Source organism: Mesorhizobium sp. CC13, from assembly GCF_039907765.1.
Taxonomy (GTDB): Bacteria; Pseudomonadota; Alphaproteobacteria; order Rhizobiales; family Rhizobiaceae; genus Aminobacter.
Map to the genome: position 1 here is coordinate 1 of NZ_JARDJI010000017.1, position 56,214 is coordinate 56,214.

Consider the following 56,214-nt stretch of genomic DNA (forward strand, 5'->3'; position numbering starts at 1 on the left):
GGTGAGTGCTGAAGCGTGGTAACTCCAGTCTCCTCGGTCCGGTCCGAATGGACAACCTCCCGAAAGCTCACAGCTAGGCCGCCTTGACGCGCTTGGGCGCCTTGTCCTTCTTCGGCGCGCAGATCAGCGCGGCGACGATCGCTGCAGGGCCGATGGCCCGGTAGTGCTTGGTGAGCTCGGCGTACTGGCTACGCGCTCGGTCCTGTTCGGCTTGTTTTCGTTTCATTGGTCTCTTCCCTAACGTCAGCTCTGCTGAGAGCGGCTGCAATTGCTTACGGATTCGGTCGAATTCGTGGCAATGCGGCGGCTTCTAGCCCGGCAATGTTTCATTACGGTGCCGGCATACTTAAAAAACTGTTTCAACAGGACGCCGTTGCGGCCGGATCGGTAAACTTTCATGACGCCGCGTCTTGACGGCAACATGGTGGAGGGCGATAACGCGGCCGATGAAAACGTCTTTCGCCATTTCCGGCATCTGCATTATTGGCTAGCGTTCGCGCTGGTCAGGACGTTTTCGCCTCCTCTTCACCAAAGACAGGTCAAACGCCCGGGCCAGCAGGCCACGGCGCCGCGCGTCCGTTCGGACGCGCAAAGGACGCCGTGAAACTGAAGTTGGGTGCATGATCTTTTCCGAAAATCGGAGATTTTCGGGGTCATGCACATGGGGAGTTTCATGTCTGACGCATTCAGGGGCTTGCGCCTTACCAACACGCTGACGCGCACGAAGGAAGACTTCGTGCCGATCGATCCGCAAAACGTGCGGATGTATGTCTGCGGCCCGACGGTCTACGACTTCGCCCATATCGGCAATGCCCGGCCGGTGATCGTCTTCGACGTGCTGTTCCGCCTGCTTCGCCATCTCTATGGCGGGGAGGCCGTCACCTATGTGCGCAACATCACCGACGTCGACGACAAGATCAACGCGCGCGCCCTGCGCGACTTCCCCGACCTGCCGCTGAACGAGGCGATCCGGCGCGTGACCGAGAAGACGGCCAACCAGTTCCACGCCGACGTCGCGGCACTCGGCTGCCTCGAGCCGACCTTCGAGCCGCGCGCCACCGAGTTCGTGCTGGCGCGGCCGGACGGCAAGACCGACATGATCTCGCTGATCGGGCGCCTGATCGAGCGCGGCCACGCCTATCAAGCCGAAGGCGAGGTGCTGTTCGACACCGCCTCGATGCCCGACTACGGGCAACTGTCGAAGCGCAACCTCGACGAACAGCAGGCCGGCGCCCGCATCGAGGTCGAGGCGCACAAGAAGAGCCCCGGCGATTTCGTGCTGTGGAAGCTGTCGTCCGCGGAAGAACCCGGCTGGGACAGCCCCTGGGGCCGTGGCCGGCCGGGCTGGCACATCGAGTGCTCGGCGATGTCGGAAGCCTATCTCGGCGAGGTATTCGACATCCATGGCGGCGGGCTCGACCTGATCTTCCCCCACCATGAGAACGAGATCGCCCAGTCGCGCTGCGCCCACGGCACCGACGTGATGGCCAATTACTGGCTGCACAACGGCTTCCTGCAGGTCGAGGGCCAGAAGATGTCCAAGAGCCTGGGCAACTTCTATTCGATCCACGAGTTGCTGGAGACCGAGAATTTCGGCGGCCGCAAATGGCCGGGCGAGGTGCTGCGGCTGGCGATGCTGATGACGCATTATCGCGAGCCGATCGACTTTTCGGTGCGCAAGCTGGAAGAGGCGGAGGTGGTGCTCGACGGCTGGTATCGCGCGATCGGCGATACGCCGGTGTCGGACGTTTCCTGCGCCGACGTGCTGGACGCACTCTGCGACGACCTCGGCACCGCAGGCGCGGTGACCGCCCTGCATGAGCTGCGCGCCCAGGCCGCCAAGGGCAGCGCCGGCGCGCGCGCCGGCCTCAAGACCAGCGCGGCCATGCTCGGGCTGCTCGGGCGGACCGAAGCCGAATGGTTCGCGGCCAAGGCGACGAGCGCGGCCATCGACGGCGATGCCATTGCCGGACGGATTTCCGCCCGTCTCGCCTTCATTCGCGACAGGAACTGGGCCGAGGCCGACAGGATCCGCGACGAACTGCTGGCTGAGGGCGTGCAGCTGAAGGACGGCAAGGACCCGGTGTCGGGCGAGCGCGTGACGACGTGGGAAGTGAAGCGGTGAATTGCTTGATGAAGCCAACGGATAGGTTGGAGGGACAGTACCCCCCTCTGTCCTGCCGGACTGTCCGGCAGGACAGAGGGGGGTGTGAAAGAGCGCGACACCTGAACATAACGCGATATGGAACGAGGGCCTGACCATGGGCCACGACCTCGTCCCTCGGCGTCAGCGCAAGAATGCCAAGGCCATGCGCCATGTCATGACCGAGGCCGAGCTGAACCTGTGGAATGAACTGCGCGCGCACAGGCTGATGGGGTTGGGATTCCGGCGGCAGGTTCCGATAGGACCCTACATAGTCGATTTTGCTTGTTCATCGCATCGCCTGATCGTTGAGGTCGACGGCAGCCAGCATGCGCAGGCCGAACAAGCCGAACGTGATTCGGTGAGGACCGGATATCTTCAGGCAAGCGGCTGGACCATCCTCCGCTTCTGGAACGACGACGTGCTTCGCGATATCGACAATGTCTGCGGCCACATTGTCGCGGCCGGGCAGGGAGGCGCGCTGGCGGCGGCGGGCATGAAGGAGGAGTTCGTGCAATGATCGACCATACGGGCATATCCGTCGCCGATTTCGGCAAGGCGAAGGCTTTCTACGACAAGGCGTTCGCGCCGCTCGGCGCTTCTCTGCTGATGATGGTGCCGCCCGAGCACACCGGCGGCGTCAAGGTCGGCGGCTACGGGCGCGAGCGGCCGGTGTTCTGGCTGCACGAGGCGCCGGCTGGGCCGGGGCGGCATTACGCCTTCACCGCACGCAGCCGGGCCGAAGTCGATGGCTTTTACGCCGCCGCGATCGCCGCCGGTGGCAAGGACAATGGCGGGCCGGGGCTCAGGCCGCACTACCATCCCGACTACTACGCCGCCTTCGTCCATGACTCCGACGGTAACAACATCGAGGCCGTGTGCCATGTTCCCGGGTGAAGGGGTGACGCCATGAGCCTCGACAACAGGCCGCATTATTCCGGCGGGTGCCAGTGCGGCGCCGTGCGCTTCCATGTCGAGGGCGCGCTCGGCGGCGCATCCGTCTGCCACTGCCGCATGTGCCAGAAGGCATTCGGCAATTTCTACGCGCCGCTGGTCTCGGTGCATCGGGATGCGAAGCTTGTCTGGACCCGCGGCGAGCCGAAGAAGTTCCGCTCGTCGAACTTTGCCTTTCGCGGCTTCTGCGCCGACTGCGGCACGCCGCTGACCTATGAGGCGCCGGACGGGGTGGCGCTGGCGATCGCCGCCTTCGACGAGCCGGAGGAGATCGCGCCGACAGTGCAATGGGGGCTCGAGGGCAAGCTGCCCTATGTCGACCACGTCCACGAATTGCCGGGCTATGCGACCGAGGACGACCCGGACGCGGCGGACTTCGTCAACGACATCGTCTCCTACCAGCATCCCGACCACGACACCGAACAATGGCCTTTGGGGGAAAGTTCATGACGGAGAAGGTGAGAACAGGCGGCTGCCAGTGCGGCGCAGTCCGCTTCCGCATCCGGGGCGCGCTTGGGCGCACGTCGATCTGCCATTGCCGCATGTGCCAGAAGCAGTTCGGCTCGTTTTTCGGTGCCTTTGTCGCAGTGCCAGCGGATAGCGTCGAATGGGTCCGCGAGGAGCCGAGCTACTTCCAGTCGTCGGTCAACATTGCCAGGGGCTTCTGCCAGCGCTGCGGCACGCCGATGACCTACCGCCAGCCGGACGCGCTCGAGATCTCCATTGGTGCCTTCGACGACCGCTCCGATCTCGCACCGACGATCCAGATCAACCATGGCTTCCGCTTGCCGTGGGTCGAAACGATCTTCGACCAGCCTGTCCACGACAACCCCGACTACTACAAGCGGCAGGAGCAGATCATCTCCTTCCAGCATCCCGACGAAGAGACGGCCAACTGGCCCGAGCATGGACTGAAACTATGAGCACTGAACTGCGCGGCCTCTATCCCGAGATCGAACCCTTCGACAGCGGCATGCTGGACGTCGGCGACGGCCACAGCATCTATTGGGAGCGCTGCGGCACCAAGGGAGGCAAGCCCGCCGTGTTCCTGCATGGCGGCCCGGGCGGAGGCATCTCGCCCAAGCACCGGCGCCTGTTCGACCCAAAACTCTACGACATCGTGCTTTTCGACCAGCGCGGCTGCGGCAAGTCGGTGCCGAACGCCTCGCTGGAGGCCAACACGACCTGGCACCTGGTGGCCGACATCGAGCGGCTGCGCGAGATGGCCGGCTTCGACAAGTGGCTGGTGTTCGGCGGCTCCTGGGGCTCGACGCTGGCGCTCGCCTATGCCGAAACGCATCCCGGCCGGGTCAGCGAACTCGTGGTGCGCGGCGTCTACACGCTGACCCGCGCCGAACTCGAATGGTACTACCAGTTCGGCGTCTCGGAGATGTTTCCCGACAAGTGGGAGCGCTTCCAGGCGCCGATCCCCGAGGCCGAGCGCGGCGACATGATGGCCGCCTACCGCAAGCGGCTGGTGGGCGACGACCGCCAGGCGCAGGTGGAGGCGGCCCTTGCCTGGAGCACCTGGGAGGGCGAGACGATCACGCTGCTGCCCGACCCCGACACCAGCGGCAAGTTCGGCGAGGACGACTTCGCCATCGCCTTTGCCCGCATCGAGAACCATTATTTCGTCCATGCCGGCTGGCTGGAGGAAGGGCAATTGATCCGCGACGCCCACAAGCTGCACGGCATCCCGGGCGTCATCGTGCACGGGCGCTACGACATGCCGTGCCCGGCGAAGTATGCCTGGGCGCTGCACAAGGCCTGGCCCCAGGCCGAGTTCCACCTGATCGAAGGTGCGGGCCACGCTTATTCGGAGCCGGGGATCTTGGATCAACTGGTCAGGGCGACGGACAGGTTCGGGGGGAAGGCTTGATTATGTATCGCGCTTCTTCGCACCCCCCTCTGTCCTGCCGGACATCTCCCCCACGAGGGGGGAGATCAGCCGGCACGCCGGCTTTCGCCAATCGCCGGCGTTGCAGGACGGAGCGAAGCGTCAATACTGCCAATCTCCCCCCTCGTGGGGGAGATGTCCGGCAGGACAGAGGGGGGCGCCAAAGAGCATCTGCCCTCAAGGTGTTGCCATGAAAGAACGCATCTATCTCTTCGACACGACGCTGCGGGACGGCCAGCAGACGCCGGGCATCGACTTTTCCGTCGAGGACAAGATCGCGATCGCCGGCATGCTCGACGAGTTCGGCGTCGATTACGTCGAGGGCGGCTATCCGGGCGCCAACCCGACCGACACGGCCTTCTTCTCCGAAAAGCGCACCAGGCGGGCGAAGTTCGTCGCCTTCGGCATGACCAAGCGGGCGGGGGTGTCGGCCTCCAACGACCCGGGCATCGCCGCACTCGTGCAGGCGAAGTCGGACGCCGTCTGCTACGTCGCCAAGAGCTGGGACTACCATGTACGCGTGGCGCTCGGCGTCAGCAACGAGGAGAACCTCGAGTCGATCCAGGCTTCGGTCGAGGCGGCGCGTGCCGCGGGCAAGGAGCCGATGGTCGACTGCGAGCACTTCTTCGACGGCTTCAAGGCCAATCCCGACTATGCGCTGGCCTGCGCGCGGACCGCCTACGAGGCCGGTGCGCGCTGGGTGGTGCTGTGCGACACCAATGGCGGCACCCAGCCGTCCGAGGTGGGCGACATCGTCGCCAGGGTGATCGCCGGCGGCATCCCGGGGCAGAATCTCGGCATCCACGCCCATGACGACACCGGCCAGGCGGTGGCCAACTCGCTGGCCGCCATCGAAGCCGGCGTGCGCCAGGTCCAGGGCACCATCAACGGCATCGGCGAGCGCTGCGGCAACGCCAACCTCGTGACCATCATCCCGACGCTGGCGCTCAAGCCGCATTTCGCCGACCGCTTCGAGACCGGCATCTCGGCGCAGGCGCTCGGCGGCATCTCGCGCCTGTCGCGGGCCTTCGATGAACTGCTCAACCGCGCGCCCGAGGCGCAGGCGCCCTATGTCGGCGCATCCGCCTTCGCCACCAAGGCCGGCATCCACGCCTCGGCAATCGCCAAGGAGCCCAAGACCTACGAGCACGTGCCGCCGGAAACGGTGGGCAACCGCCGCAAGGTGATGGTGTCGGACCAGGGCGGCAAGGCCAACTTCATCGCCGAACTCAGGCGGCGCGGCATCGACGTGCCCAAGGACGATCACAGGCTCGACGCGCTGATCTCGGTGGTCAAGGAGCGCGAGGCCGAGGGTTATGCCTATGAGGGCGCCGACGCGAGTTTCGAGCTTCTGGCGCGCAAGATGCTGCACGGGGTGCCCGAATTCTTCAACGTCACCAGCTTCCGCTGCATGGTCGAGCGCCGCTTCGACGCCAACGGCAACCTCAAGACGGTTTCCGAGGCGATCGTGAAGGTGGTGGTCGACGGCGAGGAGAAGATGTCGGTGGCCGAGGGGCACGGCCCGGTCAACGCGCTCGACATCGCCCTGCGCAAGGACCTCGGCAAGTTCCAGGACGAGATCGGCGACCTGGAGCTGGCCGACTTCAAGGTGCGCATCCTCAACGGCGGCACCGAGGCGATCACCCGCGTCCTGATCGAATCGCATGACGGGACCGGCGCGCGCTGGTGGACGGTAGGCGTTTCCGAGAACATCATCGACGCCTCGTTCCAGGCGCTGATGGATTCGATCGTCTACAAGCTGATGAAGAACCGCGACATGGCGGGCCTGGTGGCGGCGGAGTAGAGCGCATGGAGGTGCAGCAATTTTTTAAAGAGATTTACATCTTTGAAATAGACAGGAAGGACAGGCTGGATTCTGGAATTGCTGTTATATTGACAGCAATAACTGGCGTTGTAGTATCAATGGTATTCATTATTGGGATTATATCTAAGGAAAATTTTGAATGGAGTGGATTGGTATTTCTGTTCTTTTCGGTTTGTTCATTTTCAATTGCGATATCTGTTATATTTTTGGTCGTCGGATTTCACGGGCGATCATACAAATATCTTGATTATCCGAGGGAGCTTAAGGAGTATTATGATAAACTTGAGCTGTTCTACAAAGGAGATAATTCGGAGGCCAAATCTGAATTCACAAGTGCTATAACGAGACAGTTTATCGAATTTGGTACTCACAATGCGAGAGCCAATGATGAAAAGTCTGAAAATTATTTTCAGGCAAAGCGCTGGTTCGCATGGAGCTTGCTTCCGTTCGCGTGTGGGGCGATTGTATTTGGAGCCTTCCTCGTTTTCGGCACGGAGGTATGAAGTGGGTGACGACAAAGAAGAACAGCGACCGCGTGACGAGCAAAAGCCCGAGCCCCCTGCGGGGAGAGAGATCCGGGAAGGCTATGAGCCTCAACGCACAAAATAGCCATCTTCCCATCTAATTGCGCATCTCTGCTAGCGCAGGCCCGGCCGATTGATCCATCAACGGAAAGCGGCTGGACCATCAGTATTTTGAAATGGCTTCGGTGGTCTGCCGGGCGCATAGGTTCGCGCCATGAGCACACAAGCGCCTGCGATTTCCCGCGACGAAGCTTCGCGCGGCTTTCTCTTCGCCCTTTCGGCCTACCTGATGTGGGGCTTCCTGCCCTTCTACATGAAGGCCGTCGCGCACATTCCCTCGCCCGAGGTGATCGCCCACCGCATCGTCTGGTCGATCCCGATCGCCGCCCTGCTGCTCTGGTGGCTTGGCCGCACAGCGGACATCAGGGTGGCCCTGCGTACGCCGCGCACCTTGGCGCTGGGCGCGCTGACGGCCGGCCTCATCACCATCAACTGGGGCGTCTATGTCTGGGCGATCGCCAACGACCGGGCCCTCGAGACGGCGCTCGGCTACTACATCAACCCGCTGTTCACCGTCTTCCTGGGCGCCGTCGTGCTCGGCGAGAAGCTGACCCGGGCGCAGATCCTGGCCATCGGGCTCGCCGTGGTCGCCGTGGCGCTGCTGACCTGGGATACCGGCGGATTGCCGTGGGTCTCCATCGTGCTTGCCCTTTCCTGGGGCTTCTACGCCCTGTTCAAGAAGACGCTGCCGATCGGGCCGGCGCAGGGCTTCTTCCTCGAGGTGCTGCTGCTCGGCATCCCGGCGCTGGGCTACATCCTCTACCTGCAGTCGTCCGGCGTCGGCCATTTCACCACCACGGGCATGGCCGACGTCTGGCTGCTGCTTGGCTGCGGCGTCGTCACCGCGGTGCCGCTGATCCTGTTTGCCAACGGCGCCAAGCTGCTCAGGATGTCGACCATCGGCATCATGCAGTACATCGCCCCGACGATGATCTTCGTCATCGCCATCTTCATTTTCCGCGAGCCGTTCTCGAGCGAACGCGCCATTGCCTTCGCGCTGATCTGGGCGGCGCTCGCGATCTACACGTGGTCGATGTTTTCGGAACGCAGCAAGGGCGGCTGACGAGACCGGACGGAGGAGACGATGTACCAACTCTATATCGCCAACAAGAACTACTCGTCCTGGTCGCTGCGGCCATGGGTGCTGATGCGGGCGCAGGGCATCGACTTCGCCGAGCGGCAGGTGCCGTTCGGGAACCTGCCGGGCTATCCGGATTTCCGCTCCTTTTCGCCGACGGGCAGCGTTCCGTGCCTGATCGACGGCGGCCTGACCGTGTGGGACTCGATGGCGATCGTCGAATACCTGGCCGAGCGCCATCACGGCGTCTGGGCGGAAGATGCCGTCGCCCGCGCCTGGTCGCGTTCGGCCGCGGCCGAGATGCATTCCGGCTTCCGCAGCCTGCGCAACATCTGCGGCATGAGCTGCGGCGTGCGCGTGGCGCTCGGCGAGCGCCCGGCCGACCTGGAAAAGGACATCGCGCGGATCGGCGAGCTGTGGAACCAGGGGCTCGAACGCTTCGGCGGCCCGTTCCTGGCGGGGCGGCACTTCACTGCCGTGGACGCCTTCTTCGCCCCGGTGGTGTTCCGGGCGCTGACCTACGGGCTCGATTTCGGCGGCCGCGCCGGGACCTATGTCGCAACCATGCTGGCAACCCCGGCGATGCGCGAATGGTATGACGCTGGCCTGGCGGAGACCTGGCGCGACCAGCCGCACGAGGACGAGATCGCGGCGTCCGGCACCATCACCGCCGACCTGCGCGCCCGCGCCTGAGCGGCCGCTCACATCTTGTCGATGAGCGACTGGACGCCTTCGGTGGGCGTGGCGTCCGCGCCTGCCGCGACCAAGATGGCGGCGACCACCGCTTCGGGCTCGTCGATGACGAGCGGCTGCACCAGATGCGAGGTATGGACGAAGCCTTCGGTCCGCATGTGATCGATGAGCGACAGCATCGGGTCCCAGAAGCCGTTGACGTTGGCGAAGGCGATCGGCTTGCGGTGATGGCCGAGCTGCGCCCAGGTCATCACCTCGACGATCTCCTCGACCGTGCCGATGCCGCCGGGAAGCGCCACGAAGGCGTCGGACTTCTCGAACATCGCATGCTTGCGCTGGTGCATGTTGTCAGTGATGACGAGCTCGTCGAGCCGGCCGAGCGCGCTCTCGGTCGCTTCCTTGTTCATCAGGAAGCGCGGTATGATGCCGGTGACCTTGCCGCCGGCGCGCCGGGAGCCATCGGCGACCGCGCCCATGACGCCCTTGGTGCCGCCGCCATAGATGAGCCGCAGTCCAGCCTTGGCGATCGAGCGGCCGAGCAGATGGCCGGCCTTGATGTAGACCTCATCGCGGCCCGGCGAGGAGCCGCAATAGACGCAGATGGATCGAATCGTGTTCATGCCTGATTGGGTATTGCGTCTGTGGGCAGGGTCAAGCCCGCACGGGGCTTTTTCTTGTCGCTGCCGGCAAAACAAGGTAGACCCGTCGCGCGGCTAGGGGCAGGAACAGTAATGGCAATCAATCCGTTGAAAATCTTCCTTCTGGCAGCTGGCGGCTCGGCCGCGGCTGCCGGTGTTGCATATGTGTCGGGCGTGCTCGATCCTTACCTCGCGCCGCCGCCGGCGGCGGTGGCGAGCCTGCAGGCTCCGGCCACGCCCGCGCCTGCCGCGCCGAGCGCGCCCGAGGCTGCCGAGCCGGCCAAGCCCGCGGCCGAAGCCACGGCTCCGGCCCAGCCGGCAGCAGGGGTGGTGCCGCCGTCCTTCGATGTCGTCCGCGTCGAGGAGAACGGCTCGCTGGTGATCGCCGGCAAGGCCCCGGCCAGCGCCAAGGTCGAGATCGTCACCGGCTCCAAGGTCATCGGCGCGGCGACGGCCGGCACCGACGGTGACTTCGCCGTGGTGCTCGACAAGCCGCTCGAGCCGGGCGACTACCAGATCGTGCTGCGCTCGACCGCTCCCGACAACCTGGTCGCCACGTCGACCGAGACGGCGGTGGTTTCCGTTCCCGAGCAGCCGGGCGGTCAGGTGCTGGCGCTGGTCGAGGAGCCGGGCAAGCCGTCGCAGCTGATCACCGTTCCCAAGGCGCCGGCCGAACCGGCTGCGCCGTCCGCGCCCGACCAGCCGGCGCAGGGTGCGGCGACCGTGGCGCCGGCCGCGCCGCAGACAGCCCCTGCGACGCCCGAGGCGGCCGCCAAGGTCAAGGTCGCCGTCGAGGCGGTCGAGATCGAGGGCAAGAAGGTGTTCATCGCCGGAACCGCCGACGCCGGCCGCAAGGTACGCGCCTATGCCAACGAGACCTTGATCGGCGAAGCCGTGACCTCGCCCGAGGGCCGCTTCCTGATCGAGGCCGAGCGCGAACTGCCGGTGGGCGACTATATCGTCCGCGTCGATGCGCTCGAGGCCGACGGCGCCAAGGTGGCGGCGCGCGCCGCGGTACCCTTCACGCGCGAGCCGGGCGAGGCGGTGGCCGCCGTGGCCCCCGCTCAGCCCGCACCGGCAGAGACGCAGCCGGCAGCGCCTGCCGGGCAGGCCGGAACCCAGTCTGAAGCACCGGCTGCGGGCACCTCCGACAAGCCCGCCGAGGTGGCGGCTGCCCCGAGCGTGCCCGAAAAGCCGGCCGAGACCGCAGCGGCACCCGCCGCCCCCGCCGGCGAGACGCCGGCGGCGACGGCGCCGAAGCTGCAGCCGGTCAACGGTGCGGTGATCATCCGCCGCGGCGATTCTTTGTGGCGCATCTCGCGCCGCGTCTACGGCTACGGCGTGCGCTACTCGACCATCTACCTCGCCAACCAGGACCAGATCAGCGATCCCGACCGCATCTGGCCGGGCCAGGTGTTCCGCGTTCCGGAGAAGTCCAAGGAAGGCGAAGCCGCCAACATGGACGCCATGGGCGAGCAGGCGATGCCCGCCCAGGCGCCCAAGCAGTAGGAGCACGGTTTTCCGGCAATTGCGGTTGCGAAGGTTAAATTCATCGTCTATCGTCGATAGACGATGAAGGCCTTCCATCCAGATCCGCGTTGCGGCGCCGCCTCCAGCGAGGACGTGGCCCAGAAGCTTGCGGCGCTCGCGCATCCGGCGCGGCTGCAGATCCTGAGGCGGCTCGGCGGCGGCAGGTCGTGCTGCTGCAAGGAGGTGGTCGAGCATCTCGACCTCGCCCAGTCGACCGTTTCCCAGCATCTGAAGATCCTCGTCGAGGCCGGGCTGGTGCGTTATGCGCCGGAGCGGCAGCGCTCCCGCTACCAGATAAATGATGCGGCGCTGGCCGAGGTTTCGGCCTCGGTCGCCGCGCTCGTCGAATCCTGCTGCGCCGTCGACGGCGCCGACTGCTAATCAAGGCAAGACCAGTGGCAAACAAGACCGTTTCCGCCGATCGCGGCTCGACCTTCAGCACGATCAAGAACCTGTGGCCCTACATGTGGCCGGACGATCGCCCCGACCTCAAGATGCGCGTCGTCTGGGCTACGGTGTTCCTGGTCGTCGCCAAGCTGACGCTGGTGGCCGGACCGTATTTCTTCAAATGGGCGACCGACGCGCTGGCCGGCGACCAGCGTTCGCCCCTGGCGCTGCCGGCCTTCCTGCTCGCGCCGGTCATGCTGGTGGTCGCCTACAATGTCGTGCGTATCGTCCAGCTCGGCTTCAACCAGTTGCGCGACGCGCTGTTTGCCAGCGTCGGCCAATATGCGGTCCGCCAGCTTGCCCACCGGACCTTCGTGCACATGCACGAGCTGTCGCTGCGCTTCCATCTCGAGCGCCGGACTGGCGGCCTGTCGCGCATCATCGAGCGCGGCACCAAGGGCATCGAGACCATCGTCCGCTTCACCATCCTCAACACCGCCCCGACCGTCCTCGAATTCGCGCTGACGGCCGGCATCTTCGCCTTCGCCTATGGCTGGAAATATGTGGCCGTGGTGGCCGTCACCGTGTGGCTGTATGTCTGGTTCACGGTCAAGGCGAGCGACTGGCGCATCGCCATCCGCCGCGAGATGAATGATTCCGATACAGACGCCAACACCAAGGCGATCGATTCGCTGCTCAATTTCGAGACGGTGAAATATTTCAACAACGAGCGCATGGAGGCCGAGCGCTTCGACCGCTCGATGGCGCGATACGAGCGCGCGGCGACCAAGACCTGGACTTCGCTGGGTTGGCTCAACTTCGGTCAGGGCGTCATCTTCGGCCTGGGCATGACCGTGATCATGTGGATGTCGGCGCGGGAGGTGATGGCCGGCACGCAGACGGTGGGCGACTTCGTCTTCGTCAACGCCATGCTGATGCAGCTTTCCGTGCCGCTCAACTTCATCGGCATGATCTACCGCGAGATCCGCCAGGGCCTGACCGACATCGAGAAGATGTTCGACCTGCTCGACGTCGAGCAGGAGGTGGTCGACAGGCCCGGCGCCAAGGCGCTGGTGGTCGGGACCGGCCGCGTCGAGTTCCGCGACGTGCATTTCGCCTATGACAAGAACCGGCAGATCCTGAAGGGCGTGAGCTTCGAGGTTCCGGCCGGCAAGACGGTCGCCATCGTCGGCCCCTCGGGCGCCGGCAAGTCGACGATCTCGCGGCTGCTGTTCCGCTTCTACGACATCCAGCAGGGCGCGATCCTGATCGACGGCCAGGACCTGCGCGACGTGACGCAGGAAAGCCTGCGCGGGTTGATCGGCATGGTGCCGCAGGACACGGTGCTGTTCAACGACACCATCGCCTACAACATCCGCTACGGCCGCACGAACGCCGACGAGGAGGACGTGCGCAAGGCGGCGGAACTCGCCCAGATCTCGGGCTTCATCGAGCGCATGCCCGACGGCTACAAGTCGATGGTCGGCGAGCGCGGGCTGAAGCTCTCGGGCGGCGAGAAGCAGCGTGTGGCGATCGCCCGCACCATCCTCAAGGCGCCGCCGATCCTGATGCTGGACGAGGCGACCTCGGCGCTCGACACCCAGACCGAGCAGGACATACAGAGCGCGCTCGACATGGTCAGCAAGGGGCGCACCACGCTGGTCATCGCCCACCGCCTGTCGACCGTCATCTCCGCCGACGAGATCATCGTGCTCGAGGACGGCAGGATCGCCGAACGCGGCACCCATGCCGACCTGCTCAGGCACCGCGGCCTCTACGCCAGGATGTGGGATCGCCAGCGCGAGGCGAACGAGGCCGAGGAGCGGTTGCGCAAGGTGCGCGAGGAGGACGAGCTCGGCGTCATTGCGCGCCGGCGCACGCCGGAGGTCGCCGAGCGCAGCTGAGCGGAAAGGGTGCTGCCGCTGCGCCGATGTCGCGTTGCGGCGGCTGTCCGTTTCCGGTAAGCACTCCGGAACCTCAACAGCCGGGGCAGCCCCTTCATGAGCATAGCCGACACGATCCGCAACGCCTTTGTTCCGGTCCATCGCGAGGGCTACCCTTTCATCGCCGGATTCGCGGCCGTTGCCGTTCTTCTGGGGCTTTTCTCGACCTCGCTGTTCTGGATCGGGGCGATCCTGACGGCCTGGTGCGCCTACTTCTTCCGCGACCCCGAGCGGGTCACGCCGCTCGACGACAGACTGGTCGTCAGCCCGGCCGACGGCGTGGTTTCGGCCGTCGGCCCCGCCGTGCCGCCGCGCGAACTCGGCCTCGGCGCGACCGAGATGACCCGCATCTCGGTGTTCATGAACGTCTTTTCCTGCCACGTGAACCGTGCGCCGGTGCGCGGCAAGATCGTCCGCATCGAGCACCGCCCGGGCAAGTTCCTCAATGCCGAGCTCGACAAGGCGAGCCAGGAGAACGAGCGCAACGGCTTAGTCATCGACAGCCCGAACGGGCAGGTGGCCGCGGTGCAGATCGCCGGCCTGGTGGCCCGGCGCATCGTCTGCTGGGCGGACGTCGGCGGCAACATCGCGGTCGGCGAGCGCTTCGGCCTGATCCGCTTCGGCTCCCGCGTCGACGTGTTCCTGCCCGCCAATGCGGTTCCGCGCGTCGCCGTCGGCCAGACGGCCGTGGCCGGCGAGACTGTGCTGGCAGAATTCGGCGGGGCGAGCCACGCGCCGCTGGTACGGGTTTCCTGACGATGGTGGCGCCGTTCAAGCCCTTCGAGCCGCATGGGCGCGGCGGTCCGCGCATCCGCGAGATCCCGCTGCGCCTGGTGCTGCCCAACCTCATCACGGTGCTCGCCATATGCGCCGGCCTGTCGGGGATCAGGCTCGCCTTCGAGGGGCGCTTCGAGCCCGCCGTGGTGATGGTGCTGGTCGCCGCCTTCCTCGACGGCATCGACGGCCGGCTCGCCCGCATGCTCAAGGCGACGTCGAAATTCGGCGCGCAGATGGATTCGCTGGCCGACATCGTCAATTTCGGCGTGGTGCCGGCGCTCGTGCTCTACGCCTTCCTGCTCGACCGCGCCGGCTCGCTCGGCTGGATCGCGGCGCTGCTCTTCACCATCGCCTGCGGACTGAGGCTCGCCCGCTTCAACGTGCTCGACGACGACCTCGAGCGACCGGCCTGGCAGGCCGAGTATTTCGTCGGCGTTCCGGCTCCTGCGGGTGCGGTGGTGGTGCTGGCGCCGATGTACCTGGCCTTCCTGGGGCTGGAGCCCACGCGCACGGTAGCCTATGCCGGCACGGCCTTTGCCATCCTGGTCGCCTTCCTGCTGGTCAGCCGGCTGCCCGTCTATTCCGGCAAGAGGCTCAGGATCAGGCGCGAATACCTGCTACCGGTGATGCTGGCGGCGGTGTTCTACGTGCTTCTGCTGACTGTCTATCCGTGGCAGACGCTGACCGCTTCGGTCGCGGGCTATCTCCTGTTCCTGCCGCTGAGCGCCAGCGCCTATGCGCGCCGGGCCAAGATCGAGGCGGCAGCCGAAGCCGCCGCTGTCGAGGCAACGGCCGAAACGCCCGATACCACGACGCCTGAGGCCTAAGCGGCCGCCAGGCCCAGCTGCTCGATCGCCATGCGGCGCGCCGTCACGTAGTCGGTCTTGCCGGAGCCGAGCACCGGCAATTCCCCGACCTTGACGATGTCGTGCGGGACCATGAGGTCGGCCACGCCGGCCTGCTTGCCGTAGAGCCGCAGCGTCTCGGCATCGGCATTGCCGGCGGTGGTGACGAGCACGATGCGCTCGCCCTTGCGCTTGTCGGGCACGGCGACGGCGGCGTGATGCTCCTCGGGCCACAGCGACTGCACCAGCATCTCGACCGCGCCGAGCGACACCATCTCGCCGGCGATCTTGGCGAAGCGCTTGGCGCGGCCGCGGATGGTCAGGAAGCCCTCGCGATCCACCGAAACGATGTCGCCGGTGTCGTGCCAGCCGTCGAGCGGCTGCAATTCGCCCGGCCGGTCGGCGGTCATGTAGCCCATCATCATGTTGGGGCCGGTGAGCCAGAGCTGGCCGCCTTCGCCGACGCCCTCGACCGGCTCGAGCCGCATGCGGATGCCCGGCAGCAGCCGACCCACCGTGCCGTCGCGGTTGTGGGTGGCGGTGTTGACGGCAACGACCGGCGCGGCCTCGGTCAGCCCATAGCCCTCGACGATCTCGGCGCCGAAGCGGTCGCGCCAGACGCGGCGCGTCTCCTGGCGGACCGGCTCGGCGCCGGCGACGACGAAGCGCAGGCTCGAAAAGTCGCCGTCCTCCGCCGTCCGCGCATAGGCGGACAGGAAGGTGTCGGTGCCGAACATGATGGTCGGGCGGGCCTTGCGGGCGATGTCGGGGATCAGCTTGTAGTGCAGCGGCGAGGGATAGAGGAACAGCCGCACGCCGGTCAGCAGCGGCAGGATGGTGCCGCCGGTCAGGCCGAAGGAATGGAAGGCCGGCAGCACGTTGAGCAGCTTGTCGGCGGGCGAGATGGAGATGCGGGCCTCCGCCTGCATGGCATTGGCGATCAGGTTGCGGTGCGACAGCACCACCGCCTTGGGCGTGCCCTCAGAGCCCGAGGTGAACAGGATGACGGCGGGTTTCGACGCGTTTTGCGGCCGCAGCGGGCGATGCCACTGCAGGGCGGCAGCCGCCTTCTCGGGCGCCGAAACGCCTTTGCGAAGCTCCTCCAGCCAGACCATGCGGGCACCGGCCTGCTCGATCGCGGCGACGACGTCGGCGAGATCGGCCTTTTCGATGAAGGCCCTCGAGGAGACGACGACCCTGATCTCGGCGGTCCTGATCGCCGAGGCGACGTTGGCCGGCCCCGCGGTGTAGTTGACCATCGCCGCAACCCGGGCGGCCGAAACCAGCCCCATCAGCGCGATGACCAGCCCGTTGGCGTTGGGCAGGAGCACGCCGACGGCGTCGCCCGGTGCCGACACGGCCTCCAGGCGACGGCCGATCACGCGCGCGCCCGTCATCAGCATGCGGTAGCTCAGGGCACCGGTGACCACGTCCTCGACGATCGTCCGCGACGGGCCGTAGCGCTCGGCGGCGTCGCACATGGCATGGAAAAGCCCGCCGTCCAGCTCGGCGGCGGCAAGGCGCGCCTCGGCGAAGCGGTCGAAGAAGGCGTTGGCGGAGGTGGTGTTGGCAGTGCCGGCGCGCTCGCCAAGTTCGGCTATGGTCATCGGCGCGAGCGCCGCGATGCCAAGGCGCGGGAACCAGCTGCGCGGCGCCTGCTTCGACGGGGTCAGCGACGACGGCAGGTGGCGCGCGCCGCCGACGAAGATGGGGACTATGCGAGCGTCGGCCTGCATGGCGATGCGGGCGACGGCGCGGAACAGGCGGAACGACTTCACGTCCGGTTCGACGCTGTCGGGGAAATAGACCGCGAGGCGGCCCTTGCCGCGGAGCACGCGCACGAGCCGGCGGCTGACGAAGACATGCTCGGCGTTGAAGACGATGTTGCGCGCCAGCGTTCGCCAGGGGTCGAGCCAGTGTGCATCGGCCGATGCCTCGTCGAGGATGTGCAGCGTGTCGTCGGGGAGCAGCGACAGCATCAACGCCGGTTCGATGCGCGACTGGTGCGAGACCACGTAGATAGCCGGGGCGGGCGCTGTGCGGGCGTCGCGCGTGGCGTCGTCGCGGATGCGGTAGACCAGCTTGAACGGGACGTAGAGCAACGCCTGGCGGAAACGAATGCCGAGTGTGTAGGCCAGCACGCCCGCAGCGAGCGCCCAGACGGCCGCGACGCCTAGCAACACAGCACTGGCCAGCAGCATGCCGCACCTCCCAATGCACGCGGTCGTGGACCGCACACCATGAAACTAGACGATGCCGACGCAAGGTCAATTCGCATCGTCTCCCCAATCCCTTTGCCCCAAACAGGAAAAAGCCGGTCTTGCGACCGGCTTGAAGTCTAGGGACGGGTGGAGGGGATGGGGGGATGGGGCAACCCGTCCTGGGCGCTATAACGTGCTCGCGGCCAAATGGTTCCGGCGCCGTCACACATTTTGTGACTGGCCACGGGCAGCGATGGGCCGGCGGGCGGTGTTCCAGTCGCGCCAGGCGTGCGCGAACACCGCCGAAAGCACGATGGCGCCGCCGGCGAGGCTCGCCGCCGGCGGGACTTCGGACAGGAACAGCCACGCGAAGAATATGCCAATCGGCACCTCGGCGGTGCCGATGAGGCCTGCTTCGGCCGCCGGTATGCGGCGCGCGCCCTCGGTCCAGAGCACGACGGCCAGCGCGAAGGCGAAGCCGAAAGCTGCGAGCAGGGGTACGTCGCGGGCCGAGGTCGCGAGCGGATCGGCCACGAACCAGGCGGGCAGGACGCCGAGGAACGCCGAAACGGCGCCCGCCCACACCACCGGGGCGGTGCGGAAGCGGCGGACGAGGGCGGCATAGAGGGCGAAGGCGAAGGTCGTCACCAGGGCCAGGAAATCGCCGAAGGCGTGGCCGCCGCCCAGTCCGGACCCGACCATGATGGCCACGCCTGCCAGGCAGGCGGTCGCGGCGACGGCCGTCTCGCGCCGGAAGGCCTCGTTTGCCAGCACCCACGCCATGAGTGCCACCACAAACGGCACGGTGGCGTAGATGACCACGACATTGGCGACATAGGTGTTCTTGAACGAGGCGATGAAGGCGATGCTGGCGAACGTGCCGAGCCCGGCGAGCAGCCAGCCCTGCCAGCCGAGATGGAGGCTCTCGCCGCCGCCGCGGGCGCGGCGCCAGAGGACATAGGCCGAGATCAGGACGCCGCCGACCAGTCCGCGCCAGGAGGTGACGGTCAGCGGATCGGCTTCGATGGATTTGGTCAGTATGCCCGCGAGTCCGAAGACCCCGGCCGAGAGGGCAACGAGGGCCATGCCTAGCCTGTGTTCTGCCTGCGTGCCGGCCACGCCCGCCATCGAACCTCTCCCTGCCGAACAGGAGCTTAGCCTAATCGGCGCCAACTGCCAGCCTTGTGTCAGGAGTGGGCGCCCGGCTAGCATACGGCGCGCAAAGCCGGAGGAAGGTCATGGATGCTGCAGGATTGAAGGCGCTGCAGGCGCCGCTCAAGGAAGCCTATCGCGAGGATGCCGGACGCGCCTTGATCACGCTCAGGGCGAGGGGAGCGGTCGACGACCAGTCGATCGCCTGCAAGGTCGATACCGGCAAGGCGATGGTAACCGCCGGACTGCATCCCGCGACCGGCGGCACCGGTCTCGAACTCTGCTCCGGCGACATGCTGCTCGAGGCGCTCGTGGCCTGTGCCGGGGTGACGCTGAAGGCCGTGGCGACCGCTCTCGAATTCCGCCTCGGCGAAGCGGTGGTGTCGGCCGAGGGCGACCTCGACTTCCGCGGCACCCTCGGGGTCGCCAGGGATGCGCCGGTGGGATTCCGCGCCATAAGGCTTGCCTTCAAGCTGGACACGGACGAGCCGAAGGAGCGCATCGACGCCCTCATCAAGCTGACCGAGCGCTACTGCGTGGTATTCCAGACTCTGAGCGTCCGCCCCGAGCTGTCGGTGACGGCCGAGCGGTGAGGAACCGCAGGATCGCCGACCAGCTCAGTTGGCGGCGAAGCAGTAGAACAGGCCGTCGCCGCCGGTGCCCTTGAGCGCCTCCTGGCCGCAGCCGCCGCGCGAGGGGTGCGAGGAATTCCACGACTTGGCGGCAGCCGAATCGTCGAGCCCCATGCGGTCGTGGTGGCCCATCATCGCCACGCCCTCGCCGTCGCTGGTCCAGTCGCCGCAGGTCTGGTCGGCGATCCTGGTCCCGTCCGGTTTCGAGCCGGTGAGAATGTCGTGGCGGTTGGGCGTGTCGCCGCGGCCGTTGATGACGTTGCCCTTTTCGTCGAGCGCGGTCTGCTTGTTGATGTTGTTGGCGTCGCTGTGCAGGGAATCGACGTCGTCGGCGACTTTCTGGCCCTTGGCGTTGAACCACGGGCCGCTGCCGACGCGGTCGCGTGCGTCGACGGTGCTGGTCGACAGATAGGCGCGCCATGTCTTGCCGGTCGCGCCGGCGGCCTCCGCGAGCTTCTGGCACTGCGCGTCGGCGCCCTCCAGGCCGCCGAGATTGGCGCCCTTGCCGAGGCCGCTGCTGGTGACGAAAAAGCTCATCGTGTTCTCCTGGGCGCCTGCTGTGGCGAGGCCGGCATAGAGTGCGGCGGACAAAACGAGGATGCGCTTCATCGGATAGTCCTCCCTGGATAGCGGTCGAGGCCTGCAAAACTAGGGCGCGGCGCCATCGAGGGCCAATCACGCTTGTGTGTCGCTCGCCTGACGATTTCGTCTGGCTGCAAGACGCCCTAGATCGGCCAGACGAGCATCAGCAACGGCACCGCCACCGCGATCACCAGGAGTGACAGCGGCAGGCCGAGGCGCGGATAGTCCGAGAACTTGTAGCCGCCCGGCCCCATGACCAGCGTGTTGCACTGATGCCCGATCGGGGTCAGGAAGTCGCAGCCGGCGCCGATTGCCACTGCCATCAGGAAGGCCTCGGGCCGGTAGCCGAGCGTGCTGGCGAAGCCGGCAGCGATCGGCGCCACCACCAGCACCGTCGCGGCGTTGTTGAGGAAGGGCGTCACCGCCATCGCGACGACGAGGATGAGGCCGAGCGCCCCGGCCGGGGGCAGCGCGGAGGCGAAATCCGCGAGCCAGGCGGCGATCAGGTCGGTCGCCCCGGTGCGCCTGAGCGAATCGCTGACGGGGATGAGGGCTGCGAGCATGACCAGGATCGGGCCGTCGATGGCGTCGTAGACGTCGCGCAGCGGGATGACGCGAAACAGCACCATGGCGATTGCCGCGCTGAAGAAGGCGAAGGGCACCGGCAACAGGCCGAATGCCGTGGCCGCCATGGCCGCCACCAGAATGGCGAGGGGGACCATGCCGCGGCGGAAACTGCCGAGCAGGATCGGACGCTCCGCCAGGGGCAGGCAGCCAAGTTCGCGCAGGATGTCCGGCAATGTCTGCGGGTTACCCTGCAGCACCACGACGTCGCCCATGCGCAGGGTGACCGCGCCGAGCCGCTCCTGGATGCGCTCGCCCTTGCGGCTGACCGCCAGCAGGTTGACGTTGTAGCGGTCGTAGAGCGCGAGCCGCTGGGCGGAACCGCCGATCAGCCGGGAGTTTTCGCCGATGACGGCCTCGACGGCGGTCGCGGCGTGCTTGCCGCCGGCCGAATCGCGGCTGCCGGTGACACTGAGCTTGGCCTGCGCGACCAGGCGGTCCAGCACGTCGGGGGCACCCTCGATGAGAAGGATGTCGCCTTCGATCAGCTTGACGTCCGGGAATGGTGTCAGGTGCTGGGCGCGCGAACGCAGGACCGAGGTCACCATTGCGCGCCCGCCGCCGATCTTGACCAGGTCGGCCAGGCTCTTGCCGACCACGGTGGAGTCGCCGACGACGCGCGCCTCGGTGACGTAGTTGTCGATGTCGATGGCTTCGTGAATGGAGGCAGCGGCGCGCGACCTGATCGGCACCAGCCTGTAGAACAGCACCAGGAAGACGACGCCGGCGGCCGCCAGGCTGGCGCCGACCGGCGTGAAGTCGAACATGGTGAAGGCCTCGCCGGTCATCTCCTGGCGCACCCGCGAGACCACGATGTTGGGCGAGGTGCCGACCAGGGTCATCAGGCCGCCGAGCAGCGCGCCGAAGGCCATCGGCATCAGGAAAACCGAAGGCGAGGTGTTGGAGCGCCGCGCGAACTGGAAGGCGATGGGGATCATGATCGCCAGCGCGCCGATATTCTTCACGAAGGCGGAGAGCACGGTCACGATGACGACGAGCAGCGCGAGCTGCGCGCGCACGCTGGAGACGTCGGGCGCGAAGCGCTGGATGGCATATTCCATGATGCCCGAGCGGGCGACGCCGGCGCTGACCAGCAGCGCGCTGGCGACGATGATGACGATGTCGTCGCTGAAGCCTGTGAAGGCGCTTGCGGTCGGCACGATGCCGGCCGCGACCGCAACGATCAGCGCGCCGCAGCCGACGACGTCATAACGGTACCGGCCCCAGATGAACGCCGCCATCATCAGCACGATGACGGCGATGGACATCAGCTGGTCGGTCGTCATGCGGCGGAAGTCCCCACTTCGGTCGGTCGGCGATGGTCAACGCGGCAACAGTATTATCGTTGCCTCCCGCGCCGGCCAATGCCTGAAGCGGCAACGGCCGGGCCGGTCGGCGGCGAGCGCTCAGGCCGGCTGCTGGTAGGCAACCCAGCGCTGTTCGCGCGCCTGGTAGATCAGGCCCGTCCGGGTGAGGGCAGGGTCGACCAGCGGCAGCATCTGGGCTGCGACCTCGGAGGGGTGCGGCACAGTTTCGGGGTTTTCGCCGGGCATCGCCTGGGCACGCATCGCGGTGCGGGTGCGGCCCGGATCGAAGGCGTTGACGCGCAGCCGCAGATTGCGGGTCTCGTCGGCCCATGAGCGCATCAGCGTCTCGACCGCGGCCTTGGATGCGGCGTAGGGCGCCCAGAAGGCGCGCGCCGAATGGGCGGCGTTGGAGCTGACGACGACGGCGCGGCCGGCGTCGGAGAGGCGCAGCAGCGGATCGACCGAGCGTATCAGCCGCCAGGTGGCGGTGACGTTGACCGCCATCACCTTGTCGAAGACCTTGGCTTCGACATGGCCGATGGGGGCGATGACGCCGAGGACGGCGGCGTTCGCCACCAGGATGTCGAGCTTGCCCCAGCGCTCGTGGATCGATCCGCCGAGCCTGTCGATGCCGGCCATGTCGGTGAGGTCGAGCGGCACCAGCGTCGCCTGGCCGCCGGCTGCCTTGATCTCGTCGTCGAGCTCCTCCAGGCCGCCGACCGTGCGGGCCACGGCAATGACATGGGCGCCGGCGGCGGCAAGCTGCTTGGCGGTGTGGTAGCCGATGCCGCGCGAGGCGCCGGTGACGAGGGCGATGCGGCCGGAGAGGTCGGGGGTGGTGGTCATGCGGGCATCCAATTCGAACTGGTCGATCCGCAGCCTGATAGGACGATTTCGCCGCGAACAAAACCCCGCGCGGGAGAATGGATGCAAGCTCCGGGCAGCAACACGTGAAATTGTCCGCCCAAAATGCCGGAAATGCCGGCGCGCCGGCAGGTCATGTCTGGAGAGGCGGCGCGGCCTCCGCGAACTGACGCGGAAGCCGCCGATGGATGAGAAGACCTACACCCCGCCGGTGGCAAGCAGCGACAGGGAGCGCACGTTGTCGGCGCCCTCGTGGTCGAGTAGGCGGGTCGGATACTGGCCCGAGAAGCAGGCATCGCAGAACTGCGGCTGCTCCTCGTTGCGGCTGGCCTCGCCGACGGCGCGGTAGAGCCCGTCCATCGACAGGAAGCCGAGCGTATCGACACGGATGAACTCGGCCATCTCCTCGATCGACATGCGCGAGGCGAGCAGCTTCGACTTCTCCGGCGTGTCGACGCCGTAGAAGCACGAGGCGCGGGTGGGCGGCGAGGCGATGCGCATGTGCACTTCCTTGGCGCCGGCGTCGCGCACCATCTGCACGATCTTCTGGCTGGTGGTGCCGCGCACGATGGAATCGTCGACCAGGACCACGCGCTTGCCCTCGATCATGCGGCGGTTGGCGTTGTGCTTGAGCTTGACGCCCATGTGGCGGATGGAATCGCCCGGCGAAATGAAGGTGCGGCCAACATAGTGGTTGCGGATGATGCCGAGCTCGAACGGCAGGCCGGCCTCCTGGCTAAAGCCGATCGCCGCCGGCGTGCCCGAATCGGGCACTGGCACCACCAGGTCGGCGTCGACCGGGCTCTCGCGCGCCAGCTCCATGCCGATGCGCTTGCGCACGTCGTAGACATTGCGGCCTTCGACCGAGGAATCGGGACGGGCGAAATAGACGTATTCGAAGATGCAGAAGCGCGGCTTCTGCGGCTCGAACGGGAAGTGGCTCTCGACGCCTTTGGAGGTGATGACCACCATCTCGCCCGGCTTGAGGTCGCGGACGAAGCGGGCACCGATGATGTCGAGTGCGCAGGTCTCGGAGGCGAGGATCCAGGCGCCGTCGAGGTCGCCCAGCACCAGCGGGCGGATGCCGAGCGGATCGCGGCAGCCGATCATCTTCTTCGACGACAGCGCCACCAGCGAGAAGGCGCCCTCGACCTGGCGGACCGCGTCGATGAAGCGCGCATTGAGGTCGCGCTCCTTGCTGACGGCGACGAGATGCAGGATCGTCTCGGTGTCGGAGGTGGAAGAAAAAATCGCGCCTTGCTTCTGCAGGGCGCGCTGGACGGTCATGGCGTTGGTGAGGTTGCCGTTGTGGGCGATGGCGAAGCCGCCGTCGGCCAGCTCGGCGAAGAAGGGCTGCACGTTGCGCATGCCCGCCCCGCCGGTGGTGGCGTAGCGCGTATGGCCGATGGCTCGATTGCCCTTGAGCCGGTCGATGACCGATTGCTTGGTGAAGGTGTCGCCGATCAGGCCGATGTGGCGCTCGACGTGGAACTGGCTGCCGTCATAGGAGACGATGCCGGCAGCCTCCTGGCCGCGATGCTGGAGGGCGTGCAGCCCCAGCGTCACGATGGCTGCGGCCTCCTGCCGGCCGAATATGCCGAACACGCCGCATTCGTCGTGGAAATGATCGTCGGCTTCCGCTGAAAGGGCGGTCGATGCGTCTGCCATGGGGCAAGGCCTCTCGTCGCAAAAACGCTATATAGTGCCAAGGGGCGGGAAGGGCAACGCGACTTACGCGCCCCTCGCGCCTTAATCAGTTGTTTGTCGGCGCCGGCTCGGCGGGCGCGTCGGCCTCGCCTTCGGGATGCGCCTCGGTTCCACCCGCCTCGGCTCCGCCTTCGGCCGGCGGCGCGGCGGTGCCGGTGTCGAGGCCTTGCGGATTGAGCTTCTTGAGGATCGAGTTTTCCGGATCCTCGGGCAGCAGGTTCTCGAGCGAGGTGCCGATGCTTTCGAGCAGCGGCCGCGACTTGGCTTCGGCGATCCATGCCGGCGACTTGTCGCCGACCAGCCAGCTGAAGAACAGCAGTCCGACGGCGACGACCAGGATGCCGCGGGCGGCGCCGTAGAGGAAGCCGAGCGTGCGGTCGAGCGCGCCGATGCGGCTGTCGATGATGAAGTCGGCGATCTTCATGGTGATGATGGTGACCACGATCAGCGCGACGATGAAGACGATGCCGGCCGCGGCCGCCATGGCGATCTTCTCGTTGTCGATATAGGGCTGAACGTAGGGTACGACCGGCTTGTAGAGCAGGAAGGCGGCGACCGCCGCGGCCGCCCATGAGGCAATAGACAGCACTTCGCGGGAAAAGCCGCGAACCATGGCGAGCATCGCCGAAACGAGGGTGAAGCCGACCAGAATTCCGTCGAGCAGCGTAATCGGCATCGTGTCACTCACTCCATGACGACGGTGTCAGTCCGTCTCTTCGGCGCGGCTGCGCCTTGAGCCGGCTATCCGTGCCACCAGATCCGAAAGCTCGGTCGGCTGGAACGTTCCGGCACCCGCACCGCCTGCGATGTCCCCACTGCCGGAGGGCAGTACGGCCCTTCCGAACCCCAACTTTTCGGCCTCTTTAAGGCGCTGCTGCGCATGCGCAACGGGTCTTATCGCACCGGAAAGACTGATTTCGCCGAAATAGACGCAATCCGCGGGCAGAGCAATACCGGTGAGCGACGAAACCAGTGCGGAAGCCACCGCGAGATCGGCGGCGGGCTCGGAAATGCGATAGCCGCCGGCGACGTTGAGATAGACGTCGTGCTGGCCGAAGCGGACGCCGCAATGCGCCTCGAGCACGGCGAGCACCATCGACAGGCGCGACGAATCCCAGCCGACCACGGCGCGGCGCGGCGTACCCAGCGTCGAGGGGGCGACCAGCGCCTGGATTTCGACCAGCACCGGACGGGTGCCCTCGATGGCGGCGAAGACGGCCGCGCCCGGCGCCTTGGCGTGGCGTTCGCCGAGGAACAGTTCGGACGGATTGGCGACCTCGCGCAGTCCCTTGTCGGACATTTCGAACACGCCGATCTCGTCGGTCGGGCCGAATCGGTTCTTGACCGTGCGCAGGATTCGGTAGTGGTGGCCGCCTTCGCCCTCGAAATAGAGCACGCCGTCGACCATGTGCTCGACCACGCGCGGGCCGGCGATCTGGCCTTCCTTGGTGACGTGGCCGACCAGCACTACGGCGGCGCCCGTCGACTTGGCGTAGCGGATCATCGCCTGGGCCGAGGCGCGCACCTGGGTGACCGTGCCCGGTGCTGAATCGGCGAGGTCGGTCCACAGCGTCTGGATCGAATCGATGATGACGAGATCGGGCCGCTTGCCGTCGGCGATGGTGGCGAGGATATCCTCGACATTGGTTTCGGCGGCGAGTTCGACCGGGGCGGAGGCCGCACCCAGCCGCTGGGCGCGCAGCCTGATCTGGGCGACCGCCTCTTCGCCCGAGACGTAGACGATGCGGTGGCCCTGGCGGGCGAGTGCCGCCGCAGCCTGGGTGAGCAGGGTCGACTTGCCGATGCCGGGGTCGCCGCCGATCAAAAGCGCCGAACCGCGCACGAAGCCGCCGCCGGTGGCGCGGTCGAGTTCGCCGATGCGCGAGACGATGCGCGGCGCATCCTCGATGTCGCCGTCGAGCGAGGTCAGCGTGACCGCGCGGCCCTTGCGCGCGCTCTTGAGCGAGGACGGCCCGCTACCGATGCCGCCGGCAGTGCCCTCCTCGACGAGGGTGTTCCATTCGCCGCAGGAATCGCATTTGCCGGCCCAGCGCTGATGCGCCGCGCCGCAATTCTGGCACACGAACTGGGTGCGGGTCTTAGCCATGGGGGGGCTGTGAAGGTGCGGGAAGGTTGAGTTCTGCCGCACCCCCCTCTGGCCTGCCGGCCATCTCCCCCGCAAGGGGGGAGATTGGCAGCGGGTGCCTCACGCCTCTCCCTGCAACGCCGGCGATTGGCGAAGGCCGACGCGACGGCTGATCTCCCCCCTTGCGGGGGAGATGGCCGGCAGGCCAGAGGGGGGTGGGAAGGAACGCGGTGTCGGACAAGCCTACTCTTCTCCAAACCGCTCGGGCAGGTGATGCTCGGGCGCGAGGTCGAAGAAGCGGGTGAACTCGCCCTGGAAGCCGAGGCTGACGGTGCCGGTGGGGCCGTGGCGCTGCTTGGCGACGATGACCTCGGCCTTGCCGCGCACGTCGTTCATGTTGGCTTCCCACTGCAGGTACTCGTCGGTGCCGGGCTTCGGCTCCTTGTTCTTGAGGTAGTACTCCTCGCGGTAGACGAACAGCACCACGTCGGCGTCCTGCTCGATCGAGCCCGATTCACGCAGGTCGGAGAGCTGCGGGCGCTTGTCGTCGCGGCTTTCGACCTGACGCGACAGCTGCGACAGCGCGATGATCGGCACGTTGAGTTCCTTGGCCAGCGCCTTCAGGCCGGTGGTGATCTCGGTGATTTCCTGCACGCGGTTCTGCGAGGCCTTGGCCGACGAGCCCTGCATCAGCTGGATATAGTCGATGATGATGACGTCGAGGCCGCGCTGGCGCTTGAGGCGGCGCGAGCGGGCGGCGAGCTGGGCGATGGAGATACCGCCGGTCGAGTCGATGAACAGCGGGATCTTCTGCAGCGTCTGGGTGCAGCCCACCAGCTTCTCGAAGTCGGCTTCGGTGAGATCGCCGCGACGGATCTTCGAGGAGGGCACCTCGGCCTGCTCGGAAATGATACGCGTGGCCAGCTGCTCGGACGACATTTCGAGCGAGAAGAAGCCGACGACGCCGCCGTTGGCGGCCTTGAACGAACCGTCGGCCTGCTGGGCCGGCACATAGGCGTGGGCGACGTTGAAGGCGATGTTGGTGACGAGCGAGGTCTTGCCCATGCCGGGGCGGCCGGCGAGCACGATCAAGTCGGAGGACTGCAGCCCGCCCATGCGGTTGTCGAGGTCGTGCAGCCCGGTGGCCGTTCCGGAGAGATGGCCGTCGCGCATGTAGGCGGCGCTGGCCATGTCGATGGCGGTCTTGACCGCGTCGGAGAAGCTCTCGAAGCCGCCGTCGTAGCGGCCGGTTTCGGCGAGCTCGAACAGGCGGCGCTCGGCGTCCTCGATCTGCTCGGCCGGCGACATGTCGACCGGCGCGTCATAGGCGACGTTGACCATGTCCTCGCCGACGGTGATCAGCGCGCGGCGGGTGGCGAGGTCGTAAATGGCGCGGCCGTAGTCGGCGGCGTTGATGACGGTGACGGCTTCGGCGGCGAGGCGGGCGAGATAATGTGCGACGGTCATGTCGCCGACCTTCTCGTCGGCCGGCAGGAAGGTCTTGATGGTGACCGGGTTCGCCATCTTGCCCATGCGGATGAGCTCGGACGAGACCTCGTAGATCTTGCGGTGCAGCGGCTCGTAGAAATGCGTCGGCTTGAGGAAGTCGGAGACACGGTAGAAGGCGTCGTTGTTGACCAGGATCGCACCCAGCAGCGCCTGCTCGGCTTCGATGTTGTTCGGAGCCTCCCGGTATAGCGGGGTTTCCGCCACTTCGAATTTGCGCGCTGCCTCGGCCAATGTCTTCCCCGTCTCTGGAACCCGAACGTCCTCACTAGCAGAAGCGCGCGCGAGCGCGACAAGGCCGGGCAAACTATTTTGCTCACATCCCGCGATCCACAGGCGTCCACAGGCGCGGTCGGCGGGGCCTCGATTCCGGTTGACGCGAATCGGCGCGATTCTAGCCGCAAATGGCAAGGAACAAAACGGGAATATTCGCGTGAGTTCTCTTTTGGCCAAGAAACTGTCGAACACCAACATTAGGCAATTTGTATACAAAGGATGTTGATTTTCCCTGGAGGGTCGGTGATCCTTGCCTTCTCTGGAAGCATGTTCATCGCGATGCGGCATATGGCGATGTTTATGCCGAGGGGTACCGGGGGCCTAAACGTGCATTGCTGGCGGGCCGGCCTCCCCTGCTTGAGGAGGCACTATGCGACCTTTCTGCCCGGCGCCGGCCCGAATCGGCTGGCTGGCATCGACCGCCATGGCCTTGTTGGCTTCGACGCAGGCAGGCTTCGCCGCCTGCGACCTCACGCCGACGGCCGGCAATAGCACCTATGTCTGCGACAGCGGCACGAGCCCCGGGCTGACCGACGCCGACGGCACCAACACGCTGACCATGCCGGCCGGCGGCAGCGGCGCGATCAATGGCAACGTCACCTTCGGCAACTTCGCCGACCGCGTCGAAGTGCATTCGGGCACGATCGACGGTGCGGTCAATCAATCCGGCGGCAGCGACGTCTTCATCATGTCCGGCGGTGTGATCAACTCGCTGAGCCAGGGCAGTGCCCTCGACACCGCGACGATCAGCGGCGGCCGCATCATCGGCGAATTCTTCGCCGGCGATTTCGTCACCATGACCGGCGGGCGCATCGGCAACGTCAATCTCGAACAAGCCAACAACGAGATGCGCATGTCGGGCGGTAGCGTCGACACGACGATCACGGCGACGACAGGCAACGATCTCGTCGAGATCTCCGGCACCGCGACGGTCGGTACGTCCATCGAACTGGGCAACGGCAACGACCGCGTGTTCGTCTCCGGAGGGACGATCGGCGGCGAAATCCTGATGTTCAATCCAACCTCGTTGTCACCGCAGAATCACGGCAACGACCTGGTCGAGGTGAGCGGCGGCATCGTCGGTTTCGTCACCGGTGGCGGGGTCCGTTTCGGCCAGGGCAGCGACACGTTCCGCTGGCTCGGCGCCGGCCAGGTCCGCGGCAGCCTGCTGATGGGCGCGGGCAACGACACGGCGCTGCTGGCCGGCCTGAGCGAATCCAGTTTCGGTCCGGGCCAGGTCTTCGACGGCGGCAGCGACGTCGACGTCAACACCGGCCTGAGCGCGGACACCCTGACGTTCGAGAACACCAGTTCGACGACGGCATCCCGCTACCTGAACTGGGAAACCGTAAATCTGACGCAAGGCTCCGAATTCACGCTCGACGGCGATTTCGTGCTCGGCGACGCGCTCTCGAACACCGGCAGCTTCAACATCGACGCGTCGAGCACGCTGTTCGCCGGCGCCGGGGTCACAGCCATACGCGCGTTCGTCCCCGGCAATGCCGCGACGCTGAGCAATGCCGGCACGGTCGACCTGACCAATGGCGGCCCCGGCACGAGCGACACGCTGACGGTGGTCGGCGACTACCTCGGCGCCGGAGGCTTCCTGCGGCTCGACACGGTCGTGGCGGGCGATGGCGCGCCTTCCGACAGGCTGGTCATCGATGGCGGCAATGCATCGGGCACCACGGGCATCGTCATCGTCAACCAGGGCGGGACGGGCCAGCAGACGAACGCCGACGGCATCCTGGTCGTCCAGGCCACAAACGGCGCGACGACCGATGCGGGCGCCTTCAGCCTGGCGAGCCCCGTCGCCTACGGTGCCTACGAGTATCTCCTGTTCCGGGGCGATGCGGCAGGAGTTGGCGAAAACTGGTACCTGCGCTCGGAAATCCTCGATCCGACCGACCCGACAGCATCGGGCGAACTCATCATCCGTCCGGAAACGGCGCTCTACTCGGTGATGCCGTCTATGGCGCGCGATGTGGCGCTGTCGACGCTGGGCACGTTCCACGAAAGACGCGGCGAGCAGGGTTTCCTCGCCGGCGGCGACGACCTGTCCGTGGCCTGGGGCCGCGTCTTCGGCAGCAGCGTGGACCAGAGCTGGGCCGGCACGGTGTCGCCGTCGATCGACGGCACGACGTTCGGGCTGCAGGCCGGCCTCGACGTCATCCGTTCAGAAACGGATGCCGGGGCTCGCAACGTCGCCGGCGTCTTCCTCGGCTATGCCGGCCTGAATGGCGATGTGCGAGGCGCAGTGCAGGGCGAGGACGACCTGGCCGCCGGCAAGCTCGACCTCGATGCCTACAGCCTCGGCGGCTATTTCACCCATGTCGGGGCAAGCGGCTGGTATGTCGATGCCGTACTGATGGGGACGTGGCTTGGGGGCGCTGCCAGAGCCGACCAGGGCATCAGCCTGGATGCCGATGGCAGGGTCATCACCGCCTCGCTGGAGGCCGGCGCACCCATCGCGCTCAACGACCGCTGGACCCTTGAGCCGCAGGCGCAGATCATCTGGCAGGACGTGGCGCTGGACGACGGCAACGATACGCTGTCAGCCATTTCGTTCGACGAGGGTCGCGGCGTGACCGGCCGGATCGGGGCGCGGCTCGAAGGTGTGTTCGAAACGGACGCCGGCAAGCTGAAGCCTTACCTCAAGGCCAATTACTGGCACGGCTTCGAAGGCGAGGACGTGACCTATTTCGACAGCGACGCCATCCGTGTCGAGACCGGTGGGGCCAAGCTCGAACTCGGCGCCGGCATCACCCATGCCTTCACCGACAAGGTCAGCGCCTTTGCCGTCGCCGACTACACCTTCAATCTCGGCGGCGAGCGCAGCCGCGCCTTCGAGGGCAATCTGGGCCTGCAGGTGAAGTGGTAAGGATTCGGCGCCCGGTTTCGGGCGGGCGCCGTGCTAGGCGGCGCGCGGCGCAAGCAGGATGACCGAGGCGCCGAAGACGCAGATGGCGGCGCCGGCGAGATCCCAGCTGTCGGGGCGCACGCCTTCGGCGATCCACAGCCAGCCGAGCGAAGCGACGATGTAGATGCCGCCATAGGCGGCATAGGCGCGGCCGGCCGCGTCCGACTCCACCAGTGCCAGCAGCCAGGCGAACGCGACCAGCGCGGCCAGTCCCGGCACGAGCCACAGCGGCGACTTGTCGAGCCGCCACCAGGCCCAGAAGGAAAAGCAGCCGGCGATCTCGGCAATCGCCGCGGCGAGGTAGATGACATAGGTCATTTAGACAGGCCCGTGCGTGAAGACGGGACCTTCTTCCTATGGAAGGGGAGCCAGGTGCAAGGGCTACTCCTGGCCGGCCACCTTGCGCCTGCGCGGCGGCTTGGCCGCCGACCCGGTCCGGCGATGCGCGATGTCGTGCATGGCCAGCGCCTTCTCGCATTTGCCGATATAGTCGCGCGTGACCGGCAGGGTGTCGTTGCGGTGCGCGAGCTGGATCTGGAAGACCATGAGATCCTGCCAGCGGAAAGAGGCCTCTGACGCCGCGAGGTAGAACTCCCACATGCGGCAGAAGCGCTCGTCGTAGATCGCCTTGGCCCTGTCGCGGTTGGCGAGGAAGCGCTCGCGCCAGTGCTTCAGCGTTTCGGCATAGTGCAGGCGCAGGATCTCGACGTCGGTCACCATCAGGCCCGACTTCTCGATCGCGGGCAGGACCTCGGAGAGGGCGGGGATGTAGCCGCCGGGGAAGATGTACTTGCGGATGAAGGCGCTAGTCGCCGTGGGTGGGCCGGCGCGGCCGATCGAATGCAGCATCATCACGCCGTCGGGTTTCAGCCGTTTCGCCACGGCGTCGAAGAAGGTGCGGTAGTGGTTGACGCCGACATGCTCGAACATGCCCACGGAGACGATGCGGTCGAAGCGTTCGACGAGGTCGCGGTAGTCCTTGAGCTCGAAATGGACCTGGTTCTCCAGCCCCTCCGCCTGCGCGCGCTCGGTCGCGACCGCGTGCTGCTCGGTCGACAGCGTGACGCCGAGCACCTGTACGTCGAAGGACTTGGCGAGATAGAGCCCGAGGCCGCCCCAGCCCGAACCGATGTCGAGCACCGACTGGCCTGGCCTCAGCCGCATCTTGGCGGCGAGATGCGCCTTCTTGGCGAGCTGCGCCTCTTCGAGCGTCATCTCCGGTTCGGCGAAATAGGCGCAGGAATATTGCATGTCGCGATCGAGGAAGAGGCGGTAGATGTCCCCCGACAGGTCGTAGTGGCGCTCGACGTTGCGTCGGGAGCGCGCCGCCGTATTGACCTGCTGGAAGCGGCGGAAGGCGACGCGCAGCCCTTCGATGGCGCGCGTCCAGGCCGCGTCGATGGTGCCGTTGCCGAGATTCTGGAAGGCGATCCGCATCAGGCCGAGGACGTCGCCGCCGACGATGTCCATCTCGCCGTCCATGAAGCTTTCGGGTACGGCCAGCATGGGGTCGAAGGTAATGGCGCGTTCGGCGCGCCGCGTCTTGATGAGCATGTGGACCGGCTCGCCGCTGCCGTCGCCGAAGCGGTGGGCGGTGCCGTCCGGGCCGGTGACGGTCAGGTCACCTACGCGCACAAGTCTTCCGAGGATACGCTGCAGCAACACGTTCATGGGCAGTGCTCGCGATCTGTCAGTCGTGTGGACCAATCCTGTTCAATCGCGGCGAGCTTGGCAAGTTCCTCCTGGCACAAAAAAGCCCGGGTGTTTCCACCCGGGCTTGATCCAGAAATTCTGGAGAGGGAGAGGCTCAGGCCTCTTCTTCCTCGGCGTTCGGATCGAAGAAGGCGTCCGGACGGGCGTTCTCGTTGATGTCATCGCCGTAGATGGCCTCGGCGGTGGTCAGCGTCTCGCCCTTCGACTGGCGCTCGGCTTCGTCGGCCGTGCGGGCGATGTTGAGGGTGATGGTGACCTCGACTTCGGCGTGCAGCGCGATCGCCACGTTGGTCAGGCCGATGGTCTTGATCGGCTGGTTCAGCTCGACCTGGTTGCGGGCAACCGTGAAGCCTTCGGCGCTGAGCAGATCGGCGATGTCGCGGGTCGAGACCGAACCGTAGAGCTGGCCGGTTTCACCGGCCGAGCGGACGATCACGAAGCTCTTGCCGTCGAGCTTGTCGGCGACCTGCTGGGCTTCCGACTTGCGCTCGAGGTTGCGGGCCTCGAGCTGGGCGCGCTGGCCTTCGAACTTCTTCTTGTTGGCTTCGTTGGCGCGGAGCGCCTTGCCCTTGGGCAGGAGGAAGTTGCGGGCAAAGCCGTCCTTGACCTTGACGGTGTCGCCCATCTGGCCGAGGCGGGAAATGCGTTCGAGGAGAATGACGTCCATTTTCCTTGTCCTTTCGTTGGCTGCGAAGGCAGCGAATTGGGTTCAACGGGCAAGGAAGCAATCGGGGCGCGGGGAGCGCCGGTTTCGCTGTCCTGCCTGTCGCGGCAGTTAGGATCTCGTGAGAAATCCAACTCGGGATTTGAGGCTCGCCCGGCCGCGCCCGTCGCGGCGGGAGTTTCCGGCCCGTCGGAGATCCCGACGGGCCGGAACGAATATCACTTCACCACGTAGGGCAGCAGGCCGAGGAAGCGGGCGCGCTTGATCGCCTGGGCGAGTTCACGCTGCTTCTTCTGGCTGACGGCGGTGATGCGCGACGGCACGATCTTGCCGCGCTCGGAGATGTAGCGCTGCAGCAGACGCACGTCCTTGTAGTCGATCTTCGGGGCGTTGGCGCCGGAGAACGGGCAGGTCTTGCGACGGCGGTGGAACGGACGACGGGTCGGGATCTGATTGATGTCGACCATTATTCTGCACCCCCTTCAACACCTTCGCGCGGACGGCGCGGGCCACGATCACCACCGCCATCGCGGTCGCCGAAGCTGCGCGGACCACGGTCGCCACGGTCGCGGTCGCCGAAGCGCGGACGGTCGCCGAAGCCACCGCGTTCGCCACGCTCGGAGCGCTCTTCGCGCTTCTGCATCATGGCGGACACGCCTTCCTCATGCGCCTCGACCTTGACGGTCATGAAGCGCAGGACGTCTTCGGACAGGCCCTGCTGGCGCTCGACTTCCTTGACGGCAGCCGACGGAGCGGTGATGTCCATGAGCGTGTAGTACGCCTTGCGGTTCTTGTTGATGCGGTAGGTGAGGGACTTCAGTCCCCAGTTCTCGACCCGGCCAACCGACCCGCCGGCTGCAGTGATGATGCCCTTGTAGTGTTCGACAAGCGCATCGACCTGCTGCTGCGAGAGGTCCTGACGGGCAAGAAACACATGTTCGTAAAGAGCCATAGTTCTTTGCCTTTCTTCGTTTCCATCTTCCGGTCCCGGCGGCTAGAGCCTCTGCGACCTCCCTGACCCTTCGAGGGCCTTGCGGCCTCCTCAGGGGAAGAAAGGAGCACGACGAGACGGTCGAGAGCGGAGACACGGGAGGCGGAAGCGTTTTCGCTTCACACGGCGACTTTCGAGAAAGCCTCCGGCCCTCCGTTCAGCCCCCAGCTGGGACCGGCAGATGGCGGGCGTCTACAGGCAAAGAGCCCAAAATGCAAGGGCCGTGGCGAAGTTCTCGCCGAATCCGGCGCCTTTCGGCAGGATCGGGTTCAGCCGAACGCCTCGTCGTGCAGGAACAGCGGCGAGCGAACGCGGTTGGCCACGACCTTGTCGACCGTTTCGGGGAAGAACTCCTTGGCGCCGCGGCGCTTGCCGAACATCATGTCGTACTGCAGCCAGCGGAAATCGCGGATCATCGGATCGATTTCCTTCTCGCGCGACCAGTCGAACTTGGTCGCGCCGAGCCGCGGCAACAGCACGTTGCGGTCGACGACGCGGAAACGCTCATGCACCCGGCCGAGGAAGTCGGTGTAATAGGGATGGCTGATGCCGGCGGTCTCGAGCACGTGCAGCGGCAGGAAGGCCGGGCTGATCGATCCGAGATCGCGCACCGGGCCGGTGCGGTTCGACCACACGACCAGCGGCGTCTCGTGCTGCGCCAGCATGTCGTTGATCGGCGCCTTGCGCTTGGCCACCGGCTCTTTCATGAAGCCGGTCTCGACATAGACCGCCCCGAGCGGCGGCAGGTGGTCGCCGAAGAAGGCGATGACGGTCGGGCGCTTGCGCTTGGCCGCCCAGTCCATCAGGCGCTGCAAGCCGCGGTCGGCGTCCGAGGCGCCTTCGGCATAGGTCAGGATCGAATCGCGCGTCCATGGCGACGTCGGCGCATCGACCTTGTGGGTCGCGTCGGCGTAGCGGTTGGGCTCGTAGGGGCCATGGCTCTGCAGGCTGACCGCGAAATAGAAGAACGGATGCTCGGTGGCATCGGCCTGGCGGATGATCTCCTCGGTCAGCGCCGCGTCCGAAGCCAGCGGCCCGCGCTTTGCGAGCGTCGGCATGTTTTCCTCGGACATGAAGCGGTCGAAGCCGAAGGCCTTGTAGACCGGGGCGCGATTCCAGAACCAGCCCGCGAATGGATGGATGGCGCGCGTCTCATAGCCTTCGCTGCGCAGGAAGGTGGCAAGCGACGGCACCGGCGCGCGGACATATTGCTGGTAGGGGATGCTGCCGGTGGGCAGGAAGGCGTTCGAGAAGCCGGTCAGCGCCTCGAACTCGACATTGGCGGTCATGCCGCCGAATTCGGGCGAGAACACGTTGCCGGAGCGCGTCGCACGCACGGTGGGAATCGGGTCGGGCGTGATCGACACGCCAGGCAGCCGGGTCGGGTCCCAGAAGGATTCGCTCATCACCACGATGATGTCCGGCTTTTCTTCGGGCAGCGAGGCGACCACGTCGGTGCGGGCGATCGCGTCGATCGCCTTGGCGGAATAGCCGTGCGGGGCGTTGACCTTGGCCATCGGCACGTTCAGCGCGAATGCGATGGCGAAGCCGTTGGAGTTGTAGTTCTCCTTCTGGTCCCACATCATCGGGATGATCTGCAGGCGGTCGCGCGTCCAAGAGAACGTCGCATAATCCATGATCGAGACGAAGAAGGCGAGCGCCGGAATGGCGATGGCCAGCCGCGAGATGCGCGCCCAGAAGGACAGCGCCGGCATGCGGCGGCGCCAGTAGCGCCAGGCGAACACCAAGAGCGAGATGCCGGCGACGATGCCGACGGCGATACCGATGCCGGTCAGCGGCCGTTCGCGCACCAGGAGCGGCATCAGCTCGACGATCTGCCGGGCATAGAGGAAATCGGTCGGGTAGAGCGGGTCGCCGAGATAGAGCGACTTCTGGTGGCCGATGAAGGCCAGGAGCAGCGCCAGCGGGGCGACGATCAGCAGGCCGTTGTGCGGCCGGCCGAGCAAGGCGTCGAGACCGACGAGCAGGAGGGCGAAGAGCGCGACAGTGGTCCAGCTCGGCTTGAAGGGCTGCTGGAAGAACTGCAGCGTGTCGACGAAGGAGCCGCGGGCGATGAGTTCGATGGCGAAAACCAGCACCGCCGAGACGGTGAGCGTCACCATCACCGAGCGCAGCACGCCCAGCGCATAGGTGCGTCGGCCGAGCGCGGTCTGCTCCGCGTCGTCAGCACCCTTCACGGCCTTGTCGACTGCACTTCCCAACTCGAACTTCCCCGGTGTCATGACGGCGCAAGATGCAGACGTCACCTGAACGTCACCTGAACGTCATCAAACTGTCATGCAGAAGCTAGGGCTTATGGCAAAATTGAGAAGCGTTGGCCAACAATTCGTGTTTCGGCTTGCGTGATTGTCGACCCGTTTCGGCCCGAGTGCCGCTAAAGGCTTGACTTGACAGGGCGCATTGCGCCAGAGCCACAAATTCCGGAGGCGGAGCGCGCCAAGATGCGCAACTGCGCTCCCGGAGATGTCTGCGCGTCGTCGATGCGCTAGAAGCCAGGAGACAGAGAATGGCCATCGCTTTTACTTTCCCGGGGCAGGGCAGCCAGGCCGCTGGCATGGGCAAGGAACTGGCCGATGCCTTCCCGGAAGCGCGCCGCGTCTTCGAGGAAGTGGACGACGCGCTCGGCGAGAAGCTGTCGAAGCTGATCTGGGAAGGCCCGGAGGAGACGCTGACGCTGACGGCCAACGCCCAGCCGGCGCTGATGGCCGTGTCGATGGCCGCCTTCCGGGCGCTGGAATCGCGTGGCCTCTCGCTCAAGGACAAGGTTGCCTACGTCGCCGGCCATTCGCTCGGCGAATATTCGGCGCTCGCCGCTGCCGGTTTCGTTTCGGTCGCCGATGCGGCGCGTCTGCTGCGCATCCGCGGCGACGCCATGCAGGCGGCGGTGCCTGCCGGGCAGGGCGCCATGGCTGCGATCATCGGCCTCGAGCAGGCCGACGTCGACGCGGCCTGCGCCGAGGCGGCCGAGGGCTCGGTGTGCCAGATCGCCAACGACAATGGCGGCGGCCAGCTGGTGATCTCCGGCGAAAAGGCGGCCGTCGAGCGCGCCGCTGCACTTTGCACCGCAAAGGGCGCCAAGCGCGCGCTGATGTTGCAGGTCTCGGCGCCCTTCCACTCGGCGCTGATGGCGCCGGCCGCTGAAAAGATGCGCGAGGCGCTTGCGGCGGTGAAGAAGAACGTGCCGGTCGTGCCGGTCGTGGCCAACGTCACGGTCCAGCCGATCACCGACCCGGAAGAGATCGCCCTCCGCCTCGTCGAGCAGGTCACCGGCCAGGTGCGCTGGCGCGAGACGGTCGAGTGGTTCGGCCAGAACGGCGTCACCACGCTCTACGAAGTGGGCGCCGGCAAGGTGCTGTCGGGCCTCGCCCGCCGCATCAACAAGGAGATCGCGACGGCCGCCGTCAACAACCCGGCCGACGTCGACGCGGCGATTGCAGCGCTTGCCTGAGATCAATGACCCCACCCATGTGAAGGGTGTACTTACAAGGGGATTGGAAAAATGCTCGACCTGACCGGCCGCAAGGCACTCGTCACCGGCGCTTCCGGTGGCATCGGCGAGGAAATCGCCCGCATCCTGCACAAGCAGGGCGCCATCGTCGGCCTGCACGGCACCCGCGTCGAGAAGCTCGAGGCGCTGGCGAACGAGCTCGGCGAGCGGGTAAGGCTGTTCCCGGCCAACCTCGCCGACCGCGACGAGGTCAAGGCGCTGGGCCAGAAGGCCGAGGCCGAGCTCGAAGGCGTCGACATCCTGGTCAACAACGCAGGCATCACCAAGGACGGCCTGTTCGTGCGCATGTCGGACACCGATTGGGACCAGGTCATCGAGATCAACCTGACGGCGATGTTCCGGCTTACCCGCGAACTGACGCACCCGATGATGCGCCGCCGCCATGGGCGCATCATCAACATCACCTCGGTGGTGGGCGTGACCGGCAATCCCGGCCAGACCAACTACTGCGCCTCGAAGGCCGGCATGATCGGCTTCTCCAAGTCGCTGGCGCAGGAGATCGCGACCCGCAACATCACCGTCAACTGCGTCGCGCCGGGCTTCATCGAATCGGCGATGACCGAAAAGCTCAACGACAAGCAGAAAGAGGCGATCATGGCCGCCATCCCGGCCAAGCGCATGGGCACGGGAAAGGAAGTCGCCTCGGCGGTCGCCTATCTCGCTTCCGACGAGGCCGCCTACGTCACCGGCCAGACGATCCACGTCAACGGCGGCATGGCGATGATCTGACGAGCTTCGCCCGTTTCAGGCCGTCATGCGGCCCGAAAGGGCGAAAGAAGCGGCGATAGGCCGGGAAAACCGGCCTTTTGGCCCTTGGATGCGGTAAAGATTTCGTGTAATGGCGCGCCGCATCAGGTGGCTGGACCGCTAGTCGGCCGCTGCCAGAGCGCTTTGGGAAAGCGTAGAATTGAACTTGATTAGCGGCATTCCGCCCGCTAACGAAGACCTGACAAACACCAGACTGAGGATGCCCACATGAGTGACACCGCAGAGCGCGTCAAGAAGATCGTTGTCGAACATCTTGGCGTCGACGCCGACAAGGTGACGGAAGCTGCAAGCTTCATCGACGACCTGGGCGCGGACAGCCTCGACACGGTCGAGCTCGTTATGGCGTTCGAAGAAGAATTCGGCGTCGAGATCCCCGATGACGCGGCCGAGACCATCCTGACGGTCGGCGACGCCGTGAAGTACATCGACAAGGCTTCGGCCTAAGCGATTGCAGACTTGTCAGGGATGCCTGCGATGAGGCGTGTGGTCGTCACGGGCCTAGGCCTGCTTTCGCCGTTCGGCATGGGCTACGAGCACGGTTGGAAGGAGCTTCTTTCCGGCCGGAGCGCCGCGAGGCGCATCACGGAGTTCGAGGTCGAAGACCTTCCCTGCAAGATTGCCAACGTCATCCCGCGCGGTGACGGCAGCAACGGTACCTTCAATCCCGAAGCGTTCCTGGAACCCAAGGAACTGCGCAAGATCGGCGACTTCATCCTGTACGGGATCGCGGCCGCCGACGAGGCGTTGAAGGACTCGGGCTGGGCGCCCAAGACGCCGGACGAGCAGAACGCGACCGGCGTCATGATCGGCTCGGGCATCGGCGGCATCGACGGCATAGCCGAGAATGCCCTGATCCTTCGGGAGCGCGGCCCGCGCCGCATCAGCCCCTTCTTCATTCCCGGCCAGATCATCAACCTGGTTTCCGGACAGGTTTCGATCCGGCACGGCCTCAAGGGGCCGAACCATGCCGTGGTCACCGCCTGCTCGACCGGCGCGCATGCCATCGGCGATGCGGCCCGCCTGATCATGTTCGGCGACGCCGACGTCATGGTGGCCGGCGGCGCAGAAGCGCCCGTGACACGCCTTTCGCTGGCCGGCTTCGCCGCCTGCAAGGCGCTTTCGACCGATCGCAACGACGAGCCCGAGAAGGCTTCGCGCCCCTATGACCGCGACCGCGATGGCTTCGTCATGGGCGAGGGAGCGGGCGTCGTCGTTCTGGAAGAGCTCGAGCACGCCAAGGCGCGCGGCGCAAAGATCTATGCCGAGGTGGTGGGTTACGGCCTGACCGGCGATGCCCATCACATCACCGCCCCGGCCGAGGACGGCGACGGCGCGTTCCGCTGCATGTCGGCCGCCCTCAAGCGCGCCAACCTGACGCCCGCCGACGTCGACTACATCAACGCCCACGGCACCTCGACCATGGCCGACACGATCGAGCTGGGTGCCGTCGAGCGCCTGGTCGGCCATGCCGCGTCCAAGGTGTCGATGTCCTCGACCAAGTCGTCGATCGGCCATTTGCTGGGTGCAGCGGGCGCGGCCGAGGCGATCTTCTCGATCCTGGCGATGCGCGACAATATCGCGCCCGCTACGATCAACCTGGACAACCCCGAGCGCGAGACGGCCATCGACCTGGTGCCGAACAAGCCGCGCGCCCGGCAGATCGACGTGGCGCTATCGAACTCGTTCGGCTTCGGCGGCACCAACGCTTCGCTGGTATTCCGGCGCTACAACGGCTGAGGCCTGTGGGAAGGCGGCCGGAGAGGCCCCTTCGCCGTGATTTTTGCCATATTCCGCCCTAGTCTCCCGGCGGGGATTCGCAAGAGGGAGTGGCGAGGCAGATGAGCATGAATACGCCAGGCATGGGTGAAGGTGCGCCGCGCGCCGCGCCGTCGAGTCCGATCGTTCCGAAGACGGCCCAGGAAGCGCTGCGCCCGGAAACCGGCACGCCGCCGCCCAGGCGTTCGCGCGCCTCGCGCAGCCAGATCGTCGTGTTCATGAACTTCGTGGTCTCGTCGGTCATGCTGCTGATCGTGGGGGCCGGCGCCGCGCTCTATTTCGGTAAGCAGGAATTCAGCGGCCAGGGGCCGGCGACCGTGGCGACGACCTTCATGGTCAGGCCTAGCACGGGCGTGGCCGACATCGCCGACCAGCTCGAGCGCCGCGGCCTGATCAGCGACGCGCGCATCTTCCGGCTGGGCGTGCGCGCCTACGGCAACGATGGCGCCCTGAAGGCGGGCGAATACGAGATCCAGGCCGGCGCCTCGATGCGCGACATCATGGATCTCTTGAAGAGCGGCAAGTCGATGCTCTATTCGCTCACCATTCCCGAGGGGCTGACGGTCGAGCAGGCCTGGCAGCGCATCGCCGAGCAGGAGGCACTGACGGGCGACATGCCTGCGCAGCTGCCGGCGGAAGGCACGCTCGCCGCCGACACGCAGCGCTTCACGCGCGGGGCGTCGCGCGAGCAGATCGTCAAGAAGATGCTGTCCGACCAGAAGGAACTGGTGGAAAGCATCTGGGCCCGGCGGGCGCCCGACCTGCCCATCGCCGACGTCAACGAGTTCGTGACCCTGGCCTCAATCGTCGAAAAGGAAACCGCCCGCGGCGACGAGCGCTCGCGCGTAGCGGCCGTGTTCATCAACCGCCTCAACAAGGGCATGCGGCTGCAGTCGGACCCGACGATCATCTACGGTATATTCGGCGGCAAGGGCAAACCGGCCGACCGCCCCATATTCCGCTCCGACATCGACAAGCCGACGCCGTACAACACCTATACGATCAAGGGCCTGCCGCCGACCCCGATCGCCAACCCCGGCCGCGCCTCGCTGGAGGCCGTCGCCAACCCGTCCAAGACGGACGATCTCTATTTCGTCGCCGACGGCAGCGGCGGCCACGTCTTCGCCGCGACGCTCGAAGAGCACAACCAGAACGTCGCCCGCTGGCGGGCGTTCCAGCGCAATATCGTCGAGGACGAGAAGGCGGATGATGCAGCCAAGAAGGACGGCACCACGACCAATGCCGTCAAGAAGAAGAACTAGGCCTCAGGCCGTGGGCGGGCTGTCGACATGATCCTGCAGAGCATGACCGGCTTCGCGCGCGCCGCGGCGGAGAATGATGGCACGGCCATCGCCTGGGAGGTGAAGTCGGTCAACGGCAAGAGCGCCGAGGTTCGCCTGCGCCTGCCGCCAGGCTACGAACGGCTCGAGGCGGCGGCGCGTCAGGCGGTCCAGAAGCGGTTCTCGCGCGGCAATTTCCAGGCCACGCTGACCGTTGGCCGGACCGGCGGCGCCATGGTCCAGCCGGTCGTCAACGAGGCGTTCCTGCGCGACGTCGCCGAACTCGCCAATCGCCTGGTCGAGCAGTTCGGCGCGGCACCCGCCAGCGCCGACGGCCTGCTTGCGCTGCGCGGCGTCTTCGACGTGCCGGAAGCGGTCGAAACCGAGGAAGAGCGCGCGGCGATCGACGCGGCGATCCTTGCCTGTCTCGATGCGTCCCTGGCGGGGCTCGAACAGGCGCGTTGCGCCGAGGGCGAAGCCTTGCGGGCCTTGCTGTCAGGACATGTCGCCGCCATCGAGACGCTCACGCTCAGGGCCGAGGCGGATCCGTCGCGCGAGCCCGCGGCGATCCGCCAGCGTCTCGCCGACCAGGTGCGGCTGCTGCTCGACGCCTCGTCGGCGCTCGACGAGGGGCGGCTGAACATGGAGGCGGCGTTTCTTGCGACCAAGGCCGACATCCGCGAGGAGATCGACCGGCTGAAGACGCATGTCGCCTCGGCGCGCGGCCTGCTCGCCGGGGGCGGCGCAATCGGGCGCAAGCTCGATTTTCTGGCGCAGGAATTCAATCGCGAATCGAATACTCTATGTTCGAAGGCGAATGCTGCCTCGGTGACCGCCATCGGGCTGGAACTGAAGGCCGTGGTCGACCAGTTTCGCGAGCAGGTTCAGAATCTGGAGTAGTCGCGCATGAGCGCAGAAAGCCCCTCGAACGCCATCAGGCGGCGCGGCCTGATGCTCGTCCTGTCCTCGCCTTCGGGAGCGGGCAAGTCGACGATCGCGCGCAACCTGCTCGAGAGCGATCCCGGTCTCGAACTGTCGGTCAGCGTGACGACACGCGCCCGCCGCGGCAGCGAGATCGACGGCATCCACTATCATTTCCGTTCGATGCGCGACTTCGAGCGGCTGCGCGATTCGGATGCGCTGCTCGAATGGGCCGAGGTGCACGGCAACTATTACGCCACCCCGCGCGAGCCGGCTGAACTGGCCATGGCGCAGGGTCGCGACATGCTGTTCGACATCGACTGGCAGGGCGCCGAGCAGCTCAAGGAGAAGATGCGCGCCGACATCGTCTCGATCTTCATCCTGCCGCCATCGATGATCGAGCTAAAGGCGCGCCTGCGCCGCCGCGCCGAGGACCAGGATTCGGTGATCGAGACTAGGCTGCACAACGCCCGGGTCGAACTGGAGCACTGGCGCGACTACGACTACGTCGTCGTCAACGACGATCTCGACAAGGCTTTTGCCTCGGTCAAGGCGATCGTCACTGCCGAGCGCCTGCGCCGCGACCGCCGGCCGGGCCTGTTCGATTTCGTGTCGAAGCTGCTCGACGAGAAGGTCTGAGCCGGCGGCTGGCGGCGTCGGGTTGAGTTGATTTCATTCTGAGCCAGCCTTTTTACCCCCAACCTTGACCCCTCCCCACAAGGGGGAGGGCGACCCGGCGGCAGGGTTACCCCGCACGAACATTCGACGATTTTGGCTGCAATGGCGGTGAAATCGTTCTCTCCGTTCAACGGACAGGAAGAGCTCCCGCCAGAGCCACGAATTCCTCGACACCGAGCGTTTCGGCCCGGCGCGTCGGATCGATGCCTACGGTTTCCAGGAGCTTTTCGCCGCCCAGGCCCTTCAGGCTCTGGCGCAGCATCTTGCGGCGCTGGCCGAAGGCGGCCTCGGTGACGCGGCCGAGCACGGTCACGTCCGCCGGCAGCGGCTCGGCGCGGGGAACCAGATGCACGACCGAGGACGTGACCTTGGGCGGCGGCGTGAACGCCTGCGGCGGCACGTCGAAGGCGATGCGCGCCTCGGTGCGCCAGCCGGCCAGCACGCCGAGGCGGCCATAGGCCGAGCTTGCCGGCCTGGCGACGATGCGCTCGGCAACCTCGCGCTGGAACATCAGCGTCAGCGACTGGTAGAAGGGCGGCCAGGCCGGGACCGTGAGCCAGCGGACCAGAAGCTCGGTACCGATGTTGTAGGGCAGGTTGGCGACGATCTTCACCGGGCCCTCGGCGAGGGCGGCGAAATCGGTCTTCAGCGCGTCGCCCGACACCACGTCCAGCCGGCCGGGATAGTGGGCGGCCACGTCCGCAAGGGCGGCGAGGCAGCGCTCGTCGCGCTCGATGGCGACGACGCGCCTCGCGCCATGCATGAGCAGCGCCCGCGTCAGGCCGCCCGGTCCGGGGCCGACCTCGACGACCGTCACGCCGCTGAGATCGCCGGCAGCCCGGGCAACCTTGCCGGTCAGGTTGAGGTCGAGCAGGAAATTCTGGCCGAGCGCCTTCTTGGCCTGGAGCCCGTGCCGCTCGATGACGTCGCGCAGCGGCGGCAGGCCGTCGATGCTGGTGACCGCGCTCACGATGCCCGGGCCTCGACGTCGGCCAATTGGCGGGCGAGCTTCAGCGCGGCGATCAGGCTGTCGGGGCGGGCGACGCCCTTGCCGGCGATGTCGAATGCCGTGCCGTGGTCGGGCGAGGTGCGGATGAAGGGCAGGCCGAGCGTGACGTTGACCGTCTCGTCGAAGGCGAGCGCCTTGGCCGGGATCAGCGCCTGGTCGTGATACATGCAGATCGCCGCATCGTAGCCGGCGCGGGCGCGGGTATGGAACATGGTGTCGGCGGGCAGGGGGCCGAACGCGTCGATGCCCTCGGCCTTCAGCGCCTCGATGGCCGGCCGGATGACATCCTCGTCCTCGCGTCCCATGGCGCCGCCTTCGCCGGCATGCGGGTTGAGGCCCGAGACGGCGATGCGGGGGTCGGCGATGCCGAAACGCTGCCTGAGGTCGGCGGCGGTGATGCGGGCCGTCTCGACGATCGCATCGCGATTCAGCGCCTTCGGCACCTCGGACAGTGCGATGTGGATGGTGACGGGCACCGCGCGCAGCTCGGGACCGGCCAGCATCATCACCGGCGTGACGTCGCGGCCAAGCTTCTGTGCGGCGAGATGGGCGAGGTACTCGGTGTGGCCGGGAAAGCGGAAACCGGCGTCGTAGAGCGGCTTCTTGGCGATCGGGCAAGTGACGACGGCGGCGGCGCGGCCTTCGAACATGTCGGCAACGGCGCGATCGATGGCCTCGACGATGCCTGTGGCGTTGCGGCTGTCCGGCTGGCCGGGGGCATCGACGAGCTTTGCGGCCAGCGGCACGACCGGAAGGGCCGAGGCGAAGTGGCTGGGAGCACCTGCGGGATCGGTTTCGGCGATCTTCAGCGTCAGGCCGAGCCTGGCCGCGCGCGCGGCCACAAGTGCCGGATCGGCAAGCAGGTAGAAGGCGGGAACATCGGCGTCGTTGCGCAGCCGCCATGCGGCGACTGCGATTTCGGGGCCGATGCCCGAGGGATCGCCAACGGTCAGCGCCAGTGGGGCGCCAGCGGCACCCACGGGCTAGCGGGTGACGATGCGGGCCTTGGCCCGCAGCTCGTCGAGATACTTCTTGCTGAGTTCGTCGGCCTTTTCGTTGCCGGCGCCGGCGCCCTCGGCCTGGAAGACCATCTGGGCGACCTTGTCGTCGGACACTTCACGGGCGCTGCAGACGCCGATGAACTCGACGCCGCGGTCGGTCTCGCGCACCGGGGTGGCGCCGCCGGCCTTGAGCTTCTTGATCTGGTCGGCCCATTCCGGCGGGAGCTGCGGCGCGAGCACGCGACCGAGATCGCGCACCGTCACGTCGAGCAGGCCCTTGGCGAATTCGCGCGTCTGCTCGCAGCCGTTGAAACGGCCGCGCATCGCATCGGCCTCGCGCTTGCGCTTGCCGATCGAGCCGCGCTCGGAGGCGGGCACGACGAAGATGACCTGCTGCAGCATGTACTCGGTGGCAGACGGCTTGGCGCCGCCCTGCTGCAGCATGCGCCGCACGGCGTCCTGCTCGCTGGTTCCGCCGCCGCCCTGTTCGGAGCGGAAGCGGGCGCCGAGCGCCTGGTTCCAGCCCATCTGGGTGCGGATGTATTCCTTGAAGTGGCCCGCCGTCACGCCCGCCTGAGCCAGGATCTGGTTCATCTGCTCGGGCTTGAGCTTGTTGGAGCCGGCGAAGCGGGCATAGGCGTCGTCGACCTGCTTGTCGGAGATGCGGATGCCGAGCCGCTTCATCTCCACCTGCCGCAGCGTCTGCTCGACCATTTCCTGGCCGGCGTCGCCCTTGCGCTTCTGCAGCTTGAGGAAGGCGGCGCGGCGCTGGATGTCGTAGCTGGTGATCGGCACATCGTTGACGATGTACTTGATCTCGCTTGCCTGCGCCGGCTGCGCATAGGTGGCAACCGATAGCGACGTCGCCGCCACGAGCAGCGCGATGCCTGCCGAAAAGAGGTACTTCCGCATCGAAAAAAGTCCCGTTCAAACCCCAGAATCCGGGCTTCGCCCGGATGCGTATTGCCCCGTCCATGGCCGCGTTATGCGGCAAAACGATGTCACGTTGCCCCTACAACCCTGAGACGTACGTCAGAAGGAGCTCGATTTCGACCCGAAGTCGCCCAGCGTGCGGAACGAAATGTTGAAGCCGACGGTGCGCTTGACGTCATCGGGCTTGGTCAGCTCGCGGCTCTCGGCATAAGTCATCATGTAGCTGAAGCATTCGTCGTCATAGGCGAAGCCGAAGCCATTCTTGACCAGCACATCGGACTTGAGGTCGTAGGTGCCGGAGCCGAACACCCGCCATTCCTCGTTGATGCGGGCGGTGGCGGCGAGCGTCACCTCGTGCCGTTCCTGGGTAAAGCCGTAGAGCGGCTGCTCGTCGATGAAGGCGTATTTCGCCGAAACCGCGAACCTGTCGATGTCGAGCCCGGCCTTGACCTCGGCGCGACGCACTTCGAGCGTCTGCTCGTCGAAGCGGCCGCTGACGGACGCCGCGAAGCCGTTCGGGCTGGCGATGCCGGCGAGCGCGACATAGTCCGACGTCTCGGTCTCGAGCCCGGAATAGGCGCCGGCATTGACGAGGTCGGGCGAGGCGAACGAGTTGTCGCCGGCGAGCTGGTAGGACTGGCCGAACAGGGCGTTGGTCGTCCAGCCATTGGCGTAGCTGCCCGAGTAGCGGAAGCCGACGTTGGCGCGCGTTCCGCCTTCGATGCGGTCGTAGCCGGAGAACTTGTCGCGCTCGAACAGCGTGGCGGCGTCGAAAACGAAGCTCTGGGCATCCTCGTTGGGGATGCCGAGCCCGTTGATGTCGGATTCGCTCGGGCGGGCGAAGACCTGCGCCATCGGCTCAAGCACATGCGTCGCGCTGGTGGACGAGAACAGCACCGGCCAGCGCAACTCGAGGCCGAGTGTCGCCATGTAGCGGAAGAGCGACGATTGCACGTCGGCCGCGACATTGATGTCGGGATCGCCTGCCATGGTGTTGATGGCGGCAACCGAGGCATTGGAGGCGTCGAGGTAGCTGCCGTCCGCGCGGAAGGCGAGCAGCGGCGTGACCAGCAGGCCGCCGTCGGTGACGATGGTGCGCTTCCATTCGACTTCGCCGCTGAGGCGCGCCGACGTCCCCTCTATGCCGCGGACGGCCGGAGCGCTGGGCACCCAGTCGAGGTCCGAACGCTGGATGACACGTGCGTTGACGTCGATCGACAATTCGCCGCCGGCCAGCGGCATGTCCGGGATATAGGCATAGTCGAGCGACGGCAGCACCCAGGGCTGCTTGTCGGCGCGTGCACCCGGATCCGAATCGAGCGCGTCTTCCTGTACCTGGAAGCGCATGGCGCGCAGGTCGAAGTAATTCCGGTCGTTGAGGCCGGTCAGGTAGACTTCCGAGCGCTGCGTGCTGTCCGAGAAGCCGTCGATTTTATAGGTGCGCGAGAAATTCTTGTCGGACTGGACCATGACGTCCCAGCCGAACGTCCAACGCGGGTTGAGGTCGAAGCGACCCTTGGATCCGACCATGCCGCGCAGCTTGTTCTCGTCGCCCGCCGGGCCCGAATCCACCGTGTTGGCGTCGAACTTGTCCGGGTTCATCTGGCTGATGCCGGCGATCTTCAGGCTGTATTGGCCGTTGTTGAAGCGCTGGCGCCACTCGGCCTCGCCTAGGAAGCCCTGCCTGGTGTAGCCGGTTCCGGTCACGGTCAGATCGTAAGTCGGGGACAGCGCGAAATAATAGGGGACCGACAGGCTGACGCCGAGTTCGCTCTTGTAGCTGATGCTCGGGATGAGGAAGCCGCTCTTGCGCTTGACCGTGGGGTCGGCGATTTCGAAGGCCGGCAGGAAGGCGATGGGGAAGCCGAAGAACTCGAAATTGGAGTTCTCGAAGCGCACCGTCTTCTTCTGGCCGTTCCAGATGATCTTCTGCGCCTTGATGCGCCAGATCGGGGCCTTGTCGGGCTTTGCCTCGCAGGGTTCGCAGGCGGTATAGACGCCGTTGCTGAACGTGGTGAGGTAGCCGTCTTCGCGCTTGGCGCTCTCGGCGGCGAAATAGGTCTTGTCGACGGTCTCCAGCCGCAGCGAATTGACGAAACCGTCGGCAAAGTCGTCGGTGACGTCGATTTCCTGCGAGAAAATCTTGGTGCCGTCGGAATTGACGATCTGCACATTGCCGCTGGCGATCAGCCGCGACGTCTTGCGGTTGTAGGTCACGCGCTGGGCGACGAGACGGTTGCCGGCATAGTCGATCTGCACGCCGCCGACCGCAGTGACGGTCTGGGCGTCGTTGTCGTAGACGAGCGTGTCCGCCTCGAGCAGCATCTTCGAGCCCTCGGGCACGTCGGGCGCGAGGTCGGCGACAGTCTGAGCGAAGACAGGAGTGGCGGGAAGCGCGCTTGCAAACAGGCAAGCGAGCGCAGTCGCGCCGAACAAACGTGCCCTATGGGCCGTCCTGCGGCTGGCCAATGCGCCCCTCAACTAACCATCCTCCTTGTTAAGCAGGAAAGTCACCCCGAAAAACATTGCTACGACAACCGGAAACCACGCCGCAATGTAAGTCGGCACGAATCCCGCATTGCCAAATGCTTTGACCAGAACCGAAACGACATAAAGCAGAAAGCCGGCGACTACGCCACCCAGAATCATCGTGGCCGACTGTCCCATCCTCGCAAATCTCATCGACACTGTTGCAGCGATGAGCGTCATTGCGACCAAGAGGAAGGGCAGCGCCACCAGCGAGTGGAACTGCATGGCGAATGCGTTGGCCCGCAAGCCGAAGGAGCGCGCCACGTCGATCTTCGCCGGCAACTCGAAGAACGGGATCGTCTCGGGCCGCGCCAGCCTTTCCTGGACGAATTCCGGCTTCAGGTTGGTCCGGACCCTGTCGGTCGCCTGCGAGGTGAAGTTCTCGGCACCGCGCATGCTGCGTACACCGACAAGCTCCCAGTAGCCGTCGCGCAGATAGGCGGTCTCGGCGTCCTTGCGCTCGATCATGTTGCCGTCGGCGTCGAAGATGAAGAACACGGCGTCGGAAAGCTGCAGGCCCTGATTGAGCACGGCGCGGGCGCCGATGATGACGTCGGTCTTGCCGACCTTCTGGCGCAGCCATGGCGCGGAGAAGGCCGAGACCGAATTCGACTGGCGCGAACGCAGCTGCGATTCGAGCGCCTCGGCGCGCGAGAAGCCATGCGCGGCCAGCGGATTGAGGACGCCGACGGTGATGGCACCGAAGATGAGGGCGCCGATGCAGAACGGCAGCAGGAACTGCCAGGCCGAGATGCCGGCGGCGCGCGCCACCACCAGTTCGTAGCGGCGGTTGAGCGACACCAGCGTGGCCATCGCGCCGAACAGGCCGACGAAGGGCACCGTCTGCTGCATGATCATCGGCACTCGGAGCGCCGAGACCGTCAGCGCCAGACCGAAGGAGTAGCCGGGCAGCCCGCCGATGTTGCTGGAGAACTCGGTGACGTCGATGATGAAGATCAGCGCGAATATGCCGACAAAGAACCACGTCGTGATCGCGGCATAGCGGAAGAAGAAATAGCGTCCGAGCGTCCATCCCATCATGCCGCTCCCTGCTTGGGAGCGGTGCCGTAGCGCAGCGCCGTCAGCCGGTCGCCGATCCGGCCCATGACGGAGGCAAGCCAGTCGGCGGCTGCAACCGGCAATTCCATGGGGCGATTGCGGCGGATGAACCAGATGGAGATGGCGGCGGCTGCAAGCGGAATGCCGTAGACGAAATAGCTCAGCCAGCGGATCGACTCGGCCTTGCTGTCGGCGAAGAAGCCGAGCCAGCGAAAGAACAGCGCGATCGTGACGGTGGTGACCAGCGGATGGATCCGGGCTTCGCGGTGCGAGCGGGCGTCGCCCGCGACCGCGAGCGCGATCAGCGCGAAGGCCATCGGGTAGAGCCATTCGGTGAAGCGGCGGTCCAGCTCGGCCTTGAACTGCAGCGGTTCGCGCTGGAAGAACTTGTCGTTGGCCGGCGGGTTGAGAAGATATGAGGTCGACCGGTCCTTCGGCCGCATCACCACTTCGTTGGCGGCGGCCGTGAATTCGCTGAGGTCGAAGGCGTAGGAATCGAAGCTGATCACCGAAACCTCGCCGCCCGGTGCCTTGCGGTGGATCACGCCGTCGTTCATGACCAGCATCTGCTTGCCGTCGCGTTCGATGAACGAACCGTCCTTGGCGTAGTAGACGAGGTCGACATTCTTCTCGCGCGAATCCGCGACGAAGATGCCGCCGAGGCCGCCGTTGGGCAGGCGCTTGCCGACCTGGACGAAGAGGCCGTTGTCGACCTTGCGGAACGTGCCTTCCTGGATGATCAGCGAAAGCAGATCGGCGCGCGAGGTGGCGATGAGTTCGCGGTTGCGCTGCCGTGCCAACGGGTCGGCGACATTGTCGACGACGAAAGAGAACACGCAGGCGAATGCCGCAAGGATGAGGATCGGCCTGATGACGGTCAGCCGCGAGGCGCCTGCCGCATTGATCACCACGAGCTCGGAATCGCCGTTCATGGTGCTGAGCGTCTGCGCCACCGCGATCACCAGGGCAAAGGGCACGACGATCGGGATGACGGTCGGCAGGATGAGCGCCGCGACCTCGAAGAAGGTCATCGCCGACTGGCCGCTGTCGGTGACGAGGTCGATTCGCCCCAGCACCTGGGTCGTCCAGACGATCGCCAGCGTCCACGTCAGCGCCGCGATGAAGACCGCGAACGCGCGCCGCAGGATGTAGCGTTCAACAACCTTCATCGATGATCAGGATTCCGTGTTTCCGATGCAGCAGGCTGGCCGGGGGCTGCATGGCCTGCGAGTTGGTAGGGTATAGTCCAAGTGAGGCCGGCACAACTGGCCCCTTCCGTGGCTGCCAAAGTCCGAAACCGTCGCCCCTGCCGCCCGAGTGTCGGCAGCAATGGCTAAGAAAGGCCCAATGGAGGTGGTTAACACAAGGTTTCCGACGACATTGCGTCGGCGACCATAACCGACTTCGCCGAGGTCAGGCTTGCCAAACCGGCCAAAACGACGAAATGTCGCGCACCAGCGGAAATGGGTAACAACAAGCAGGACATCATGACTTCCAAGCCGTCGATCAGCTTCGCCAAGCCGGGAACGCCCAAGAAGGGGAGTGTGTTCGTGTTCTCCGCCGAGGACGGAGGGCTGAGCGATTCGGCGCGGGCGTGCGATCCGGCAGGCAAGCTCGATCTTGCCTTCCCGGTGGCCGACTTCTCGGGCAAGTTCGGCAGCTCGGTTGAAGTGCTGGCGCCCGAGGGAACCGCGGCCGACAGGCTCGTCGCGATCGGAGTCGGCAAGGTTGCGTCGCTCGACGAATATGCCTGGCTCAAGCTCGGCGGTACGATTGCGGCGCACCTGCGCAAGTCGGTCGAGGTCGCCGTCGTCCTGGACATAGCCGGTATCGCGGCAGACGGCGCGGCTGCCGCCCGCATCGCGGCAGGCATCCTGCTCCGCAGCTACGCCTTCGACAAATACAAGACCAGGAAGGACAACAGCAACGGCAAGGCCGACGACCGCAAGCCGGCCAAGATCACCATCCATTGCGCCGACACTGCTGCCGCCAAGAAGGCGTTCGCGGATGCCGAGGCCGTGGTCGGCGGCGTGCTGCTGGCGCGCGACCTGGTCAACGAACCGGCAAATATCCTGGGACCGGTTGAGTTCGCCGCGCAGGCCAAGGAACTCGAAAAGCTCGGGGTCAAGGTCGAGATCCTGACCGAGAAGGAGATGAGGAAGCTCGGCATGGGCGCGCTTCTGGGCGTCGCCCAGGGATCGGTGCGCCCGCCGCGCATGGCGATCATGCAGTGGAACGGCGGCAAGGCCAAAGACAAGCCCGTCGCCTTCGTCGGCAAGGGCGTCGTCTTCGATTCGGGCGGCGTGTCGATCAAGCCGGCGGCCGGCATGGAGGACATGAAGGGCGACATGGGCGGCGCCGCCGCCGTCACCGGCCTGGTGCACGCGCTGGCCGCGCGCAAGGCCAAGGTCAACGCCGTCGGCATCATAGGCCTGGTCGAGAACATGGTCGACGGCAACGCGCAGCGGCCGGGCGACATCGTCACGTCCATGTCGGGCCAGACGATCGAGGTGCTCAACACCGACGCCGAGGGCCGGCTCGTGCTTGCCGACGCGCTCTGGTACTGCAACCAGCGCTTCGAGCCGAAGTTCATGGTCAACCTGGCGACGCTGACGGGTGCAATCATGGTGGCGCTGGGCCAGCATCATGCCGGGCTCTTCTCCAACAACGACGAACTCGCCGGCCACCTGACCGCATCGGGGACGGCGACCCAGGAGAAGCTGTGGCGCATGCCGCTGAGCCCCGACTACGACAAGCTGATCGATTCCAAGAACGCCGACATGAAGAACATCGGCGGCCGCTACGGCGGGTCGATCACAGCCGCGCAGTTCCTGCAGCGCTTCGTCAAGGAGACGCCCTGGGCGCATCTCGACATCGCCGGCACGGCGATGGGATCGCCGACCAACGAGATCAACCAGTCCTGGGGCTCCGGCTTCGGCGTGCGGCTGCTCGACAGGCTGGTGCGCGACCACTACGAGGCGTAAGGCTGAACAAATCCGCCCCAGCGGCCACGTCATGTGGCGCGCTGGGCCGAATATCTCGAAGCCCTAGGGTGGCGCGAACTGAGCAATGGCCGAAGTCCTTTTCTACCACCTGACGGAGTCGACGCTCGAGGACGCCCTGCCGGGGCTTCTCGAGCGCAGCCTCCGGCGCGGCTGGAAGGCCGTGGTGCAGGCCGGGAGCGAGGAGCGGCGCGACGCGCTCGACGCCCATCTCTGGACCTTCCGCGACGATTCGTTCCTGGCCCATGGGAGCGACCGGGAGCCCTGGCCCGCCGAGCAGCCGATCGTGCTTACCGTTGGCGGGGAAAATCCCAATGCCGCGGAAATCCGCTTCCTGGTGGATGGCGCCTCGCCGCCGGACATCGGCCCCTACCAGCGCGCGGTCTTCCTGTTCGACGGCCATGACGCGATGCAGCTAGAGGCGGCGCGCGAGCACTGGAAGGCGATGAAGGCAGGAGGGCACACCGTGACCTACTGGCAGCAGACGCCCGACCGGCGCTGGGAGCGCAAGGCCTGAACGGCGCGGCGGCTGACCTTGCAGCGCCGCACCGTAAGGAACACCTATTTCGCGGCGCTCATCTCGCCGCCGACTTCCTTCTTGAATGTCTCGAAGTCGACCTGCATGCCGTTGAGGACCGTGCTCCAGTGGCGCGTGAGCGCAGCCAAGGCCACCGCCTCCTGGATTTCCTCGTCGGTGGCGCCGGCCTGCCTGGCGCTCTGCGTGTCGGCCCAGATGCAATAGCTGCAGGGGATCTGCGCGGCCACCGCCAGCGAGATCAGGGCCTTGGTCTTCGGCGGCAGGGCGGTCTTGTCGCTGAACTCGATGCTCTTGAGTTCCGACCATGCCCCCGGCAAGCCGGCCTTGGGGAACTGCCTGATGAAGCTCGGCACGCCGCCCATGGTCTTCTGGATGTCCTGGATCGCGGCGTCGTAGTCGTCGGCGTGGGCCGGCATGGGCGTCAATGCAAGGGTGGCCGAGCAGGCCGCGGCGCCGGCCAGGACCGTCATCGTGCGGCGGAACGAGGCGAAGGCGGGTGCATGGTATGCGAACATGACTTCCTCCTCTGGAACATTGTTGCCTTACGGTGTAAGGTATGCGTATTGATGAACCTTACACTGTAAGTTGTCAAGAGCAGGGCCATGGAGACGTCGATCAACAAAAGGCGAGCCCGCGGAAGGCTGTCGCGCGATCTCATCGAAGCCGCGGCGTTCGAGGTCATCGAGCGGGAGGGGCTCGCGGGCTTTTCCATGCGCAAGCTGGCGCAGGCGCTCAACTGCGAGGCGATGAGCATCTACCATCACTACCCTTCCCAGGCGCACCTGTTCGAGGCGCTGGTCGAGCGGCTGGTCTGCGACCTGGAGATCCCGCCGGCCGACCTGCCGTGGCGGCAGCGGGTGCGGATGGTGATGGGCGATTTTCGCGCGGCGGCCCGGGCCCATCCCGCCTTCGCTCCGTTCCTCGTGACCTATCGCATGAATTCGCCAGGATGCCTCGGATGGCTCGACGGGGTGCTCGCCGTGTTCGGGGGCGGTGGCTTCGGGCAGGAGCGCGGGGCACGCCTGTTCCGTGCCGCCGGCTACTATCTGATGGGGGCGATCCTCGACGAGAGCGCCGGCTATGCCAAGGGCCCGTCGGCGGTGACCACCGTGGACGACGAACGTCTGCGGCAGGACTATCCCAACGTCGCCGCGGCGGGGCGGTATTTCGCCGAGAGCGAATTCGACAAGACCTTCGACATGGGCCTCGACATGCTGCTCGATGCGATGGAACGCGACCTGCCGGCGAAGGCATGACGGCACTTTCCGCCGAACGGCAAAGGGCTTAGTAGGGGGCAAGCCTACCATTCCGCCGGCCGTCAGGGCGGCCGGCACCAGAGATTCAAACCATGCGGTTCCTGTTCCTTCTCGTCCTGCTCGCGGGCGCCGGCCTCGGCATCGTCTACCCCTGGGCAGCCACCAATTTTTCCGGCCGCGAGATCGGCACCTTCCGCGCCTACGACCGGGGAGGGACGTTCCGCTTGATCGAGGTGGCGCTGGCGAGCACCGATGCCCCGGTGCGCGTGCTGGTCGACCTGACGACGCTGGCGCCGCCGATCGTCACGCCGGCCCGGGCGGTGCTGACCATCACCGCCTCGACGCGCGGCGTGACGGTTCTGGCGCAGGCGCTCAATTTTTACGACTCCACGCCGCGCGAACGCAGCCCGCAACTGCCCGACCCGATCTTCCGCGACGATGCCGGCCTCATCCGCGACGTACAGGCGGGCACCTATCGCTTCGTCGTCGGCCAGGGCGATGCCGAGAACGTCCAGATCAAGAGCGTCGACCTGATCCTGCGGGCCGGCGGCATCGAGGCCGACGGGCGTGCGCAGCCGGTCGGCTTCTCGCTGATGGCGGTAGGTTTCGTCGGCCTGGTGCTGTCGCTGCGGCGCGGCCGCGATCGGCCGCAGAACCCGAACTCGCAGCCGCCGGCGCCGCGCTGGGGCAGGGGGACGGACAAGACATGAACTACCGCCACGCCTATCATGCCGGGAACTTCGCCGACGTGGTCAAGCACGCGGTGCTGGCGCGGCTCGTCGAATATCTCAAGCGCAAGGACAAGGCCTTTCGCGTCATCGACACCCATGCCGGCATCGGGCTTTACGACCTCGGTTCGGAAGAGGCGCAGAAGACGGGCGAGTGGCACGACGGCATCGGCCGGCTCGTCGAGGCGAGGCTGCCTGCCGATGTGGAAAACCTGCTCGCGCCCTATCTGGACGCCGTGCGTGCATCGAACCCCGATGGCGGCATCGAACGATATCCCGGCTCGCCGCTGATCGTCCGCCACCTGCTGCGCAAGCAGGACCGGCTTTCGGCGATCGAGCTGCATCCTGCCGACGCAAGGACGCTCGCGGCGCTGTTCGACGGTGATTTCCAGACGCGGGTGACAGAGCTCGACGGCTGGCTGGCGCTGGGCGCGCACCTGCCGCCGAAGGAAAAGCGCGGCCTGGTGCTGGTCGACCCGCCTTTCGAGAAGGAGGGCGAATTCGCCCGACTGGCCGACGGTCTCAAGCGCGCGCATCGGCGCTGGCCGGGCGGCATGTTCGCGCTCTGGTATCCGATCAAGGACCGCAAGGCGGTGGCGGCTTTCCGCGCCGCACTCGCCGACGCGGGCATCGCCAAGATCCTGGACATCGCCTTCGAGATCCGCCCACCGTCGCCGGAGCCGAGGTT

54 protein-coding genes (1 of these 54 only partly in view) are annotated in these 56,214 nt (G+C 66.3%); 30 read left to right on the plus strand and 24 right to left on the minus strand.

Translation table 11 applies throughout. The annotated features are described in order from the left end of the window. Positions 1-73: 73 nt before the first annotated feature. Positions 74-226: a transcriptional regulator gene (locus tag PV773_RS19400; RefSeq protein ID WP_347967928.1), complete on the minus strand. Its 153-nt coding sequence runs from the start codon at positions 224-226 to the stop codon at positions 74-76. 171 nt (positions 227-397) lie between these two features. On the opposite strand from PV773_RS19400, the gene PV773_RS19405 reads away from it, so the two are divergent. The 11 genes from PV773_RS19405 (at position 398) to PV773_RS19455 (ending at position 9,174) form a co-directional block, all read left to right on the plus strand. After that, a complete protein-coding gene (locus PV773_RS19405; protein WP_347967929.1) occupies positions 398-604 on the plus strand; it encodes a hypothetical protein in 207 nt (68 codons plus the stop codon). Between the two features lie 69 nt (positions 605-673). Beyond that, the gene (cysS, locus tag PV773_RS19410) at positions 674-2,125 is read left to right on the plus strand and encodes a cysteine--tRNA ligase (protein WP_347967930.1); all 1,452 of its coding nucleotides are present in this window, start codon (positions 674-676) and stop codon (positions 2,123-2,125) included. A gap of 136 nt (positions 2,126-2,261) precedes the next feature. Then, positions 2,262-2,663 carry a DUF559 domain-containing protein gene (locus tag PV773_RS19415; protein WP_347967931.1) on the plus strand — a complete coding sequence of 134 codons (402 nt, stop codon included), beginning with the start codon at positions 2,262-2,264 and terminating at the stop codon, positions 2,661-2,663. Then, complete coding sequence (locus tag PV773_RS19420) at positions 2,660-3,040, plus strand: VOC family protein (RefSeq protein ID WP_347967932.1); 381 nt, start codon at positions 2,660-2,662, stop codon at positions 3,038-3,040. Before PV773_RS19415 ends, PV773_RS19420 begins: the two co-directional genes overlap by 4 nt. Before the next feature lie 12 nt (positions 3,041-3,052). Then, positions 3,053-3,547 (plus strand): GFA family protein, encoded by a 495-nt coding sequence (locus PV773_RS19425; RefSeq protein ID WP_347967933.1) that lies wholly within the window; start codon positions 3,053-3,055, stop codon positions 3,545-3,547. After that, positions 3,544-4,020, plus strand: a complete 477-nt coding sequence (locus PV773_RS19430; protein ID WP_347967934.1) for a GFA family protein — start codon at positions 3,544-3,546, stop codon at positions 4,018-4,020. The genes PV773_RS19425 and PV773_RS19430 overlap by 4 nt, the downstream gene beginning before the upstream one ends. Then, on the plus strand, positions 4,017-4,976 hold the full coding sequence (gene pip / locus PV773_RS19435) for a prolyl aminopeptidase (RefSeq protein ID WP_347967935.1): 960 nt from the start codon (positions 4,017-4,019) through the stop codon (positions 4,974-4,976). The genes PV773_RS19430 and pip overlap by 4 nt, the downstream gene beginning before the upstream one ends. A 208-nt stretch (positions 4,977-5,184) precedes the next feature. After that, positions 5,185-6,798, plus strand: a complete 1,614-nt coding sequence (cimA, locus tag PV773_RS19440; RefSeq protein WP_347967936.1) for a citramalate synthase — start codon at positions 5,185-5,187, stop codon at positions 6,796-6,798. A gap of 5 nt (positions 6,799-6,803) precedes the next feature. Further along, positions 6,804-7,322, plus strand: a complete 519-nt coding sequence (locus tag PV773_RS19445) for a hypothetical protein (protein ID WP_347967937.1) — start codon at positions 6,804-6,806, stop codon at positions 7,320-7,322. Between the two features lie 235 nt (positions 7,323-7,557). Then, positions 7,558-8,466 (plus strand): EamA family transporter RarD, encoded by a 909-nt coding sequence (gene rarD / locus PV773_RS19450; protein ID WP_347967938.1) that lies wholly within the window; start codon positions 7,558-7,560, stop codon positions 8,464-8,466. Positions 8,467-8,487: 21 nt separating this feature from the next. Next, positions 8,488-9,174, plus strand: coding sequence for a glutathione S-transferase family protein (locus PV773_RS19455; protein ID WP_347967939.1), 687 nt, complete (start codon positions 8,488-8,490; stop codon positions 9,172-9,174). Positions 9,175-9,182: 8 nt separating this feature from the next. On the opposite strand, the gene PV773_RS19460 is transcribed toward PV773_RS19455, so the two are convergent. Beyond that, entirely contained in the window at positions 9,183-9,794 is a 612-nt protein-coding gene (locus PV773_RS19460) for a TIGR00730 family Rossman fold protein (RefSeq protein WP_347967940.1), read from the minus strand. A 111-nt stretch (positions 9,795-9,905) separates the two neighbouring features. Between PV773_RS19460 and PV773_RS19465 the strand changes: the two genes are divergently transcribed. From PV773_RS19465 to PV773_RS19485, 5 genes are all read left to right on the plus strand, one after another. After that, complete coding sequence (locus PV773_RS19465) at positions 9,906-11,321, plus strand: Ig-like domain-containing protein (RefSeq protein WP_347967941.1); 1,416 nt, start codon at positions 9,906-9,908, stop codon at positions 11,319-11,321. 63 nt (positions 11,322-11,384) lie between these two features. Next, entirely contained in the window at positions 11,385-11,723 is a 339-nt protein-coding gene (locus PV773_RS19470; protein WP_347967942.1) for a metalloregulator ArsR/SmtB family transcription factor, read from the plus strand. A 14-nt stretch (positions 11,724-11,737) separates the two neighbouring features. Then, positions 11,738-13,633 carry an ABC transporter ATP-binding protein/permease gene (locus PV773_RS19475; RefSeq protein ID WP_347967943.1) on the plus strand — a complete coding sequence of 632 codons (1,896 nt, stop codon included), beginning with the start codon at positions 11,738-11,740 and terminating at the stop codon, positions 13,631-13,633. Between the two features lie 96 nt (positions 13,634-13,729). Beyond that, positions 13,730-14,428, plus strand: a complete 699-nt coding sequence (locus PV773_RS19480; protein WP_347967944.1) for a phosphatidylserine decarboxylase — start codon at positions 13,730-13,732, stop codon at positions 14,426-14,428. Between the two features lie 2 nt (positions 14,429-14,430). Further along, entirely contained in the window at positions 14,431-15,276 is an 846-nt protein-coding gene (locus PV773_RS19485; protein WP_347967945.1) for a phosphatidylcholine/phosphatidylserine synthase, read from the plus strand. Here the strand turns inward: PV773_RS19485 and PV773_RS19490 are convergent. Together PV773_RS19490 and PV773_RS19495 are read right to left on the minus strand one after the other, a co-directional pair. After that, positions 15,273-17,495, minus strand: a complete 2,223-nt coding sequence (locus PV773_RS19490) for an AMP-binding protein (protein WP_347967946.1) — start codon at positions 17,493-17,495, stop codon at positions 15,273-15,275. The two genes, PV773_RS19485 and PV773_RS19490, sit on opposite strands and share 4 nt — an antisense overlap. Positions 17,496-17,717: 222 nt before the next feature. Next, positions 17,718-18,623: a DMT family transporter gene (locus PV773_RS19495; protein WP_347967947.1), complete on the minus strand. Its 906-nt coding sequence runs from the start codon at positions 18,621-18,623 to the stop codon at positions 17,718-17,720. Positions 18,624-18,733: 110 nt separating this feature from the next. Between PV773_RS19495 and PV773_RS19500 the strand changes: the two genes are divergently transcribed. Next, positions 18,734-19,240, plus strand: coding sequence for an OsmC family protein (locus tag PV773_RS19500; RefSeq protein ID WP_347967948.1), 507 nt, complete (start codon positions 18,734-18,736; stop codon positions 19,238-19,240). A gap of 24 nt (positions 19,241-19,264) precedes the next feature. On the opposite strand, the gene PV773_RS19505 is transcribed toward PV773_RS19500, so the two are convergent. The 7 genes from PV773_RS19505 to PV773_RS19535 all read right to left on the minus strand — a co-directional run bounded on the left by PV773_RS19505 (position 19,265) and on the right by PV773_RS19535 (position 28,189). Next, entirely contained in the window at positions 19,265-19,888 is a 624-nt protein-coding gene (locus tag PV773_RS19505) for a hypothetical protein (RefSeq protein ID WP_347967949.1), read from the minus strand. 116 nt (positions 19,889-20,004) lie between these two features. Continuing rightward, positions 20,005-21,771, minus strand: a complete 1,767-nt coding sequence (locus PV773_RS19510) for an SLC13 family permease (protein ID WP_347967950.1) — start codon at positions 21,769-21,771, stop codon at positions 20,005-20,007. Positions 21,772-21,891: 120 nt separating this feature from the next. Beyond that, positions 21,892-22,638 carry an SDR family NAD(P)-dependent oxidoreductase gene (locus tag PV773_RS19515; protein ID WP_347967951.1) on the minus strand — a complete coding sequence of 249 codons (747 nt, stop codon included), beginning with the start codon at positions 22,636-22,638 and terminating at the stop codon, positions 21,892-21,894. 216 nt (positions 22,639-22,854) lie between these two features. Continuing rightward, positions 22,855-24,324, minus strand: a complete 1,470-nt coding sequence (purF, locus tag PV773_RS19520) for an amidophosphoribosyltransferase (RefSeq protein ID WP_347967952.1) — start codon at positions 24,322-24,324, stop codon at positions 22,855-22,857. Between the two features lie 85 nt (positions 24,325-24,409). Continuing rightward, a complete protein-coding gene (locus PV773_RS19525) occupies positions 24,410-25,039 on the minus strand; it encodes a CvpA family protein (RefSeq protein ID WP_347967953.1) in 630 nt (209 codons plus the stop codon). Positions 25,040-25,066: 27 nt separating this feature from the next. After that, on the minus strand, positions 25,067-26,470 hold the full coding sequence (gene radA, locus PV773_RS19530; RefSeq protein WP_347967954.1) for a DNA repair protein RadA: 1,404 nt from the start codon (positions 26,468-26,470) through the stop codon (positions 25,067-25,069). Positions 26,471-26,692: 222 nt separating this feature from the next. After that, positions 26,693-28,189, minus strand: coding sequence for a replicative DNA helicase (locus tag PV773_RS19535; protein WP_347967955.1), 1,497 nt, complete (start codon positions 28,187-28,189; stop codon positions 26,693-26,695). A 412-nt stretch (positions 28,190-28,601) separates the two neighbouring features. Between PV773_RS19535 and PV773_RS19540 the strand changes: the two genes are divergently transcribed. Next, entirely contained in the window at positions 28,602-31,112 is a 2,511-nt protein-coding gene (locus tag PV773_RS19540) for an autotransporter domain-containing protein (RefSeq protein ID WP_347967956.1), read from the plus strand. 33 nt (positions 31,113-31,145) lie between these two features. Here the strand turns inward: PV773_RS19540 and PV773_RS19545 are convergent, their stop codons facing one another. The 6 genes from PV773_RS19545 to PV773_RS19570 form a co-directional block, all read right to left on the minus strand. After that, positions 31,146-31,469, minus strand: coding sequence for a YnfA family protein (locus PV773_RS19545; protein ID WP_347967957.1), 324 nt, complete (start codon positions 31,467-31,469; stop codon positions 31,146-31,148). Positions 31,470-31,532: 63 nt separating this feature from the next. Continuing rightward, entirely contained in the window at positions 31,533-32,822 is a 1,290-nt protein-coding gene (locus PV773_RS19550) for a cyclopropane-fatty-acyl-phospholipid synthase family protein (RefSeq protein WP_347967958.1), read from the minus strand. Between the two features lie 136 nt (positions 32,823-32,958). Further along, the gene (gene rplI / locus PV773_RS19555) at positions 32,959-33,531 is read right to left on the minus strand and encodes a 50S ribosomal protein L9 (RefSeq protein ID WP_347967959.1); all 573 of its coding nucleotides are present in this window, start codon (positions 33,529-33,531) and stop codon (positions 32,959-32,961) included. Between the two features lie 215 nt (positions 33,532-33,746). Next, the gene (gene rpsR, locus PV773_RS19560) at positions 33,747-33,995 is read right to left on the minus strand and encodes a 30S ribosomal protein S18 (RefSeq protein WP_018427106.1); all 249 of its coding nucleotides are present in this window, start codon (positions 33,993-33,995) and stop codon (positions 33,747-33,749) included. Further along, positions 33,995-34,480, minus strand: coding sequence for a 30S ribosomal protein S6 (gene rpsF, locus PV773_RS19565; protein ID WP_347967960.1), 486 nt, complete (start codon positions 34,478-34,480; stop codon positions 33,995-33,997). The genes rpsR and rpsF overlap by 1 nt, the downstream gene beginning before the upstream one ends. Before the next feature lie 308 nt (positions 34,481-34,788). Then, positions 34,789-36,642 carry an LTA synthase family protein gene (locus PV773_RS19570; RefSeq protein WP_347968029.1) on the minus strand — a complete coding sequence of 618 codons (1,854 nt, stop codon included), beginning with the start codon at positions 36,640-36,642 and terminating at the stop codon, positions 34,789-34,791. A gap of 404 nt (positions 36,643-37,046) precedes the next feature. Between PV773_RS19570 and fabD the strand changes: the two genes are divergently transcribed. The 7 genes from fabD to gmk all read left to right on the plus strand — a co-directional run bounded on the left by fabD (position 37,047) and on the right by gmk (position 43,432). Next, positions 37,047-37,988 carry an ACP S-malonyltransferase gene (fabD, locus tag PV773_RS19575; RefSeq protein WP_347967961.1) on the plus strand — a complete coding sequence of 314 codons (942 nt, stop codon included), beginning with the start codon at positions 37,047-37,049 and terminating at the stop codon, positions 37,986-37,988. A 51-nt stretch (positions 37,989-38,039) separates the two neighbouring features. After that, a complete protein-coding gene (fabG, locus tag PV773_RS19580; RefSeq protein WP_347967962.1) occupies positions 38,040-38,777 on the plus strand; it encodes a 3-oxoacyl-[acyl-carrier-protein] reductase in 738 nt (245 codons plus the stop codon). Between the two features lie 246 nt (positions 38,778-39,023). Next, the gene (locus PV773_RS19585; RefSeq protein ID WP_018427111.1) at positions 39,024-39,260 is read left to right on the plus strand and encodes an acyl carrier protein; all 237 of its coding nucleotides are present in this window, start codon (positions 39,024-39,026) and stop codon (positions 39,258-39,260) included. A gap of 30 nt (positions 39,261-39,290) precedes the next feature. Next, the gene (fabF, locus tag PV773_RS19590) at positions 39,291-40,553 is read left to right on the plus strand and encodes a beta-ketoacyl-ACP synthase II (protein ID WP_347967963.1); all 1,263 of its coding nucleotides are present in this window, start codon (positions 39,291-39,293) and stop codon (positions 40,551-40,553) included. 101 nt (positions 40,554-40,654) lie between these two features. After that, the gene (gene mltG, locus PV773_RS19595; RefSeq protein ID WP_347967964.1) at positions 40,655-41,854 is read left to right on the plus strand and encodes an endolytic transglycosylase MltG; all 1,200 of its coding nucleotides are present in this window, start codon (positions 40,655-40,657) and stop codon (positions 41,852-41,854) included. 27 nt (positions 41,855-41,881) lie between these two features. Beyond that, the gene (locus PV773_RS19600; protein WP_347967965.1) at positions 41,882-42,772 is read left to right on the plus strand and encodes a YicC/YloC family endoribonuclease; all 891 of its coding nucleotides are present in this window, start codon (positions 41,882-41,884) and stop codon (positions 42,770-42,772) included. A gap of 6 nt (positions 42,773-42,778) precedes the next feature. Further along, the gene (gmk, locus tag PV773_RS19605; protein WP_347967966.1) at positions 42,779-43,432 is read left to right on the plus strand and encodes a guanylate kinase; all 654 of its coding nucleotides are present in this window, start codon (positions 42,779-42,781) and stop codon (positions 43,430-43,432) included. Positions 43,433-43,598: 166 nt separating this feature from the next. Here the strand turns inward: gmk and rsmA are convergent, their stop codons facing one another. From rsmA to lptF, 6 genes are all read right to left on the minus strand, one after another. Beyond that, the gene (rsmA, locus tag PV773_RS19610) at positions 43,599-44,441 is read right to left on the minus strand and encodes a 16S rRNA (adenine(1518)-N(6)/adenine(1519)-N(6))-dimethyltransferase RsmA (RefSeq protein WP_347967967.1); all 843 of its coding nucleotides are present in this window, start codon (positions 44,439-44,441) and stop codon (positions 43,599-43,601) included. Then, positions 44,438-45,460: a 4-hydroxythreonine-4-phosphate dehydrogenase PdxA gene (gene pdxA / locus PV773_RS19615; protein ID WP_347967968.1), complete on the minus strand. Its 1,023-nt coding sequence runs from the start codon at positions 45,458-45,460 to the stop codon at positions 44,438-44,440. Before pdxA ends, rsmA begins: the two co-directional genes overlap by 4 nt. A 3-nt stretch (positions 45,461-45,463) precedes the next feature. Continuing rightward, entirely contained in the window at positions 45,464-46,393 is a 930-nt protein-coding gene (locus tag PV773_RS19620; protein WP_347967969.1) for a peptidylprolyl isomerase, read from the minus strand. A gap of 120 nt (positions 46,394-46,513) precedes the next feature. Further along, the gene (locus tag PV773_RS19625) at positions 46,514-48,895 is read right to left on the minus strand and encodes an LPS-assembly protein LptD (protein ID WP_347967970.1); all 2,382 of its coding nucleotides are present in this window, start codon (positions 48,893-48,895) and stop codon (positions 46,514-46,516) included. Next, positions 48,896-49,984: an LPS export ABC transporter permease LptG gene (lptG, locus tag PV773_RS19630; protein ID WP_347967971.1), complete on the minus strand. Its 1,089-nt coding sequence runs from the start codon at positions 49,982-49,984 to the stop codon at positions 48,896-48,898. Next, positions 49,981-51,171 carry an LPS export ABC transporter permease LptF gene (lptF, locus tag PV773_RS19635; protein ID WP_347967972.1) on the minus strand — a complete coding sequence of 397 codons (1,191 nt, stop codon included), beginning with the start codon at positions 51,169-51,171 and terminating at the stop codon, positions 49,981-49,983. The genes lptG and lptF overlap by 4 nt, the downstream gene beginning before the upstream one ends. Before the next feature lie 318 nt (positions 51,172-51,489). Between lptF and PV773_RS19640 the strand changes: the two genes are divergently transcribed. Beyond that, complete coding sequence (locus PV773_RS19640; protein ID WP_347967973.1) at positions 51,490-52,986, plus strand: leucyl aminopeptidase; 1,497 nt, start codon at positions 51,490-51,492, stop codon at positions 52,984-52,986. Positions 52,987-53,071: 85 nt separating this feature from the next. Continuing rightward, entirely contained in the window at positions 53,072-53,521 is a 450-nt protein-coding gene (locus PV773_RS19645) for a DNA polymerase III subunit chi (protein ID WP_347967974.1), read from the plus strand. 44 nt (positions 53,522-53,565) lie between these two features. On the opposite strand, the gene PV773_RS19650 is transcribed toward PV773_RS19645, so the two are convergent. Further along, on the minus strand, positions 53,566-54,057 hold the full coding sequence (locus tag PV773_RS19650) for a carboxymuconolactone decarboxylase family protein (protein ID WP_347967975.1): 492 nt from the start codon (positions 54,055-54,057) through the stop codon (positions 53,566-53,568). 87 nt (positions 54,058-54,144) lie between these two features. Between PV773_RS19650 and PV773_RS19655 the strand changes: the two genes are divergently transcribed. The 3 genes from PV773_RS19655 to PV773_RS19665 form a co-directional block, all read left to right on the plus strand. Then, complete coding sequence (locus tag PV773_RS19655; RefSeq protein WP_347967976.1) at positions 54,145-54,798, plus strand: TetR/AcrR family transcriptional regulator C-terminal domain-containing protein; 654 nt, start codon at positions 54,145-54,147, stop codon at positions 54,796-54,798. Between the two features lie 92 nt (positions 54,799-54,890). Further along, a complete protein-coding gene (locus PV773_RS19660; RefSeq protein WP_347967977.1) occupies positions 54,891-55,508 on the plus strand; it encodes a hypothetical protein in 618 nt (205 codons plus the stop codon). Beyond that, on the plus strand, positions 55,505-56,214 hold the 5' portion of the coding sequence (locus tag PV773_RS19665; protein ID WP_347967978.1) for a 23S rRNA (adenine(2030)-N(6))-methyltransferase RlmJ. Its footprint extends 151 nt past the window's final position; only the first 710 of its 861 coding nucleotides appear in the window; its start codon is at positions 55,505-55,507; its stop codon lies beyond the right edge, outside the window. The genes PV773_RS19660 and PV773_RS19665 overlap by 4 nt, the downstream gene beginning before the upstream one ends.

Bases quoted from the DNA above. Each gene is read 5' to 3' on its own strand.
- PV773_RS19400 (WP_347967928.1), bottom strand. From the start codon at position 226: ATGAAACGAAAACAAGCCGAACAGGACCGAGCGCGTAGCCAGTACGCC.
- PV773_RS19405 (WP_347967929.1), top strand. From the start codon at position 398: ATGACGCCGCGTCTTGACGGCAACATGGTGGAGGGCGATAACGCGGCC.
- cysS (WP_347967930.1), top strand. From the start codon at position 674: ATGTCTGACGCATTCAGGGGCTTGCGCCTTACCAACACGCTGACGCGC.
- PV773_RS19415 (WP_347967931.1), top strand. From the start codon at position 2,262: ATGGGCCACGACCTCGTCCCTCGGCGTCAGCGCAAGAATGCCAAGGCC.
- PV773_RS19420 (WP_347967932.1), top strand. From the start codon at position 2,660: ATGATCGACCATACGGGCATATCCGTCGCCGATTTCGGCAAGGCGAAG.
- PV773_RS19425 (WP_347967933.1), top strand. From the start codon at position 3,053: ATGAGCCTCGACAACAGGCCGCATTATTCCGGCGGGTGCCAGTGCGGC.
- PV773_RS19430 (WP_347967934.1), top strand. From the start codon at position 3,544: ATGACGGAGAAGGTGAGAACAGGCGGCTGCCAGTGCGGCGCAGTCCGC.
- pip (WP_347967935.1), top strand. From the start codon at position 4,017: ATGAGCACTGAACTGCGCGGCCTCTATCCCGAGATCGAACCCTTCGAC.
- cimA (WP_347967936.1), top strand. From the start codon at position 5,185: ATGAAAGAACGCATCTATCTCTTCGACACGACGCTGCGGGACGGCCAG.
- PV773_RS19445 (WP_347967937.1), top strand. From the start codon at position 6,804: ATGGAGGTGCAGCAATTTTTTAAAGAGATTTACATCTTTGAAATAGAC.
- rarD (WP_347967938.1), top strand. From the start codon at position 7,558: ATGAGCACACAAGCGCCTGCGATTTCCCGCGACGAAGCTTCGCGCGGC.
- PV773_RS19455 (WP_347967939.1), top strand. From the start codon at position 8,488: ATGTACCAACTCTATATCGCCAACAAGAACTACTCGTCCTGGTCGCTG.
- PV773_RS19460 (WP_347967940.1), bottom strand. From the start codon at position 9,794: ATGAACACGATTCGATCCATCTGCGTCTATTGCGGCTCCTCGCCGGGC.
- PV773_RS19465 (WP_347967941.1), top strand. From the start codon at position 9,906: ATGGCAATCAATCCGTTGAAAATCTTCCTTCTGGCAGCTGGCGGCTCG.
- PV773_RS19470 (WP_347967942.1), top strand. From the start codon at position 11,385: ATGAAGGCCTTCCATCCAGATCCGCGTTGCGGCGCCGCCTCCAGCGAG.
- PV773_RS19480 (WP_347967944.1), top strand. From the start codon at position 13,730: ATGAGCATAGCCGACACGATCCGCAACGCCTTTGTTCCGGTCCATCGC.
- PV773_RS19485 (WP_347967945.1), top strand. From the start codon at position 14,431: ATGGTGGCGCCGTTCAAGCCCTTCGAGCCGCATGGGCGCGGCGGTCCG.
- PV773_RS19490 (WP_347967946.1), bottom strand. From the start codon at position 17,495: ATGCTGCTGGCCAGTGCTGTGTTGCTAGGCGTCGCGGCCGTCTGGGCG.
- PV773_RS19495 (WP_347967947.1), bottom strand. From the start codon at position 18,623: ATGGCGGGCGTGGCCGGCACGCAGGCAGAACACAGGCTAGGCATGGCC.
- PV773_RS19500 (WP_347967948.1), top strand. From the start codon at position 18,734: ATGGATGCTGCAGGATTGAAGGCGCTGCAGGCGCCGCTCAAGGAAGCC.
- PV773_RS19505 (WP_347967949.1), bottom strand. From the start codon at position 19,888: ATGAAGCGCATCCTCGTTTTGTCCGCCGCACTCTATGCCGGCCTCGCC.
- PV773_RS19510 (WP_347967950.1), bottom strand. From the start codon at position 21,771: ATGACGACCGACCAGCTGATGTCCATCGCCGTCATCGTGCTGATGATG.
- PV773_RS19515 (WP_347967951.1), bottom strand. From the start codon at position 22,638: ATGACCACCACCCCCGACCTCTCCGGCCGCATCGCCCTCGTCACCGGC.
- purF (WP_347967952.1), bottom strand. From the start codon at position 24,324: ATGGCAGACGCATCGACCGCCCTTTCAGCGGAAGCCGACGATCATTTC.
- PV773_RS19525 (WP_347967953.1), bottom strand. From the start codon at position 25,039: ATGCCGATTACGCTGCTCGACGGAATTCTGGTCGGCTTCACCCTCGTT.
- radA (WP_347967954.1), bottom strand. From the start codon at position 26,470: ATGGCTAAGACCCGCACCCAGTTCGTGTGCCAGAATTGCGGCGCGGCG.
- PV773_RS19540 (WP_347967956.1), top strand. From the start codon at position 28,602: ATGCGACCTTTCTGCCCGGCGCCGGCCCGAATCGGCTGGCTGGCATCG.
- PV773_RS19545 (WP_347967957.1), bottom strand. From the start codon at position 31,469: ATGACCTATGTCATCTACCTCGCCGCGGCGATTGCCGAGATCGCCGGC.
- PV773_RS19550 (WP_347967958.1), bottom strand. From the start codon at position 32,822: ATGAACGTGTTGCTGCAGCGTATCCTCGGAAGACTTGTGCGCGTAGGT.
- rplI (WP_347967959.1), bottom strand. From the start codon at position 33,531: ATGGACGTCATTCTCCTCGAACGCATTTCCCGCCTCGGCCAGATGGGC.
- rpsR (WP_018427106.1), bottom strand. From the start codon at position 33,995: ATGGTCGACATCAATCAGATCCCGACCCGTCGTCCGTTCCACCGCCGT.
- rpsF (WP_347967960.1), bottom strand. From the start codon at position 34,480: ATGGCTCTTTACGAACATGTGTTTCTTGCCCGTCAGGACCTCTCGCAG.
- PV773_RS19570 (WP_347968029.1), bottom strand. From the start codon at position 36,642: ATGGTGACGCTCACCGTCTCGGCGGTGCTGGTTTTCGCCATCGAACTC.
- fabD (WP_347967961.1), top strand. From the start codon at position 37,047: ATGGCCATCGCTTTTACTTTCCCGGGGCAGGGCAGCCAGGCCGCTGGC.
- fabG (WP_347967962.1), top strand. From the start codon at position 38,040: ATGCTCGACCTGACCGGCCGCAAGGCACTCGTCACCGGCGCTTCCGGT.
- PV773_RS19585 (WP_018427111.1), top strand. From the start codon at position 39,024: ATGAGTGACACCGCAGAGCGCGTCAAGAAGATCGTTGTCGAACATCTT.
- fabF (WP_347967963.1), top strand. From the start codon at position 39,291: ATGAGGCGTGTGGTCGTCACGGGCCTAGGCCTGCTTTCGCCGTTCGGC.
- mltG (WP_347967964.1), top strand. From the start codon at position 40,655: ATGAGCATGAATACGCCAGGCATGGGTGAAGGTGCGCCGCGCGCCGCG.
- PV773_RS19600 (WP_347967965.1), top strand. From the start codon at position 41,882: ATGATCCTGCAGAGCATGACCGGCTTCGCGCGCGCCGCGGCGGAGAAT.
- gmk (WP_347967966.1), top strand. From the start codon at position 42,779: ATGAGCGCAGAAAGCCCCTCGAACGCCATCAGGCGGCGCGGCCTGATG.
- PV773_RS19620 (WP_347967969.1), bottom strand. From the start codon at position 46,393: ATGCGGAAGTACCTCTTTTCGGCAGGCATCGCGCTGCTCGTGGCGGCG.
- lptG (WP_347967971.1), bottom strand. From the start codon at position 49,984: ATGATGGGATGGACGCTCGGACGCTATTTCTTCTTCCGCTATGCCGCG.
- lptF (WP_347967972.1), bottom strand. From the start codon at position 51,171: ATGAAGGTTGTTGAACGCTACATCCTGCGGCGCGCGTTCGCGGTCTTC.
- PV773_RS19640 (WP_347967973.1), top strand. From the start codon at position 51,490: ATGACTTCCAAGCCGTCGATCAGCTTCGCCAAGCCGGGAACGCCCAAG.
- PV773_RS19645 (WP_347967974.1), top strand. From the start codon at position 53,072: ATGGCCGAAGTCCTTTTCTACCACCTGACGGAGTCGACGCTCGAGGAC.
- PV773_RS19650 (WP_347967975.1), bottom strand. From the start codon at position 54,057: ATGTTCGCATACCATGCACCCGCCTTCGCCTCGTTCCGCCGCACGATG.
- PV773_RS19655 (WP_347967976.1), top strand. From the start codon at position 54,145: ATGGAGACGTCGATCAACAAAAGGCGAGCCCGCGGAAGGCTGTCGCGC.
- PV773_RS19660 (WP_347967977.1), top strand. From the start codon at position 54,891: ATGCGGTTCCTGTTCCTTCTCGTCCTGCTCGCGGGCGCCGGCCTCGGC.